Below are 57,671 nucleotides of genomic sequence, written 5' to 3'. Positions count from 1 at the left end.
TCGAACATCAGCACGGATCATATAAGCTTCTACAAAGTCAGGATTGAGATTAATTGCTTGAGTAAAAGCTTCAACTGCTTCATGGTACAGCCCTCTACGACCGAGGTCAAATCCTTTTTCATAAAATTCTTGAGATTCCATCGCATTTCTTAATTTCTGCTATTCATCTTGCTTGTATAAAGGAGCGAGTGATGGTTTGTAGTGAGGAGTTTGGTCACGAAAAGAAGGACTGAAGTCCTCACTACAAACGGTCAATTTAGGTCGATCGCAAATACCCAGTCTTTGTATTGGCTGTCGCGATTTTCGATAATCCCGGTGAGTTTGTCCAAAATCTTTTCGGTGATGGGTCGGTTTTGAGGCAATTGATAGTTTTCTATTCGGTTGATTGGGGTAATTTTGGCGGCGGTTCCGCAGAGGAAAATCTCGTCTGCAATCAACAGTTCTGATTTATCAACTGGTCTTTCTATGACTTCTATTCCTAAGTCTCTGGCGATAGTTATAACGCTGTCTCTGGTAATTCCTTCGAGAATATCTTGATCGAAACCTGGTGTCACTAATTTACCGTTTCGGGCGATAAATATGTTCATTCCTGAAGCTTCGCTGACTTTTCCTTGGGTGTTCATCATAATCGCTTCGTCGAAGCCGGATTCGACTGCTTCTGTTTTGGCTAAGGCTGAGGTGATGTAAGCGCCGCTAATTTTGCCTCTTAATGGTAAGCTGCGGTCTTCTTGGCGGTACCAAGAGCTAATTCTACAGTTAACTCCTGCTTTGGGTAAGTAGTCGGAAAGTTCTAATCCGTAGACAAAGAAGTCTGTTTCTACGTTGTGAAGTCGGGGGGCAATTCCTAAGCTGGATGTGTAGACGAAAGGGCGGATGTAAAATGATTTTGTTGGTTGATTTTTTTTGACAAAATCAATGATTATATGTTGAATTTTGTCGGCGGGTAAATCGCAGTGGAGGAAGCTGGCACTTTGGCTTAATCTTTGACAGTGGCGCTCTAATCTAAATAGAAGGATGCGATCGGGATTTTGGGGGTCGGGAATTCCTCGCAACCCGCCTAAAACTCCGGTTCCGTAGTGCAGGGCGTGGGTGGCTATGGAAATGTTGGCGTCGCTAAATGGCAGAAATTGGTTTTGAAAGTAGGCAATTGGTAGAAAACTATCCATGATTTAAGCTGGAGATGAGTTTGGCTTTCCGCGAGGAGTCGTGAATTGGGTTATACTACCATAAGTTATACCAATTTCATAAAGTAGCGCTAGATATTACCCCCCCCAACCCCCTTCGTAAGGGGGGGCTAAGACTTCATCAGCACATCTTTAGAAAAATGGTATTAGACGATTTTAGATACTTCGGCTTCGCTATACAAGTTTTAGATTCTTCGACTTCGGCTTCGCTGTACAAGTTTTAGATATTAAATTGAGAATGATTGATGACTATTGGGCTTTGATGGTTGCATACAGTTGCATTATTTGTTGAAACTGGGATGATTGTTTTGTGGTTTTATCGATCGATAAAATAATATAAATAGTGGTCAGGTTGGGAGATAATTGTATTGTTTTGAGAAAGAGTGCGATCCTCTTTGGGGGCTTCGCTAACGACTGCAAGCAAATATCAACGAAGGGGTAACTGTGGCACGTAAATGTTTCATCATTGAAATGGGGATGGGTATTGACCAGCACGGACAGGAACCGACTGTAGCGGCGGCTAGGGCTGTACGGAATGCGATCGCCAATAATGCTCTGTTAGGTGTCTGGGAAGTGGCGGGTTTGACTGACCCAAATCAGATGATTGTGGAGGTTAAGGTGGCTGTTCCTTACCCGGAACAAGTGCGACCCGATGAGGTGTTGGCGGTGCTGCCTTTTGGTAGCAAAACTCTGATTGTGGAGCAAGGAGGCATGGTGGTGGCGGGAAGGGCGATCGCCTCTCTGAATGATAAAAATGATGAAATGTTAATCGCTGTGGCGGCTGTGACTGTTTTTGTGGACACTCAGGACTAATTTTGTGTTGTTTGAATAAATCAGCCCTGAAGTACGATCGCCCTTGAGAAAATTACGATCTATTTAGGCAAAGTAGTAGGGTGCGTCAGAGATTTTGCCTCAAATAGGGGAGAAAAGGCGAAGTTCTGACGCACCCTACAAATTTAGTGTTACTCCGATCGGGTGAAAGTGCGATCGGACGCTGTACGGTCTTTCCGAAGCAAGTTGAGCAAACCGAACACGCCGAACACGCCCAGCCAACCGAAGTTATTGGGGCGATCGCGCCGAGCACTCAAAACTCCAGAATTCGCCCCAGCCGGCGTCACTGTCGTAACGTCTGTCGTAACGTCTGTGGAGCTTCCGGTAGTACCAGTTGTACCTGTCGTACCAGCCGGCATCGGTGTCGTACCTGTTGTACCTGTTGTGCCTGTCGTACCAGTTGTACCAGTTGTACCAGTTGTACCTGTTGTACCAGTTGTACCTGTTGTACCCGTGCCAGCACTTCCAGGAGTGCCTGTCGTATTGGTTGTACCAGTTGTATCGGTTGTGCCTGTCGTACCAGTTGTACCAGTTGTACCTGTCGTACCAGCACTACCAGGAGTGCCTGTCGTACCCGTGCCAGCACTACCAGGAGTGCCTGTCGTACCCGTACCAGCACTTCCAGGAGTGCCTGTCGTACCAGTCGTATCGGTAGTGCCAGCAGTACCAGTTCTGCCTGTCGTACCAGCAGTACCAGGAGTGCCTGTCGTACCTGTCGTATCCGTTGTACCAGCAGTACCAGTGGTATCGGTTGTACCTGTTGTGCCTGTCGTACCAGCATTACCAGCAGTACCAGCAGTACCAGGAGTGCCTGTCGTACCTGTCGTATCCGTTGTACCAGCAGTACCAGCAGTACCAGTGGTATCGGTTGTGCCTGTCGTACCTGTCGTACCAGCATTACCAGCAGTACCAGCAGTACCAGGAGTGCCTGTTGTGCCTGTCGTACCAGTGGTATCGGTTGTGCCTGTCGTACCTGTCGTACCAGTGGTATCGGTTGCACCTGTTGTGCCTGTCGTACCTGTCGTACCTGTCGTACCGCTTGTACCCGTACCAGCGCCTGTACCAGTTGCATCCGTACCCGTGCGAGTGCCTGTACCGTTGGTGCCAGCGCCTGTACCGCTGGTGCCAGTGCCTGCGGTACCTCCCGACTGGGCAGAGGCAGGCACTGTTAAGGAAACCGTTGCTAAACCTACACTACAAGCCCCTGCTAAAATAACTTTCAACAACAATTTAGAAGATTTCATGATTATGCTTGCTTTTGCATTATAGATTCCTGCGAGCGGGTTTTGAGGCCAAAACAGCAGGTTTAAATTGACAGCGTAACTTACAACTTTTATAAGATTCACTGCGGGACAATCAAGGTAATGAAGCCCATTGATTGCGGTTACTTTGATTGATTTTCCGTGGAAAATCACACCAACATGTCCATACTTTATAAGGTATTACCACTCTGGCAACTTCGCCATTCATCTTTAGGAATATTTCGGAAAAGGGCGTTTCTTTCAAGTGGATGATATTTGCTTTTGGGGTTTACGAGATCCATCAAAACCTAGGGATAGGGCATATAAACCCGGTTTCTCTGATTTTGTGGCTTAGTGTTGCGTTCGCTTAACTCCCTCAGATGAGTTAGTTGAATATTTTTTTAGCGCTACTGTTTCTGATGTTGCTGCTGGCATTTTTGTCACTCGCAGCCTACGGATCAAACTTTCCCAGCAAACTCAATGATCTCAAAAAGCTCTCAGGCGATCGCCCGCTGGTTGCCGAATTCGCCCGTAACCTTTCAACTGCAAGGTTTTGATGGGGCTTGGGGCGCGGCCGCAGCACAATTGCTTGCTGGTCAGTGCGATCGGGCAAAACCCTGATATAGTAAACCCAAAGGTATGCCAGAGAGCGGTTCTTCTCTCATAAATTTCCCCAGCGGATATCAACTATGCTGCATCGAATTCTTGCCAAAAGTCGCTATCTAATGATAATTGCTGTACTCGGTTCTTTTATAGCCTCTGTGACACTTTTGATCTACGGTGCCCTTGAAACGATCGCTACCATCGGCTACATTATCACTACAGGGCCGATTTCCAGCGAAAACTCTAAAACACTGATTCTGTCCTTTGTCGAAGTTGTAGACTTGTTTCTGCTAGCCACAGTATTTTACATTACGGCACTCGGACTTTACGAACTGTTTATTGACGATCGCATCAAAGTACCAGACTGGCTAGAAATTCACACCATAGACGACCTCAAAACCAAACTTGCCAGCGTGATAGTCGTCGTATTGAGCGTATTATATCTCGGCCAGGTAGTTAAGTGGAACGGCGATCCGAACATCCTTTCATTAGGAGTGAGTATCGCTTTAGTAATCGCTGCGCTGACGTATTTTCTGAGTTCACAGGTAAAAAAGCCCAAGTCAGATTAAGGCCTGTTTGAGCAGGGAAATTACCAAAATTTTGCTGATAGAGCAACGGCATCCTAATGGGACTCTAGGCTCACAATAAATTTTATATAAAACCTGTTAATCGCTCTAGCAATCCTCGCAGGATTTGTAGGACTGCTCAGTTCGAGCGAAAGCAGGGCCCAGAGGCGAGGAAGAGCCGATCTAATCGTGTGCCTAGGCTCTTCCTCGCTTACACAGTTTCCTTTCGCTCCAACGGGGAACCACTTATTTAAATTGATAAACGGATTGCTAGGGAATTGCAATCTATCAATAGGATGAATATTATTAATTTTACGTTCAATCGAAAGTAATACTTTTACAATCGCACGAAGTCAAACAGGAAGAGTTTTTCCATTTTTTGATTTGAGATTGAAGAATTGAGGGATTGAGAACTCGATCGCTCAATACCTCATCTTTAGATCGAACTGCTATAGATTTTTCATTTTTTGAGTTGAGATTTTAAATGGGGAAATCGATCCAAAGATAAGGGAGCGAGCTCTCCCTTATCTTTGGATCGAAGTGCTATAAAACTTGATTAAATAGCTCTTGGGACAGATGGCTGCACTATTACTTATTCGATATTTTAAAAAGAGTAAACTTTGTTACAGAATTTATGCTCACTTCATCCAATCCTCTGAAACAAGTATTCCACTGCCCGGAAGAATCGAATTTTTACTCGCACTGCTTGGAAAGTTTAGTGTTAAATGCCAGCGACAATTCTAGACTTATCGTAGAGTTTGGTTCAGGAGAAGGAAGTCCAGTTATTAAGTCTTTGCTGAGAACAGATTTTAGCGGGACAATACAAGGATTTGAGCTAAATAATGTAGCTTGGAAAATTGCTCAGTCTCAAATTAAGCAATATCAGATCAGCGAACAATATACGGTCAACAATTGCTCTTTTTTTGATTCGCTTTTATATCAGTCGGCGGATTGTGTCATCTCGAATCCGCCTTATTTGCCTGCGGTGGATGACAAGATTTATCAGCCGCTGTTGCACGGCGGGAATGATGGTTCGACAATTGCTAAGAAACTTTTATCTTTGGACTGCGATCGAGTTTTGCTGATGGTTTCTAGCTATTCTAATCCTGTGGGTTTGATCGATTATGCGTTGGATCGAGGGTACTCGGTGGCGAATTTTGAGATTGCACCTTTAACTTTTGGCTATTATAGTTCGGAGCCCAAGGTGAAAAGCGCGATCGCCACTCTCAGAGAACAGGGAATGGCTTTTTATTCGGAAAATATCTATCTGCTGGCTGGAGTTTTGTTTAAGAAGCACCAAAAGTCGCAAAGAGATTTGTCGATCGAGCTAATTCAGTTAATGACAGCATTTTAAGCTAATTCCTGGTAGGGTGCATCAGTCTTTGATACACCCTAGGATATAGCTGTTAATTGTGCTCTGTGGCTTGGATCGATCGCACTACAGCAGCAGCAGCCCGATCGCCGATCGACTTCTCCTGATCGTAGCCCAACACCAACTCCCACGCCTCCTGCGGGTATCTGTCAACCAGCGGAATCGCCACCTCATCAAGCATCCAGCGCCCGTGACGTTCGTCTTCGCGGATGTGCAGTTCCCAATAGCCCATCGCAGCCTGCGAGAGGCCCAGACGCTGGGCGGCGGCTAGATAATTGCGGTAAGCGACGGGCCCGGCCACTTCAAAATAGGTGAGTCCGCCGTTGTAGCGAAGAAAATGGCGCTTGCGTTCCGTCAGCAGGAAATTGTGATTGATGCTGGCGAGCACTTGCCAAGGCACCAAATCGAAATACGCCTCCGGTTCCGTGTTCATACCGAATTCTGCCAGCATTTGGGCAAAATAGGTCGAGTGTTTGCGGGCTAAGCGACCGCCGCCGTATTCTTCGATCAGCACTCGCGTAAGGGTGCACTGAATTTCGTTGCCGGCACCGCCGATGATGCGAGAAACGCGGCTGGCTTCCACTAAACCGTCGAAGGAGGCGATCGCCAGCAAGTGCTTGTATCCCTCTTCAGTCATCTGTTCTCGCAGGTAGCGATCGATCTCAGTAAGCTCTGGATCGACATCGGCAGCGGCGCGATCGCGCAGGGCTTGCTTGACATCCTCGATGTTTTGCAGCGCTGCAACGTCGATTTGGGCGATTTCCCATTGCTGCCAAGGTTCCTCAATGCGATCGCGCACAGAACGCAAATAGTGCGATCGCTCATTGTTGTAGCGGCGCAAATCGTCGTACCAAAACAAGTTGAGGCGGTTGACGCGGTAAAGTATGCGCTGCAAGAAGCGGTGAGCGGCCTCATCGCCCGGTTCCTGTTGGTAAGCTGCTTGAATTGCATAGGCGATCGCGCTTTCAAAATCGCTGACAAGTAACGGTTTTGCCGCCACCGTCTTGTCTAAATCCTCGACTTCTAGCAAATTGACAAATTGGCGATCGGCTGCTTCGTAATTTGGGGGTACGGGTTGCTTTTTGGGAAGACTCGGCGACTCAGAAGAAGAAAGTATCTCTAGGGTGTTTTGCATGGAATCAAATTATGCTAACTCAGATTATTGTGCTGCCTGCCAAAACAGCCAACCTTTGCAGATTGCCGAATATTCTGGCTGCTTATTTTCAAGATAGCTAATCATTCAGCCGGCTACACCTTTCTATTGATAGATATTTTCGACTTACCCTTGTTCTCGGCTCTTCCTTTAACTAACTAACCCATTACTCCTGACAGTCTATTTCTGCGATCGAGTAATTGGGGCTAATATTTCAGCGTCTTTTTTAGCAGGTATAGCTTGCCGCCATGCTGTGATACCGCCTGAGAGGAAAGCCAAATTCAACCCAGTTTTTTGCAATTTTTGGTATGCTTTAACTGAGCGCGCTCCCCGCGCACAATAAAGTACAACAGTTGGCTGAGGTTGATTAAATTTGACACTGGATCGAGCCATAGCTTGCACTTGCTTGACACCGAATCCAGCTTCAATGTCAGTTATCGGAACCAGCGGACTTTCACCGATGCGATCTTCTGCGTATTCTTCGGGCGATCGCACATCTATCAAAATCACTGGTTTCAACTTACCCTGCTGCAATTCGGCAACAGTTACTTGTTTCGTATTTAAACTGGCGATAAAAGTTAGGATATCCATGTGATGAAATAGGGCAACTGCACCCACAGAAGCAACACTCGTCAAACCAAAACCCATAATTGCCAGGAAAAGGCGAGAATAGCGCTTAATACCTGGTTTTGCATTTTCATCTAGCATTTTTAATCATCCTTGAAAATGGATAGAACATTTGTCCGACATATCCAGCAGGTATAGAATCAGAGATTCCATATTGATCAGGCATTTTTTGGTTGGCATATAGATAGTGCCAAATAGCAAATCTAACAATGGCAACTGAACAGCAAAGTTTTTGTTGTGGATTTGGGGAATTTTACTGTGATGCCAGTGATGAAATTGTGGGGTTGCTACGAACCATTTTAGGATGCCAAATTTTAATTTAATATTAGAATGAATCAAAAAAGCGATCGCCGCCGAATAAAGAGCATAAACCACCAAACTCTCCTTAGTAAATCCCAACCAGTAAAGAGGCATAATTTTGCAAATCTGAGTAAAGAGTTGCTCGCAGGGATGCACCCGCACTGCGGCTAACCAGTCCATGTGTTCAATGGTGTGATGGATTGCATGAAATTGCCAAAGCCAGGGTACTTCATGCAGTAGTCTGTGAGCAATATAATATGCCATATCTGAAACGATAACTGCTTCTGCCAACTGCAACCACAAAGGTTGAGAAGCTACTTTGCTTTGCAATTCCGGGTTTAGTAAATTAGTCATCAGCGACAAAATTACAGTCACAACAATAGCGCCTGATCTGCCAATAAAGTGACCTGTAAAAAAATAGGTGGCATCGGTTGCCCATCCGAGACGGAATATCTTTTGCTTGTGCAAGGATAAAATTCTTTCGAGGGGAATGAAGATGCAAGCTAAGATGATGAAGCCTTTGACAATTTCTGGCATAATTTTGGTCGCAATTTACTTATTCAATTCTACTGTCCCATCACCGCAAGCTAATTTACCGTTAATATTTATTGGCTCAGCAGGTGGAGTTGGAGTATCAGATTTGGCAATACATAATATAGTTAGCATCGTACTTGTATCGGCAGCTTTCTTAGCATTGGTAAGAGGTGTAGGCACTAAAAAAACAGCTCCGATAACGCTCTTGATATCCTTTTGTACTGTGCGGGATACGCCGTAACTAAATGCAGCTTTTTTACCAGCAATTACTGAATAATTGTAGTTGGTTGTTTGAGACTTAAGACCAAGATCGAGGGCATCAAGGGAAGTTGCAAAAACACCTTTTTCGGCAAAATAAGCTTGTTGAGCGCGGTTCATTGAGCTAACATATTGTTTAGCTTCTGACTGCTTCGCTTTATTGCCACAAGAGAGCAGATTCGGCAACGCGATCGCACCAAGTATTATGCTGCCCAGGGGAAAATAAATAAAAGTGATTTTCAGAAAAGTTCCTACCCATGATTTACGTTTTTTGTCAGGGAGAATCTTTTTTTCTGAAGATTCCACTTTTTTATCGAGTGCATCGAGTTGAGGATTTTTCTTAAGCTGCATGATTGTTCTTCAAATGTGTTAGCCGATTAGTTGTCCAGCGAGTAATTATTGGAGGAGAGGCGCGACAATATTCAGGTTTCAGGTAAATGCCTCATTGAGGTTAAACTGAATATATCACTGAGTGCGGCGGGGTATGCAAACCTCGCATATTGTGCCTTGCTTCTACTCTATCTCTATTAAATCACCAGGCTATTTGAGAACTCGACTGACTTTTCATCGACTTCTCATCGACTTTAGACATCACTGGCATTTGGCATTTAATAGGGCGTGTGACTATAATCGAAGAAATAATTAGAGGAAGGGTAAGTTATGGCAGTGCAGTTGCTCAAAAGACTTTTCACAGTAGAAGAATACCATCTGATGGGTAAAGCTGGGATTCTTTCAGAGGGCGATCGCGTAGAATTGATAGAAGGAGAACTTGTTGAAATGGCCGCTATTGGAACTCGTCATGCAGGTTGTGTTAACCGGATTACCCGACTCTTTTGCCGGCTTCCAGAAGAAAGGGCGATTGTGACGGTACAAAACCCCATTCAAGTCAGCCAGCGAACCGAACCGCAACCCGATCTAGTATTGCTGCAACCTCGCGCCGATTACTATTCAACTGCCCATCCCCTACCATCCGAAGTTTTACTGTTAATAGAAGTAGCTGACACTTCAATAGATTATGACAGAGACGTGAAACTTCCTATTTACGCTCGATCGCAAATTCAGGAAGTATGGATAGTAAATTTACAGGAAAACTGCTTGGAAGTTTACCGCCAGCCGACTGTTAACGGTTACAGTTTAATGCTCAGGTTTTGGCGGGGCGACGAAGTTGCGCCCCTGGCTTTTCCCGAATTTGTAGTTAGTGTGGATTTGGCGATCGGGTAAATAGGGATTATTTGCAGTCAAGCCGATCGCCAAAATACTCCTGATACAACCGACATCTCGGAATGCAATGATTTCCATCCAATTTCACCAACCCCATACTATTTAACTTAAACCCCAATTCTGACCTCAATCTAACTGGCTGAGAAACATTCACAACCTCTCTCATCGCCTCCATTAATTCCGAATATTTCTCTAAATTCCATAAATGTCGCCGCAAATGATCGCTGTAAATTCCCGCTTCAGTTGCAGATTCTTTCACTAACCGATCTAAAGTCACATCTTGACGCGAAATATGATACATCCCTAGCCGTACTAAATAAGGATTTCCGCCCACTAACCCCATCAATTCTGCAACTTCATTCCCACTCCAATTCAATCCGTGCCGCTTTGCCAAATCTTGCACTTGCTGGGAATTAAACTCTGGCAATTCAATCGGTAAACCCACATTAAAAGGCGATTTGTTCACATCCAGCGGGATATAGACTTCCGTCGAATGCACCACAATCAAACGAAACTTTTTCCAAATATCTCTCCGTTTTGCTTCTTCGTGCAAAGCTCGCAATAACCCAAAGAAGTCGTCGGCAATTTCCGGTGATTCAAACAGGCGATCGCTCTCATCCAAGCCTAACGTCAGGGGTTTTGAGGATTCTGACAGCAAATACTGTTCAAAATAAGCCTTGCAGCACTGATTACTGCCAATTAAATCGGCTAATTCCCAACACTTGGGTAACTGCTCCAGCATTCCTAGCTCTTGACCGATGCTAGCACAAAACCACTGCAAAAATGTATCTGAATTAGCGAATATTTTCCGATTGGCTAGCTGAAAACTCAGCGCTACCGTGCGAGAACCTTGCTGTTCTGCGTGATGCAAAATCCTCGCCATCAAGGAAGTTTTGCCCATCTGTCTGGGCGCTTTAATGCGGATCAGTGCTCCCGGTTGGGCGATCGTCTCATAACAGCGGGATTCGATCGGAGGGCGATCGATATAAAAACAAGAAGTGAGTTCAACTTGTCCTCCCGGCAATTCTGGCGGCGCTGCTGGCAGGGGTTGAATTATTGACTGTTTTGTGCTAGTAATTGCGTGCCATTCTACAGCTAATTCATGGTCGGCAGTTAACGATGTGCGACCTTCTTTGATAATGGTTAAAATTTGTGATATTAACTTAAATGAGTCGCCAACACCGCGCCACAGCCAGGGCTGAATTCCTGCTAAATAGCTCAGTAAATCAAAAGAAAGCGGTGTATTTAATTCAAATAAAATCGGTAAAATTGCAGGTTTACGAGCAGTTAGATTGTGCAATTCCTTGGCTAGCTGCACTTGTTCCAATATCATTTCGCTAGCGGCCGATTCTTCGGAAATAAGCAACAGCAAATAATCGCAACGCTTTAAATATGAGCCTGAGTCGCTGCTGTTGTTAATAAAAAAGACCTCGTGGCCTCCCGCACTCAAAGCTTGGTGTAACTGCTGAGCAAGGGTTTTGTGTGAGGTCGATCCTCTTCGAGGGCTTCGCCAACGGACGATCGCCACTTTTGCCCTCACCAGCACTACCTCCTCTGGCTCTGAATTCGCCTCAAAATCGGCTATATCGCGCCATTCCTGCCCCAATCCGCGACAAATTTCAATGAAATTGGCATAATCCACAGGTTTGCCATTCAGAAAATGGCTGACAGTAGATTGCGCCATCCCTAAATCCTCAGCCAGGATTTTTTGACTGGGAAAGCCATTTCTCAGGAGACAGGATTTAACTGCGCGAATGCACTCTTCGCGCACCTTTAGCGATCGTGGCATTGCTTATCACAATCAAAACACTGAAACCATCATAAATGCCAACCGTCCCTAAAGTCGATGAAAAGTCGATGAAAAGTCGATGAATTTTCAAATAACTCAGTCGCAAACTCAAATAGCCACCTGATTAGATTAGAAATAACAAGGTTGAATCCCATCAAAACGAGGTAAAAGCATTGTGTATTCTATCCTAATTTGGTCGCTGGCCTCAGCCACTAATCAACCAGGTTTCGCCTTCACCCCGCCCCTATTCTGGCTGCTACTGGGAGTTGTGCTTAGTGCTATGGAGCTATTAATCATCAAAACTCAGCCCCAAAAAAACAGATTTTACCTGCTAATGATGGGAGCTTCGGCTGTAATTGAATCATTTATTTTGTGGAGAGGTTCGGTAGCATTTGAATTTAGTTGGGCGAACATAATGTATGAAGATTTTGACTGGCAAATCTTCTACTGGATGGGGATAGCCCTCGCGCTGAGCATCTGGATTAGACCAATTTTTATTGTTCGCAAAAAGTTTGTGATTCCCGAAGCAACCGAAGCGACAACTATCTCCGAAATTTTCCCCGGAGAAACCGGAATGGTGATTTATGAAGGGGCTTCGTGGAAAGCTCGCAATGAAGATTTCCAAGGGGCGATCGCACCCAGACAAAAAGTTTACGTTTTGCGCCGCGAAGGAAACACGCTGATTGTTGTACCTGACAGATTAATTCACATCAACGGCTAAATCTGAGTTGGCTCTTTTATGACTCGGCGAGTTAAATCGCTTCTTGCCAAACAAAGTCCCTCTAAGAGACTAAGAAATCACTATCAACTGTCAACTGTCAACTGTCAACTATTTACCAGGAGATTCACTATGTATCAGTATTTTTTGACGGTATTGTTTGCCATCACTGGAGTATCCTTAGCCAACAGCGTAAAAATTGTCCGTCAAGGAGATGAGGCATTAGTTGAAATTTTCGGAAAGTACGATCGAAAAAAACTAGAACCGGGTATAACATTTTTGATTCCCTTTGTCGAAACAGTCGCCTATAAACAAACTCTGCGCGAGCAAATTTTAAGGCTGTCACCGCAAGAATGCACGACGCGCGATCGGGTTGCCGTCACCGTTGATTTTATTGTGTACTGGCGAATTATTGACTTAGAAAAAGCTTCCTACAAAGTGCAGAATCTCAAGGAAGCGATGTTAAATATGCTGATTCTTTCAATTCGGACTCACCTTGCTAAATTATCTGTTGAGGAACTCTACACGGCTCGACATGAGATTAATAATGCTTTAGTGGAAGAGTTGGATACAACGACAGATCCTTGGGGTGTGAAGTTTACAAGAGTGGAATTGCGCGATTTTGCGATCGGCAGTAAAGTGATTCAGCCCACATCCATTGACCGGAAAGAAGTACAAAAGCTGCGAGCTTAGAGATTAGTATTGCTTCGTTTTTGTCGTTACCAGGCTCTGCCTGGTAACGCAGATCCAGAAGCTCTGCCTCGCCGACTTTAATTCGCATTGTATATACCATTTAAGGAGACAACACCATGACTAACAATAAAGAATCAATAGTTCGCAATGCAGCTTCTCGCGGTTGTGGATGCTTATTACTTATAGCCGGTATTGGAGTAATGAATGGGATAGCTCTGCCATTTTATCTAAATAATACCAATAGAAGCAAGCAGTCAGAAGCAAAACAGTATGTTGGATCAATGAACAAAGCCCAACAAGCTCACTTTGCTGAAAAAAGTGCTTTTGCTACTTCTGTTAATGCTTTGGAAATTGGGATTAAAACCGAGACGACCAATTTCAAGTATTCAGTTCGCACCACTAAAAAAGCAGGATTTAATTATGGAGTATCCAAGGAAAAAGACTTCAAAAGTTATGTCGGCGGTGTCTTTCTAGTTCCTGCTAAAAACTTTGAGCCAAATGCTGCTAAAGAGGAAAGAATTACAACGTCCATATTGTGCCAAGCTGATTCTCCCGGTACAATTAAACCAGCGGAACCTACCTATGAAAATGGTAAAATTGCTTGTGGGAAAGGCACAAAAGAATGGCAAAACTAATCTAACTATACGCAATATAATGACCGTCGATTACAATATCAAATCGGCCTTCACTTGAGGTTTACTGGACTAAAGTTCTTACAACAAACAGAGAGGATACAAAACTATGAGTCAACAAAGTTCTAAATCAGCTAGCCTTGCATCGAATGTTGGTGGATGTTTAGTGGTGATTGGAGTATTAGCTTCGGTAGCTGTGCCATCCTTTCAGGCTAAGCTTAGGAACAACAAGCAAGGGGAACCCAGAGATTATATTAGCTTAATCAACAAACGTCAGCAAGCCTATTTTGCCGAAAAAAGTGTTTTTAGCACTTTTGTTAAGGCTTTAAAAATTCGCATTATTAAAACCGAGACAGAAAATTACAAATATTCCCACCATACAACAAAAAAAGCAACATTTAATTATGGAGTCTCAAAGCATAAAAATCTTAAAAGCTGTGTCGGTGGAGTTTTTGTAATTCCTGCTCCCAAAGGTGAGTCAAATGCTTCTAAAAATAAAAAAACGACCACATCTATATTGTGCGGAGCTGATTCTGCTGGTACAATTAAACCACCAGAACCAACTTATCAAAATGGTAAAATTGCTTGTGCTACAGGCACCAGAGAACTGAGACAAAGTTATCAATAGAGGCAATATAATGACAGTCGATTATCAATATCAAATTGGTGGCAGTCTTCCGCAAGATGCACCTACCTATGTAGTGCGACAAGCTGACTCGGAACTTTATCAAGCTCTGAAAGCTGGAGAGTTTTGTTACGTGCTCAATTCCCGGCAAATGGGCAAATCCAGTTTGCTAGTGCGAACTGTACAAAAGCTCTCGGCTGATGGCATTGCTTGTGCTACGATCGACCTTTCGGACATTGGCAACCAGCAAGTCTCTCTGGATAAGTGGTACGGCGGCGTCGCTTACAAGCTTTTGTGCAATTTCAAACTGTTTAACGCAGTCGAGTTTATGACTTGGTGGCGGGAGAGAGAGTTGATGTCGCCGGTGCAACGCTTAGGAGAATTAATCGAAGAGTTATTGCTGGTCAAAATCTCTCAAAATATTGTTATTTTTATTGATGAAATTGATAGCGTTCTCAGTTTCAAAGAATCGCTAGATGACTTTTTTGCCTTGATTAGGTCTTGCTACAATAAACGAGCGCACAAATCAGAATATCAGCGGTTAACATTTGCTTTGCTGGGAGTAGCTACGCCATCTGATTTAATTAGCGATGCAACTCGCACGCCGTTTAATATCGGTCGAGCTATTGAACTTCATGGTTTCAGCTTACAGGAATGTTTGCCTTTAATCAAGGGTTTTGAGGGGAAAGTTGACAATTATCAAGCTGTTTTGCAAGAGATTTTGGAGTGGACGGGCGGTCAACCGTTTCTGACTCAAAAGCTGTGTAAATTGATAGTTCAAGGGCAGAAATTAGGAAGAAAAACTGAAGTCTTCACTACGAACAGATTGTCGATCGCGGAGATTGTGCAAGCTCAGATTATTGATAATTGGGAAGCTGCTGATGAGCCAGTGCATTTGAAAACAATTCGCGATCGCCTTCTCAGAAATCAGCACTGCGCCAGCAGATTATTAGGACTCTATCAAAAAATATTGCCGATCTTAGAACCTTCCGATTGTGGGGGCAGTGCCCCCGTGTGGGCCCTGGCTGGGCGGATCTGCGCCGATGATACCCCCGAACAAACTGAATTGAGATTGAGTGGATTAGTGGTAAAACGAGGTGGTAAATTAATGGTAAATAACCTAATTTACGCATCTATATTCAACCATAACTGGGTAGAAAAAGCCCTTGACAATTTGCGACCTTACGCCGAAGCTCTAACAGCATGGATAATATCAAGTTGTCAAGATAAATCTCGTTTTTTGCGCGGTCAAGCACTGCAAGATGCGCGAGAATGGGCTGCCGGCAAAAGCTTGAGTGCTCACGATTATCAGTTTTTAGCTGCTAGCCAAGAAGCCGAATTTACCGAATTGCACGATCGCGAACAGCAAACTAAATTAGAAATACAATTATTGCGCCGGCAAAATCAGTTATTAGAAGAAGTAACCGCAGAGCAAAACCTGAGAAAAGCTACTCAACTTAAACTCTGGCGTGAAGAACGACTGAAAGTACAAATTTTTACTGTAAGTTCAGGATTGCTGATTTCAATCTTAATTGCTGCTTTTTGGATCAAACCTTCAATTGAGGAAAGAAACCAGAAAATTCTGACTCTCAGTTTGTTTTCCGAAACTCTATTTGCAGCGGGTAAAAAACCAGAGGCTTTAATTGAAAGCATCAAAGCTGTCCAAGAAATGAATTGCTCCCTTGGAGTCAAATCAGATATCCAAGTCCGGGTTTTAACGGCACTGGAACAAGCAGTTTACAGTTTCGATCGACGCATAACTTTCCGCGCTTCAACTGCAAAGCTAGCTTTTGTTACTTTTAGCCCAAACAGTCAACTTTTGGCGACTGCTAGCGAGGATAATACTATTAGAATTTGGCAGAAAAACGGCAGTTTGAAAGCTGTTTTAATAGGTCAGCCTCATCAAATTATCGATGTCACTTTTAGTCGAGATAATCAGAGGTTGGTGGTAGTTAGCGATGATAATACAGTTAAGGTTTGGCAAATTGACGGCAAGTTAATTCAAGTTTTTAAGGAAAAAATACGCCCGATAGCAAAAGCTAATGTAAAACAAAGAAATCAAATAACTGTCTCAGTAGCAGGTGAGAAAGATGTGAAAATATTGAAGCCAAATGGTATACTAATGAGTATGTTTAAACATCCCAGTCAAGTCACAAATGTTAGCTTTAGTCCCGATCGCCAAATACTGGTATCGGCGAGTGCAGACAACATGGTGAGACTGTGGAAAGTTGATGGTACATTGCTCAAAACTTTAAAGGGTCACAAAAGTGCGGTGCAAAGTGCGATTTTTAGTCCTGATGGTAGGGCGATCGCTAGTGCGAGTGCAGATGGTACGGTGATATTGTGGAATTTGAATGTGGAAGATTTGCTGATACACGGTTGTAATTTAACTCGCAATTCTCTTCAGGTTAAGTCTCAGCTTCAAGAAAGCGATCGCCGCTTGTGCGACGGTATTATAAATTAGGACGGGGTTTTTAACCCAATTTTCGAGATAATAGCTAATCAGCAAGCGAGATAGGTGTATTCAACTCTAGAGCAAAAGTATCAGCATCTGGAAAAAGAGTTAACGGGCGGCGCGATCGCCCTTGGTGGTGTTTTATGCACGGGTACTCTCTGGTATTGGCAGGTGGAAAAATGGTCTTTGCTGGATGCAGCTTATATGACTGTATTTACCTTAGCAACTGTCGGCTACGGCGAAATTCACCCCCTCGGTAGCCGCGGGCGAATGTTTACCATGTGCCTGATTTTGATGGGTGTCATGGTGATTGGTTTCATCGTTAACCGCTTTACAGAAGCGCTAATTCAAGGCTATTTTCAAGAAGGAGCAAGAATTAGGCAGCAGCGGCGTTTGGTAGATTCTTTGAGCGGACATTATATTCTATGCGGTTTTGGGCGCACGGGCCGGCAGATTGCCTTGGAATTTGAGGCAGAAAAAATCCCTTTTGTGGTGGTAGATTCGGCGATACAGTCGATCGAGGCTGCCTTGGCGCTGGGGTACAAGGGGGTGCAGGGAGATGCGACTCTGGACGAAATTTTGCTGAATGTGGGGATCGATCGCGCAATTTGTATTGTAGCAGCTTTGCCGTCGGATGCCGAGAATTTATACACTGTGCTGTCGGCAAAAACTCTGAATCCGAAGGTACGGGCGATCGCCCGCGCCACGACAGAAGAAGCCGTAAAGAAGTTGCAGCGGGGCGGAGCCGATGTGGTTGTATCCCCCTACATTACGGGGGGAAAACGCATGGCGGCGGCGGCTTTGCGCCCTCAAGTTCTGGATTTTTTAGACGGGGTTTTGACGGGAACCGACAATTCTTTTTACATGGAAGAATTTCTGGTGAATCCGAATAGTTGTATGTACGTCGGAGAAACTTTGAGAAATGCCAAATTGCGATCGCAATCCGGGGCTTTAGTTTTGGCAATTCGTCGCCCTGACGGCAATTTGATTGTAGGGCCAACTGGAGAAACTACGATCGAAGGAGGAGATATGCTAATTTGTTTGGGCACTGCCGAACAATTGCGCGCCCTGAATCAAATCCTCAGCCCGCTGAGTTCTCGCGTCCCTCGCCCTCCAAAATAAAATCAATTAATCACGACTAAAGTCTGGACTACAAATCTAATTAATAGTTAATATCAATTCCGGTTGTACTCCTGGTGATGTTAACAGTTAACAGTCAACAGTAAATTTACTTTTCCGATGAAGAGAGGATTTGATATAAATTTCATGGCTTCGTTTTCGCAAAAACAGCTCAAACTCAAAGCCGATGGCGGGATTTGAACCCGCGACCGACCGATTACGAATCGGTTACTCTACCACTGAGCTACATCGGCACAGACAGTTTTGAAGAATAGCACAAATTTTAAAAAAAATCAACGAGTTGTAGAATTTAATTCCAAACTCCACAACTGAGAACTTGAGGACGCTGAGCGATAAAAACCCGGTTTCTACCCCAATTTTCGACGCTGGATCGACATTAAAGCAGAAACTGGGTTTTTGACCCCGCAGGCGAACAAAACTCAGAACTTGTCAAACAACCAGTTCCCCGTCAGTTGAGCCTGCTCTTGCGCCGGAATAAACCAAACCCCGCTGCATATCCAGCGTCAGCATAGTGCCGTCCCGAATTATCCGCATCGCATTCTCAACCCCCACCATCACTGGCACGCCCAAACGCAAACCGATAATCGCAGCGTGAGAAGTCAAACTTTCCTCCTCCGTCACAACACCTGCTGCTTTGCGAATCATCTCCACAAAATCGGCGCTGGTGCGCTCCACTACCAAAATGTCTCCAGCGCGGAAATTCGACACATCCGTAGCAGTGCGAGCCACCCTGGCCATCCCGCTTACCGAGCCCAAACCGACACCGGTGCCTCTGCCTAAAACTGCTGTCACTACTTCAACTTTGATCAAATCCGTTGAGCCAGCAACCCCCTGCAGAGTACCGGCGGTCATCACCACTAAATCTCCGTCGGACAATAATTCTTTTTCTTGGGCGACAGTTATCGCAGATTGAAATGTCTGGCCTGTTGAGGGCAAATCTAGCACCAACAGGGGTTTGACTCCCCAGACTAATTGCAGTTGTCGGGCTACGTCTACGTGGGGAGTAACTGCCAAAATTGGAGTTTTCGGTCGGAATTTGGAGACATTGCGGGCTGTAGAGCCGGTTTTGGTCAGTGTCATAATCGCCGCGGCGTTTAGCTGTTCGGAGATTTGGCTGACTGCTTGGCTGATGCCGTTGGGGATCGATCGACCGACATCTTCTACATTTCTAATATTGCGCTTAATTTCTTCCCTTTCGATGCGGATGGCAATTCTCGCCATCGTCGCCACCGCTTCGACAGGAAAATTGCCGACAGCGGTTTCATTGGAGAGCATTACCGCATCAGTTCCGTCGAGAATCGCGTTAGCCACGTCGGAAATCTCGGCGCGGGTAGGACGGGGATTGTTGACCATGCTGTCGAGCATCTGGGTCGCGGTAATCACCGGAATGCCCATGCGGTTGGAAGTCGCAATCAGCCGCTTTTGCAAAATCGGCACGTCTTCGGCGGGAAGTTCTACTCCCAAATCGCCCCGGGCGACCATCACGCCGTTGCAAAGGGCGAGAATTTCTTCCATTTGTTCGATCGCCTCGTGCTTTTCGATCTTAGCAATCACCGGTACTTGCTTGCCCGCACTAGCAATCAGTTCTTTAATTTCCAGCATATCCTGGGGATTCCGCACGAAGCTCAAAGCCACCCAATCGACACCTTGGTCGAGGCCGAACATTAAATCTTTGCGGTCTTTGTCAGTCAGGGCTTTGATTGACAGGTAAACTCCCGGAAAATTTACGCCTTTGTTGTTGGAAAGGGGCCCACCAACGACGACGCGGCAGAACAGTTCTCCCCCGCCGCGGTCTACTTTTTCGACGCGCATTTCTACTTTCCCGTCGTCGAGCAGAATCGTGGCTCCCTCTGGGACTTCCGAAGCTAAGGTTTCGTAGGTGACGGAAGAAATCAGCTCTGTGCCGACAACTGGGCGGCTAGTCAAAATGAAGGAATCGCCGTTTTTGACAACTATAGAGCCTGTTTCAAAGCGCCCTAAACGAATTTTCGGGCCTTGGAGGTCTTGGAGGATTGCCACCGGCTGGTTGAGTTCAAAGGAAGTTTGCCGGATTAAGCGAATGCTGCGCTGGTGGTCTTCTTCTGTTCCGTGGGAAAAGTTGAGTCGCAAAGTTGTAGCACCAGCTTCTATGAGGTTGCGCAGCACTTGTGGGTTGGATGTGGCAGGGCCAATGGTGGCGACAATTTTAGTTCGGCGTAGGGCTTTTGGCAATTGCATCAGCGGTGTTCTGGGGAGGCGGGTGGAAAGACAGTCGGTCGATTTGAGATTCTTCGACTTGGGCCTACAAGTTTTAGATGTGAGATTTAGTCTACAACAGATGAATCTGGGAGCTGAACTCTTAGTCTAAAATTTGGGGCTGCTGGCGAGTTTTGTGGGAAACTTGTATCCGTTTTTGGGCGGGGTCAAGATGCCTATAATACAAAAACTCTACCATTGTGGCGATCGAATTTGCGATCGGGCGAAATTTTAAATATCCCGTCTCGAAAAGTTGGTCAGCTTGCGGGTAAAACAATTTTAATTTGGGATTGGATATTTGGGATTGTCCCGCGCACCTAAGAGTTTGAGTCCAGAGACATCTCTAAACTTAGTGGGCGATACATTAGATTCAGTTTTTTTACCAAACTTTACTATAGGGAGACTTGTATCTTATACTACGCAAGGGTGAAATATTAAGGAGTGTTAACAAAGATGTCGGAGGCAGGACGGCCGCTGACAGTGCCGAAAGAGTTTCTGAGTCCTCCCGGTGACTTGAATCCGACGCTGCTGTTGTTTGTGAGTGCATTAGCGACGATCGCGATTTCCTTTGTGGGTTACTGGTACGGGGAATGGCCGGATTGGTGTTGTTTTTTGCTGAACGTGCTGGCGTTACACATGGCTGGAACGGTGATTCACGATGCGTCTCACAATGCGGCGCACCGCGATCGCACAATTAACGCTATTTTGGGACACGGTAGCGCGCTGATGTTGGGCTTTGCTTTCCCGGTATTTACGCGGGTACATATGCAACATCACGCCCATGTTAATGACCCAGAAAACGATCCAGACCATTATGTTTCTACTGGCGGGCCTTTGTGGTTAATTGCTGCGAGGTTTTTTTACCACGAGATTTTCTTCTTTAAGCGCAAACTGTGGCGGAAATACGAACTTTGGGAATGGTTTTTTAGCCGTTTGTTTGTAATTGGAGTGGTTTGTATCTCCATTCAATACGACCATTTAGGTTACGTGCTGAATTTTTGGTTTTCTCCTGCTTTGGTGGTGGGCTTAGCCTTGGGGTTATTTTTTGATTATTTGCCGCACCGTCCGTTTCACGAGCGCGATCGCTGGAAAAATGCCAGAGTATATCCGAGTCCGATTCTGAATATCTTAATTTTGGGGCAGAATTATCACCTGATCCATCATTTGTGGCCTTCAATTCCTTGGTACAATTACAAGCCGGCTTACGAGGCTGTAAAGCCGCTGTTGGATGAGAAGGGTTCTCCTCAAAGTTTGGGAATATTGGAAGGGAAAAAGGACTTTTGGAGTTTTATATATGACATCTTTTTAGGGATTAGGCTGCATCACAAGAAAGCCACTGATTGATAAAAACCCGGTTTCTTCGAGAAGCCGGTTTTTTTTGCAATTTATTAGTAAATCAAACGGCTATCCCGACATTTTGGCGATCGGTTAATCTAATGTCTGGTAATGGGTAATAGGTTCCGAATCGATCGCCAATTACCAATTACCCCGCAGCCCAATATACATTTTTCCGCAAATATCCGAAAGAGCCGTCTATTTTTCCCCAGCCACCGCCACAGCCAAATTCCAATCGGGGCGCAAATTTTGAGCTCCGCGCAAATAAGGATGATAAATTTCGGTATGTGCCGGCCAATTGATGTGAATTAAAAAGCGGATGCAGCGTTCCAAAGAACCCTTAACGTGCATTTGCTGCACATCCAACAAAGGAACATTGCACCAGCGGGGACGTTCGCGGGCGATCGCGGCCGGAAAGATAGCATCTAAATCGCGGGTGACAGAAAACGTAGCACTAATCATTAATTCCGGATCTAAATTATTTCTTGTTTCTAATTCATCTAAAAGTTCTCTCACCGATTCTCGAATTGCTTCCACCGAATTCTCGCTAGCAGTTGTTGCCCCGCGAATCGCCCGCACTTGCCATTCCACGCAAATATTCTCCATTTTTTTGTCAGTTGGTAGTTGCTAGTTGTCAGTTGTCAGTTGTTAGTTGTTAGTTGTTAGTTGTTAGTTGGTAGTTGTGAGTTGGTAGTTGTTAGTTGTTAGTTGTAGTTGTTAGTTGTTAGTTGTTAGTTGTTAGTTGTTAGTTGCAATTACAAATTACCAATTGCCAACTGCCAATTACCAACTGCCAACTGCCAACTGCCAATTAGCAACTGCCAACTGCCAACTGACTATTAAATCACGGGCGATACAGCCACAGCGGTAAACCGCTAGTCGAAAGCTCGAATTCCAGCAAGTTTTTGTAAGCTGAAATCCCCGATGTATCCAGACTACTCCCCAAGACCCGATTTAGGAAAGGTTTGGCTTTTTCTAGCGTACAGCACTCGGTTTTTTCCGGGTCGAGGCCTGCGAGTTCGGCTGTCCAGCGGCGAGCGTCCTCTTCTGTTCCGAGTCGATCGACCACACCCAATTCTAAGGCTTGCTGACCGCTAAAAATGCGACCGTCGGCAAAGGTTTTGACTTTTTCAACTGGGAGTTTCCGGGCTTCTGCGACGGTTTCGACGAATTGCTGGTAGGTGGTGTCGATCAAGTCTTGCAGAATTTGCTGTTCTGGCTCGGTCAATTGTCGATCGAATGCCAAGATATCTTTATACGGCCCCGATTTAATCACCTCAAAAGAAACGCCGACTTTTTCAAGCAGCTTTTCTAGATTGTTGCCGCGGATAATCACGCCGATGCTGCCAGTAATTGTACCGGGATTGGCAACAATATGGTGAGCGCCCATGCCGATATAGACTCCGCCAGAAGCTGAAATATTGCCGAAACTAGCGACTATTTTGATTTTTTCTTGCAAACGCTTGAGCGCGCTGTAAATTTCCTGGGAATCGCCGACTGTCCCCCCAGGGCTGTCTATCCGCAGCAGCAAGGCAGGAAATTTGCGTTCTTCAACGGTTTTGAGCGCTTCTAGAACTCGTTTGCGGGTTTCTCCGGCGATGGCTCCGGTGACTTCGATACGGGCGATTTGTTTGCGGTAGCGGGGCTTGAATGGCCAAATCATGGGCAGTTTACAGGCAATGTAGGAAATTTTGTAGCTAACTTCTAGTGTGACTCATCTGAAGGCACTTGGCAGTTGGCAGTTGGCAGTTGGCTGTTGTCAGAGGGAAGAGGGAAGAAGGCTACTCGATGAGACTGAAGAAACCGGGTTTTTTGCAGAGATTCAGGGTTTGAAGCGAATATCTGGGTGAAAAAACTGGGTTTCTTGCCGATCGGTCGATCGCACTTAACCCACCTTCGATATATAATTGTAAAAATTGCTTAACAAATCTACATTATTTTTCTGAGAGCCACTCTCATCAATTATTTGGAGTCCCCGCCATGCAGCTAAAACTTACCGATTCTAAACTACCCTTTGCCCCGCTGTTGTTAATCGCGCCGTTTTTCCTGTGGGGAACCGCAATGGTAGCGATGAAAGGAGTGATGCCGCACACGACACCTCTATTTGTGGCATTTGTGCGTTTAGTACCTGCGGGCGTGTTGGTGCTGTTGGCGGCGGCGCTGATGGGAAAGGCACAGCCTGCGGGTTGGAAAGCTTGGCTGTGGATTTCGCTGTTTGCTTTAGTTGACGGTACTTTGTTTCAAGGCTTTTTAGCCGAAGGTTTGGCGAGAACCGGTGCGGGTTTGGGTTCGGTGATGATTGATTCTCAACCGCTAGCTGTGGCGATTTTGTGTTTGTGGTTGTTTCAAGAAAAAATTGGTTTTTGGGGCTGGTTGGGATTAGTAATTGGCGTTATCGGCATCAGTTTGATTGGGTTGCCCGATGGCTGGATTTTGGGGCTGTTTTCTCCCGAAGGCACGCAGGTTTCTGGGGGTATGGAACAGTTCTTTGAGGGTGGGGAATGGTTGATGCTGTTGGCGGCTTTGTCGATGGCTGTGGGTACGGTTTTGGTGCGCTGGGTTTGCCGCTATGTTGACCCGGTGGTGGCGACGGGCTGGCACATGATTTTGGGCGGTTTGCCGCTGTTGGCGATTTCGGCGACTACTGAGTCAGAGCAGTTTGTGAATATCGATTTTTCGGGCTGGATGGCGCTAGGTTATTCTACCGTGTTCGGAAGTGCGATCGCCTACGGTTTATTCTTTTATTTTGCTTCTAGCGGCAGTTTGACGAGTTTAAGTTCTCTGACGTTTCTTACCCCAATTTTTGCTTTGCTGTTCGGCAATTTGTTCTTGGGCGAGGTGTTGAATTCGCTGCAATCTATGGGGGTAGGGCTGACTTTGGTAAGTATTTATTTGATCAACCAGCGGGATACTTTGGCGGAAAAATTGGGAAAAGTGCGGAATGGTGAAGCTAATTCTGAGGAGAAAGTGCAGTTATTAGAGTCGTCTGAGTTGAAGAAAGTTGAATTTCCCGTGAAATTACGAGCTACAGAGTTGGAGTCGGAAGTTTAGATTTAGATTGCATTCTCAAGTCAATTAAATGTGTCCCGCAAAACAGCTTAATTTACATTAAAAATCGTCCTCTGGTTCTACAGCAATATTTCTGTTTTCAAGTTCTTCTATAAAGACTTTGAAACTCGGATTGTCTGGGTAACTGGCTATTAAAACCTTCTGCTTGCAGTATTTGCGGGCTATTTGTCGATAGTAGTCAGGATTTTTAGCATTGCGATCGATTGTAAAACTATCTTTTCTACTAAGCTGCTGGTTTAATGTATCCAAACAATTTATCAACTTAGATTTTCTCTTATCTGTATAGTACAGCGGCAGCAACCAGCACTCAATAGAATGTACGGATATGGCAAATACGATCCGCTGTTCGTATTTTATGTAAAAATCTTCCCCTATCAAACCTTTAAACTTATCGATGACTTTTTCAATCAACTGCTGAGGAGTTAACTCACCATTTTCATCTTGCTTGAGGATATTATAATCTTCTGAAACATCAGTATCTATTTGGATAATGATATATTCGATAAATTGAAATGCTTCCTTAAAATCTGTTGACTCGCAGTAAGCAATAACTTGACTCCAGCCTCCATAATTATGAGATTTATCATCATCATCTTTATCTCTTTCTGGTTGAAGCGGTCTAATATCTAGATCGGGGTTATTGAAATATCCTGCTAAAATACTTTCAATCACAATCTGGTCAGTCAATCCCTCAGTAATTAATCCGAAATTAGTCATATTAAAAATTCTTAGGAAGTCCTCCGATATAGCCTCTCAAAAAAGCCTCTGATAATTTTACAGGTTCCTGTCCTTCGAGAGGTTCAGGTTTGAGAATGCGTCTGGCTTTAGTATGTCCTAATTGGTTGCGGTAGATCACAAACAGCCGCTGTCGATCATCATCTAAATCTAAACCGTCCAAAACTGCCGGGTTGTGGGTTGTGAATATAACTTGTTTGTCGTGTTTTTTTGCTAATTCGACTAATTCTTGGATTAATCTGCGACACAATCTGGGGTTGAGCGAAGCATCAATGTTATCTATTGCAAAAAATTTAGGTGTGATATCGCTAATAAATAAAGCAAAGTAAAATAGCAAGAATAAAAAGCCTTCATTAGAACTTCTTTGGTCAAAATAAGCTAAATCTGGATCTAAGTATCTATCTTTAATTTGAAGTGAGTTTTGAATACTTGATAAATTTAGAGGAGATTCAACAAAATCTTGAAACCAATCTATCAGTTGCAGCTTTTTTTTAATTTCATTAAGCTTCTGTTGGTTATCTGAACTCAAAAACTTTAAAAGTTTAAACAAACCTTCTCCATTAATTCCTAATGGTTGGATCTGTCCTTCTTTTTCAAAAGTTCGTAAGGCTTGGTTTTCAGGAGAATAAATTATAAATTCTTGTATAGGTATTTTGAAATTTGTTATGGTAGATACATAATATTGATTTTGATTAGATACAAAAATATTGTAGTCTAAAAGACTGTCTTGTCGTTGTTGGCGAAAGGCTTTTTCTAAATCCACAGGGTTTTCTGAAGTCTTATAGTAATTGTTCTCACGTTTGCTCCATTTAGAATAGGGTTGGTTGTTATTTTGTAAAACAAATTTTATCTCAGCATTATTTCCACTAAGTTCAATGCCGATATCTTTAGCTAAATTTTCCTTTTCAAAAGCCGATCGCATTAATTGAGGTTCTGTAACTCTGATACCCCTAGATGCTAAAAACTCGTTATCCAGCTTATCATCAGCCGCCGCAGAAGCCAGGGCGATCGCCTCTAGGATATTACTCTTACCGCAGCCATTTTCACCAATCAATACGGTGACTCGTCCTAATTCTAGCTTCAGCTTGTGAATGGACTTATAATTTTTGATTCTGACTTCTCCAATCATAATTCAATCTCATATAATCTGAGTGTACTCATTGTATCTCCGATCGCATGAATCTCAAAGAACGCCTGCACAGCCACCTAATTCAAATTGTACGCGATCGCAACCCATACCTCGCATCCGAAGGGCATTTTTATGCTCAGCAATACATCCGCGAACAATTCGGACAGTGGGGAACTGTAGAAATCGACGATTTTGCGGTGCGCGGGCGAATTCATCACAATTTTATCTTGGATTTACCCCCCTCCGAAAAGGCTGGCAAGCAGGGGTTGCTGCCGATTATAATAGGTGCTCATTACGATACTGTGCCGGGGACGGCTGGGGCTGATGATAATGCTACTGGGGTGGCTGTTTTGCTGGAACTCGCTAGGGCGATCGCACTTCAACCGCTACAATATCCAGTACAATTAGTTGCCTTCGATATGGAAGAAGCAGGTTGTTGGGGTAGCAAGCATCATGCCGCTAAATACAAACAACAGCAACAGTCAATTCGGTTGATGATTTCTTTGGAAATGTTGGGTTATTGCAACAACAAACCCAACTCTCAAAGCTACCCGGCGGGACTGAAATATTTTTATCCGAATATTGGTAATTTTATTGCTTTAATCGGGAACTTACGGACTGTTCGCGATATGATGGCCTTGAGCGGAAATATCCGCAAATCGGGTCAAGCTTGCGAGTGGTTGCCGGTGCCGAATCGAGGTTTGATTGTGCCGGATACTCGCCGCAGCGATCATGCTCCTTTTTGGGATAATGGTTATCCGGCGATTATGGTGACGGATACGGCTAATATGCGGAATCCGCATTATCATCAAGCGAGTGATAAGATTGAGACTTTGGATTTGGATTTTCTCGCGGGTGTTTGTGGGGGGCTAATTGAGGCTATTCGATATATATAGCAGTTTTATTTTAACGAACCGCGAAGGCGCGAAGAACCTGTTTGGCGAAGCCGTTCCCGAAGGGTAGGAAGGAAAGAGAAGATGAGAAAAAAAGATATGAATTCTGTTGTTTCCGATCGCACTTCTTGGCAATTCTGGATCGATCGGGGTGGTACTTTTACCGATATAGTAGCCCAAAAGCCGGATGGTAAGCTCGTAATTCACAAGCTGCTGTCGGAAAATCCCGATCGCTACACCGACGCAGCAGTGCAAGGAATTCGCGATATTTTGGGGATTGGGGCGGGGGAATCGATCCCGGCGGGGGAGATTGCAGCGATTAAAATGGGTACGACGGTGGCGACAAATGCTTTGCTGGAACGTAAGGGCGATCGCACTATTCTACTAATTACTAAAGGTTTCGGCGATGCGCTGAGAATTGGCTATCAAAACCGCCCGAATATTTTTGCCCGCCACATTATTTTACCAGAAATGCTGTACGATCGCGCGATCGAAGTTGCCGAACGCTACAGCGCCAGAGGTGACGAGTTAATGGCTGTGAATTTGGATTTTATCCCATCTTTGCAGCAAGCCTACGATGAGGGAATTCGCAGTTGTGCGATCGTATTCATGCACGGCTACCGCTACTCGGAACACGAAAAAAAAGTTGCTAAGATAGCCAAAGAAATTGGCTTTACTCAAATTTCAGTATCTCACGAAGTCAGCCCTTTAATGAAGTTAGTTTCGCGGGGAGATACTGCGGTTGTCGATGCTTATTTATCTCCGATTTTGCGGCGTTATGTCGAACAAGTAACGAGTCAATTATCTGTAGTGGCGGTGGATGGTGCGGGCCCGCCCTCCTCCTCCTCGCCCTCCCAGCCCCCTAAATTAATGTTCATGCAATCCAACGGCGGCTTAGTAGATGCCACCAAATTCCAAGGAAAAAATAGTATTTTATCCGGGCCGGCTGGGGGAATTGTCGGCGCGGTTCAAACCAGCATAAAAGCAGGTTTCGATAAAATTATTACCTTTGATATGGGCGGAACTTCGACAGATGTCGCCCATTTTAACGGCGAATACGAACGGGAATTTGAGACGGAAATTGCTGGGGTGAGATTGCGATCGCCCGTGATGGCAATTCACACTGTAGCAGCCGGCGGCGGTTCAATTGTCTTTTTTGACGGGGCTCGCTACCGTGTCGGGCCGGAGTCTGCAGGGGCCAATCCTGGGCCTGCTTGCTATCGCAAAGGCGGCCCCTTGACGGTGACTGATTGTAATGTGATGTTGGGGAAAATTCAACCGGATTTTTTCCCGAAAGTGTTTGGATTGAATGGAGATTTGCCGATCGCCCCTGACGTAGTAAACCAAAAATTTGGGCAACTAGCGGGGGAAATTGGGGGCGAGAGGACGGCCGAAGAGGTGGCGGAGGGTTTTTTGGCGATCGCGGTGGAAAAGATGGCAAATGCTGTCAAAAAAATCTCGCTTCAGCGCGGTTACGATGTTTCGGAATATACATTGTGCTGTTTCGGCGGTGCGGGCGGCCAACACGCTTGTGCGATCGCCGATGCTTTGGGCATGAAACGGGTATTTATTCACCCTTATGCGGGTGTGTTGTCGGCTTACGGTATGGGTTTGGCTGATGTGCGGGCTATTCGGGAAAGGGCGATCGAGCAACAATTAAATGCAGAATTATTAGCTGATTTGCATTATATTTTAAGCGAATTGGAGGCTGATGGAAAGAGGGAATTGAACCGCAGAGGCGCAGAGAACACAGAGAATGAGTCAGAAGTTTTAGTTGTTAGCAAGTTGCGCTTAAAATATCAGGGAAGTGACTCGGTTTTGGCGGTCAATTTTGCTGACAATATTGAGGCGATGCAGACTGAATTTGAAGCAGCCCACCGACAGCGTTACAGTTTTATTATGCCAGAAAAACCGCTGATTGTGGAAGCGGTTTCGGTGGAAGTTGTAGAAAGAATGGATGTGCCGGAAGCCTCCACAATTTCCCCCTCTGGTGGCAGGGGCATCTTGCCTGTGCAACCAATTTCAACCGTGCAAATGTATGTTGCTGGCGGGTGGCGGGAAACGCCTGTTTATCAGAGAGACGATTTGCGATCGGGCGACTGCATAGAAGGCCCTGCTATCATTGTTGAAGCAACGGGAACTAATATCATAGAACCGGGCTGGGAAGGGGAAATCACCGAAAATAACGATCTAATTTTGAACCGCATATCCGCGCCTATCAACGCAGATAATACCAGTTATTATGGTGTTGAATTAGACCCGGTTTTGCTGGAAATTTTTAATAATTTGTTTCGGGCGATCGCCGAACAAATGGGCGTCACATTGCAAAACACAAGTTCCTCAGTCAACATCAAAGAACGTCTCGACTTTTCCTGTGCAGTTTTCGACAAAAACGGGCAATTAGTTGCCAACGCGCCGCACATTCCCGTGCATTTAGGTTCGATGAGCGAAAGTGTAGAAGCTTTAATTTTAGCACAAGGCAATGCGATTCAACCGGGCGATGTTTATGTTTCTAACAATCCCTACAACGGCGGCACACATTTACCAGATATCACCGTTATTACTCCAGTATTTGCTGATGATTCCTCCGTTCCTTTGTTTTATGTTGCCTCGCGGGGACACCACGCCGACATCGGTGGCATCACTCCCGGTTCCATGCCTCCCAACAGTACCATAGTAACTGAAGAAGGTGTATTGCTGGACAATTTCCTGTTAGTAAGCGAGGGCAATTTTCGAGAAAAAGAATTACTAGAAATTCTGACAGCGGGGAATTTTCCGGTTCGCAATTCTGCTCAAAATATAGCCGATTTGCAAGCACAAATTGCTGCTAACAAGCGTGGCGCAGAAGAACTGCTCAAGATGGTAGAGCATTATGGATTAGAGACTGTGCAAGCTTATATGGGCTTTGTGCAAGACAATGCGGAAGAGTCGGTACGCAGGGTAATTGATGTGTTGCAAGATGGCGAGTTTACTTATCCCATGGATAGCGGCGGACAAATTAAGGTAGCGATTACAATTGACAAATCTGCGCGCAGTGCAAAAATAGATTTTACTGGCACTTCCGGTCAACAAACCAACAATTTTAATGCTCCGGCTGCGGTGTGCAAAGCCGCTGTTTTGTATGTTTTCCGTACATTAGTAGATGACGATATCCCTCTAAATGCGGGCTGTTTGAAACCTCTTGAAATCATCAATCCCGAAAGCTGTATGCTGAATCCTCGCTATCCGGCGGCGGTGGTGGCGGGAAATGTGGAAACGTCGCAGAATATTACGGATGCTTTGTATTGTGCTTTGGGAGTGATGGCTGCTTCTCAGGGAACTATGAATAATTTTACCTTGGGAAATCAGCGCTATCAATATTATGAAACTATTTGCGGGGGTTCGGGTGCTGGTGCAGATTTTGATGGTACGGATGCGGTTCAAACTCACATGACTAATTCGCGTTTAACAGACCCAGAAGTATTAGAATGGCGCTTCCCGGTGTTGTTAGAAAGTTTTGCAATTCGGGCTAATAGTGGGGGGAATGGATCTCATAGTGGCGGTAATGGAGTTGTGCGGCGAGTGCGGTTTCGGGAGGCGATGACGGCGGGAATTTTATCGGGGCGGCGGGTGATTTCTCCTTGCGGTTTGAATGGGGGTGAAGCGGGGAAAGTTGGGCGGAATTATGTTGAGCGCGTTGAGGGAAAAGTTGAGGAATTGGGGAGTACGGCGAGTGTGGAAATGCAGCCGGGGGATGTGTTTGTGATTGAGACTCCGGGGGGCGGAGGATATGGTTGTTGTATAAAAAGTTAAGAGGGGTTTACGTTTTCAACTGTTGACCTCTCTCGCTTTTTCGGCTACACTGTGTTTAGAAAATAAATTCAACTACAGTCTATAATAGGGCGGGGGTGAAAATGGAAGGTGTACAATTATCATTTTCTCTGTTTCCTGAAGAACCAAATAACCCAGAAAATTACTTTACTCGAAAACGGTCATGGTCAGCAGCTAAACATCGGATTATGCTGAGGTATATTCAGTCTTATTGTTACAATCTGGGCGGTAATAAAGCTTATCAATCAGAGTCTCTAAATTATGTCGATGGGTTCGCAGGAATAGGAAAATATACAGAAGGAATAGGCATTGAAGATTTTGTAAAAAATTCAAAATTTTGGTCAAGTAAGTATGAACATGATTTTGAAAATACCGATGGTTCACCCTTAATAGCTCTTAAATGCGCTAAACTCTTCCAAGAAGAGAAGCGGGTAAATTTAAAATGTTTCTTTATAGAATCTAAGCGTGATTTCAATACAAAGCTCCGTAAAAATTGTGAACCTGTAGGTGAGGGATTGTCATATAAAATATATAAACCTCAAACATTTGAGGTTGCTTTTCGTGAGCTAATGACCGACTTAGAAAACTATCCTACCTTATTTTTTCTTGATACGTTTGCTGTTAAAGGAATGAATTTCGATAATATATGTGAGATAGGAAATTATGTAAGTCAGTATAAGGGCGAAGTATTTTTGCTTTTTCACAATATACAAGTAGCTCGTAATGCTGGGCAGTACAAAACTACCTATGCTGATTCTAAAAAACAAAAAACTGCCGAGAGTTATATGAAAAATTTGACTACGCTTCTAGGTGCTAATTCTGATATAGAGTGGAAACCAAAGTGGCTGGAACTAAAAAATGAGCCTCAAAAATTTGAAAGGTGGGCGCTGGAATACTTCAAGGAAAGAATGAGAAAAGAAGGAGGTTTTAGAGGTGTAACTAGCTTTGAAATTAAGGAAACTTATAATGATGTCAGACCTCAATACAGTATTGTAGTCGGCAGCAATCATCCAGAAAAAGCATTTGGTCATTTTCTGAATGATTTTGTTTGTGATGAAGATAAATTATTATTTTTTCAAGATAATTATCAAGGAATTGAAAAATTTCTTGATAAAGAATGGGAAGCAGAACAGAAAAGACGCATCGCTATAATTAAAACACAATCTATCCAAATTTTGCGTGAATTCAAATCAGAATGGAAATCTTTTGAAGATGTAATTACTCATATTATTTTAAAATTGAATGATTTGGGTTGTTTAAAAAGAACTCAGTATTACAACGATATTCTAGGTTCACTGTATCAAGAAGGGATGTTAGAGATACAAAAACCTGGTTCCAAAAAGCCTTACACACTAAATAGTTTGTTAAAGATAGTAGAATAATATGATTATTAAATTTTAGTTGTAATAATTGCTCCTCTGTTACTAGCATTTATTCATCTTCGATCATCTAAGCAATTTTTGTCTCTGTTTATTCTCAGCTTTTGGCATCTCATCCCAAATTTTATCATCGAGAAGTCTCCCAGCAGCTTTAGGTGTTCTACCTCCCCATTGCTTGAAGAAAAACGCGACTCCAGCCTCCTGACACTGATCCCTAATACTTTGCGCCCATTCTACCTGCATCGGACGGTGTTTTTGCCCCGACTCTCCACCAACTATTACCCAATGAATTCCGGTTAAATCAAGCTGTAACGACCCTAAAAGTGGTTCGCACGATAGGAATCTGACTTTTGCAGGTACTTGTCGCAAACAGTCAATCCTGTTAACGTAGTTTTGATTTTCAACAGACACGCCCATCCAAATATTATCAGACCATTCAAGTTGAGGCGCTAACTCTACTAAACGTTTATCTCGCTTGGTAAGGATTTGATAAATGTGATGAGGAGTTTCACGCATTACATCAAAGACTTGTTTCAAAAAATCAAGAGAAATATCTTCATGGAACAAATCGCTCATTGAATTAACAAAGATACGACTAGGCTTTCGCCAACCTCTAGGTTCGTTCAAACGCTTGGGGTGTTCTTGAAAAGTAAACCCGTTAGGAAAATTAGTATGGAAACGCTTTGTTAATGCTTCTGCATAACAATGAGTGCAGCCGGGACTGACTTTATCGCAGCCAGTTGTGGGATTCCATGTGCGATCGCACCATTCGATACCAGTATTAATGCTAGACATACAAGAATCTTACCCTTGAAACAATAAATTATCTTTTGATGTGCGCTGGATACATATAGTTTATATGTATCAATTTAGATTGATGCAGCATCGCCTACAACTCTATTATATAATTAAATTGACGTAAATATCAACAAGTTTTAAGCAGTTGCATGAACTGTAGATCCTAGTGTAGAATCATGCTGCACCAGCATTTATTCCCACAACCTTTCCAGAACAATTGTGCAAACACCTGTTTTTTCCGAACTAAACCATCCTGTGGTTAAATCCCTGTTCCACCACAGCGATCGCGAATTATTGACTTTGTTTCAAAACCATCCCGATCAAGGTCGCTTCTTCACGGCAATTTTTTGCCGCTACGCTCAAATTGTCCACTCCCTGATCCGCCATTCCGTGCGATCGCCCGTACAAGGCGATTACCTGTTCGCCCACACTTGGCTGCACATCTATCACGAGCTCCGAGGCCTCGATTTGCGCCACGAAATCCCAGAGTCTGATGGCGAAAATCTCAGCCTCCAAAACTGGCTGATTAATGTCACCGCTATCTGCATCAATCAAGCCGAATTGCCACCTGTAGAGTCGATTCACTACTCCTTGCAATCCGCTCCACCTCCCCTCTGGTGTTACGTCAAACAAGCCTTAGAATTGTTGGCTCCGCTGCCGCGTTTAGTCGTGTTGATGGCTCAGACTTTCCGCTGGAGCGAAACACGAATCGCAGCTTATTTGCAAGCAGAAGGTGAAGCAATTTCGCCCGCTCAAGTCAAGGCTTTGCTCCAAAAAGGATATCAAACTTTAGAATCAAATCTGCCGGAGGATATTCGCGCTATTTATCTAGATGAACCTCTAGAATATCAACAAGCACTTGTCTAGCAGCCGATAATTCCGCTAATATCAATTATTCTTCAGTATCGCGTTGCGCGGACTTCGTTTGACAAGAAGCGGTTTCAACCGCCTCCTTCTTAAACTCGGAAATAATATCAGAGGTGGAAATGGCAATTTATCAAGTTCGGCTGGTGAATGAAGCTCTCGCCCTCGATCGCACGATCGCCGTACCAGACGACCAGTATATCTTAGATATAGCAGAAGATGCCGGCATCCGCTTGCCCAATGGATGCAAGCAAGGAGAGTGTTCTGCTTGCGTTGCTAAACTGCTCAGTGGTGAAATCGACCAAAGCGAACAAAAGTTTTTGAAGCCGTCAGAATCGCAAGCTGGCTACGCTGTTACCTGTGTAGCTTACCCACTTTCTGATTGTACTTTGTTAACGCATCAAGAACAAGTTTTGTATCAAGCAGCTCTTTATTTTAAGTAATGCAAAGTTCTTGATTCTTGAGTCTCGCGTTGCGCGGACTTTGTTTGTATAGTCACGAATTCTATTCGCCGATAAAATCGTTATCAAAGCAGATTTAGTTAATAAAAGGTGCGCGCAGCGCGCACCTTTTATTAATACTTAAAAATCAGCTAGGACTGACGCTCGACCTGAAGCAATTGCAGAACTCGCTGGAGCGGAATTTCTGCCAAATCCAAGCGGTACTGGAGTTCATCTGACAACTCAGAAACCGCTTTTTCTAAGATGTAAGCATTCAGCAAAACTTCCAATTCCGGTACAGATTTTGGCAAGAAACTTGCATCCGCTGCTGTTGACAAATAGCTCTTGAGAAAAGTCAGGCTAACCCAGCGGTGCCAAACATTCGCCCACTGCTGCATTTCAGGTAAGTTTTCAGGGCGGATCATCCCACTTTCTACTTCGTTCTGCAGCGCCATAGTAACGGCGTAATTGAAAGATTGCAGCATTCCGGCAACATCTCGCAAAGGCGACCTCTTCATCCGCCGCTCGCTTAACGGTCGATTCCGTTCTCCTTCAAAATCAATAATTACGAAATCTTTCCCTGTATACAGAACTTGTCCGAAATGAAAGTCTCCGTGACAGCGAATTCTGTCGGCGGTGATTCTCAAGTTCAAAATAGACTTGAAACGTTCCATCAGCAAGTCTTCGCGGTTGAGAAGAGTTTGTCCCAACTTTTGCGTTTCTGGCGGCAGTTTAGACAGCCGCTTTTTCAGCAACAGCAAAGTTCTTCCTGCCAGATTTCTCATGTATTGATAGATGGAACGCTGGTAAAATGAGGTGAAATTTTCTGGAGCAAAAGCGGGATCTTCTGTGTCCGAAGCTAAAGCCAGGTGGAGTTCGGCTGTCCGCTGACCTAAAAGTTCTGCTGATGCGAAGTAAGAGCCGATTAGTTCGCGAGCTAATGCGGGTACTTCTAGGGATAAATCGGCTAGTAGCGAGCTTGACTGTCGCATTTGTGCGGTCAAAGCGCTGGGTAAATAATCTTCGGGGGAAGTAGATAAAATATCGCCTGCATACTTTGCTTCTACTGCCATTACTTGCTCGAAATAGTCGCGCAGCGAGTCTAATGTATAAGACAAAGCATCCCTGCTGTCGGGGATTAGTTTTTGCAGTATTCCGACTGTAACTGGTTTTTGACCGGCTGTGCGATATTTCAATTCTCCGGCAATGGGAGCGTAGTTTTCGAGCGACTGGCTATTGGTTAAAAAGCGTCCGATTTCTAATTCTGGGTTGATTCCTTCCTCGAATTTTCGCAAGATTTTCAGGACTAACCGATCGCCGTAACCGGCCGATGTATTGCTTTGTTCTTTTTTGAACAGGTACGGTTCTAGTTGCGATAAATCTTGTTCTGAGTTCAAGAAATTGTCGGCAATTCCTACGAGTTCGCCCGCTGTACCTTGGTAACTGGCATTGGTGGCGATCGCCCCCAGCAGCTCGCTCAGAAAACCTTTGTCCCCCGCAGCATCAAATAGCACTCCGACTTCCTTGGTTTCTGAGAATTGCAGGCGCGCGATCGTCGGTCGATCGTCCGGCTCGTTTTTGAGTTCTTCCCAACCTAAAGGCAAAACGTAAGTTTCCGCCATACCTTCGGTATAATTCAAATGCAAAAACAGAATGTAAACCGTAGATTGCTCCCCGGCACTATTTTTATATCCAACAGGTACAATTTCCTTAATTTCTAATGATTGAATTATCCTGTCTGCACCGCTAAACCAGCGATTGGATTGCAAGTAATTCGGCAAAAGAGAGATCAACATATTGTTGAGCTGACTTTTAGGAGAAAAAGCAGTTTCCCAAGTACCGACGATCGCCAAACTCGGCAAATCTGTATTCAAACCGTTCACCGAAAAATCCTCTTGCTTGACAGTAAGAGTAAACCAGTAAAACGTGTGAGGGCTCAAGCTCAAAAAATAAGGCGATTCGCCAACTGGCGGAAACTCAGTCCGGCCGAAAATCTCCACCGGAACAGCACCTTTAAACGGCGAAAGGTCTAATTCTGCCGTCTGGACGAAGCGGGATAAATTAGTCACTACGAGGATGTGTTCGTCTTGATAGGTGCGAACAAAAGCTAAAACTTTGCGGTTTTCTGGATACAGAAACTCGCAAGTTCCGCGACCGAATGCTTGGAAGCGCTGGCGCACAGCAATCAAGCGTTTCATCCACCACCACAGAGAACTCGGATTCGCCCGCTGCGCTTCCACATTAACAGATTCGTAGTGATATTCAGGGTCAACAATTGGCGGCGCGTACAGTCGCTGCGGGTTGGCGCGGCTGAAACCGGCATTGCGATCGCTACTCCACTGCATCGGAGTTCTCACCCCGTTGCGATCGCCCAAATAGATATTGTCACCCATGCCAATTTCATCGCCGTAATAAAGCACCGGCGTACCAGGAAGAGACAGCAGCAAAGCATTCATCAACTCAATCTGGCGGCGGTTGTTTCCCATCAGCGGAGCCAAGCGGCGGCGGATACCCAAATTAATTCTCGCCTGAGTGTCTTGAGCGTAAACCCGATACATATAATCTCGGTCTTCATCGCTCACCATTTCCAGCGTCAATTCATCGTGATTCCGCAAAAACAATGCCCACTGACAGTTATTAGGAATCTGCGGAGTTTGCTGGAGAATGTCGCTAATTGGAAAGCTATCTTCCATGTGCAAAGCCATAAATAGACGCGGCATCAACGGAAAATGAAAGTTCATGTGACATTCATCCCCAGCCGAATAATATTCAACCGCATCTTCCGGCCACTGATTCGCCTCCGCTAGCAGCATCCGGTTCGGGAATTTTTCATCTACGTGCTGGCGCAACTGTTTGAGGAAAGCGTGAGTTTCTGGCAAGTTTTCGCAGTTAGTACCCTCGCGCTCGTACAGGTAAGGTACAGCATCCATTCGCAATCCGTCTACGCCCAATGCCAACCAGAAATCTACCACATCTAAGATGGCTTGGCGAACTGCCGGATTGTCGTAATTCAAATCGGGTTGGTGGGAATAAAAACGGTGCCAGTAATAAGCTTTTGCTACCGCATCCCAAGCCCAATTAGATGTTTCAAAATCTTGAAAAATAATCCGAGCATCTTGATATTTTTCCAGCGTGTCGCTCCACACATAAAAATCTCTTTCGTTACTGCCTTTCGGAGCGCGCCTCGCTCGCTGAAACCACTCGTGCTGGTCGGAAGTGTGGTTAACAATCAACTCAATAATGACTCGAATTCCCCGCTGGTGCGCTGCTTCTAAAAGGTTTTTAAAGTCATCTAAGGTGCCGTAAATCGGGTTGACGGTGGTATAGTGAGATGTATCGTAGCCGTCGTCTCGGAGCGGTGAGGGAAAAAATGGCAGTACCCAAATGGCGGTTACTCCCAAGTTTTGCAGGTAATCTAGTTTTTTTGTCAGTCCTTGAAAGTCGCCGATGCCGTCTGCATTGCTGTCGGCAAAAGCGCGAATTGGTACTTCGTAAATGATAGCATCTTTGAACCACAAGGGATCGTCATTTAACATTGAGATTGCCATAATTTGTTTGGGTAATTGGTAATGGTTATTTGGTAAGTGAGATTTAGTAATTAAGATTTGTTGTTTCAAATCCAAACCGATAGATTATAACTCATATCTTTGCCCAGTTCCTCATGCTAGTGGCATAGTTTTAATCGTAAATTTTAAACGCAAAAATTATAAATTCTTAACTAAAATTTCATCATAAGATGCCATGAATTCTGCGATCGCGGATACAGCATAAAATTCGAGTCTGGTGGCGCATGCTGCATCGGTGCGCGCTAGCAGACGCTACATACTGGTGGCGCGGCAGGCACTACACGCGCAAATTTCCGGTCAAGTCCTGTCACCTTCTCTCAGTTTCCTCAAAGGTGTGGTATTTACTACCTCCCGGACGGTTGCCACGCAAATACACTACCTTGACATTCTCATTCACAGTTTGTTAGATTTCTTTACATAACGCAACAAAAGTTAAGGAAAAACAGCCATGACTATCGTAGTCGCCCTTTTAATCGTCGGTTGGGTAGCAGCCTCAGTGATTGGCACTCAAGCATACTTCCTCGGCGAACAGTCAAAGCCCATCCACGATCGCAACTGGAACGACGAATCTTTTGAACAACTAGCAAAAGCTGTGACTGGAACAGATATTGATTACAGCGTTCGCGTTCCGGCTTACAGCATGGATGCTTACACCAGCCGCACGATGGGCAATTAGTAATATTAAGTAGCAGGCTTGACTATTTTGAATAACAGGCTTTTTGGCCTGTTCCACAAGCAGATTAATTTTTGTGGAACAGGTAATAAATAATTATCGAAGTGTAATCGGCAAAATTCTCACCCTAGAGCGCGTTTCATCCACAGAAATGAATGCCCCCGACTCAATTTGTGCCTCAAATTGATGGAACACTTCCACAATCAAACTCTCTATATTAGCAGGCAGCACGTCTTGAATACGTACTTGAATGACACGCTAGAGCATCAGCTTGGGTTGCGGCCAGCAGTGCGCCAAAATCTAAATCATGAGTGAATACGACATAGTCATTTACTCGCGCCCATTCCATAATAACACGATCTGTGGCACGAGGATCGCCGACTGTAGACCAATGAAGAGACTCTATTCCGTATTTAGTTACGATAGTCCATTCAGGTGACAGATTCATATCAATCAAAATTTTCACGCTATTTTGAGAGGAATTTCTACTTCTTCAACTCGCCAGGCTGCATAAGCAAGCGCTTCATATATATCTGCTTCTTCCAGGTAGGGATAGGCCTGCAAAATGCTTGACGGTGAGTGTCCCGATGCCATCAGTCCGACTATCGTGCCAACAGTGACTCGCAAGCCGCGAATGCAGGGTTTTCCACCCATTACTTCGGGATTCAGAGTGATTCTAGTTAGTTGTTTCATGATTTTAAACTACCAGGCTTTCTGGGCTGTGCTACTAGAAAATTGATTGTTTGTGGAACCGGCCATAAAGCCATTGGTGTCAACTTAAGCCAGAAAAATTTTGTATCTTTCGTTTATAGCCTAGGCCAGATCCCCCTAAATCCCCCTTAAGAAGGGGGACTTTGAGAAGACTTTTGTCCTTCTTCGCAAAGAGAGTTGCTAGTTGGAAAGATCCCTCAAAAAGGGAAGTAGGGGTTGACTTTGAGAAGACTCTTGTCCCCCCCTTCTTAAGGGGGGTTAGGGGGGATCTAGCCTTAAATCACCCAACAGAAGTCTCTGAGTACGTTTGATGTTAAGTTGACACCAATGGCCAGAAAGCCTGTTCCTAATCCAGCTACAAACTTTTACCTACTAGCGCGGGGAGAGAGTCTTTTTTGCGAAACTGCAAACTGTTATTTTTGCAGTCGATCGCAATTGTATCGCCCTCGACAAACGCATTTTCCAGAATCTTGTTAGCTAGCGGGTTTTCCAACTCCCGCTGGATGGCGCGTTTCAAGGGACGAGCGCCGTAAACTGGATCGTAACCGACATCTGTGATGTGGTTTTTCGCCGCATCTGAGAGTTCCAAAGTAATTTTTTGCTCCGCCAACAAACGCTCGATCCGCTTCACTTGGATGGTGACGATTTGCCGCAGTTCGATCTTGCTCAAAGTGTGGAACAAAATGATCTCGTCTACCCGATTGAGAAATTCGGGTCGGAAGTGCGATCGCAAAGCAGTCATCACCCGTTTTAACATTTGTTCGTACTCTTCGTCTGTCTCCCGTTCTTGAGTCAAGGATTTTTCATTGTCAGACTTGTTTTCAGACTTACTTTCAGACTTACTTCCCGTCTTAACTTCACTATCAATATCAACTCGCTGAGCTGACACCTCGACAGTACCATCATCATCAACTTTATAATCTGTCTTGGGAATTGATACCTCCTTCGTTTCCTGCTTGCGACTAGCAGGTTTTTTGGGAGTTTTTTCCTTCTTCGCAAACACCTCTAAAATGTGATCGCTACCGATATTGCTAGTCATCACAATTACGGTATTTCTAAAGTCAACCACTCGACCTTGAGAATCGGTAATTCTGCCATCATCCAACACTTGCAGCAAAATGTTAAATACATCCGGGTGCGCTTTTTCCACTTCGTCAAACAGCACTACCGAATAAGGATGTCTCCGCACAGCTTCGGAAAGTTGTCCGCCTTCGTCGTAACCGACATATCCGGGGGGTGCTCCTACTAATCGAGAAACGCTGTGCTTCTCCATGTATTCCGACATATCGATGCGGACGATCGCATCATCGCTGTCAAACAAAAACTCAGCCAACGCCCGCGCCAACTCAGTTTTTCCCACGCCTGTGGGGCCCATAAACAAGAAAGAGCCGATCGGTCTACCGGGATCTTTCATACCAGCCCGCGCCCGCCGGATCGCCGCAGCAACCGCCGTTACAGCCTCCTCTTGACCGATGACTTTTTTGTGTAAATGGCTTTCCAATTGCAGCAATTTTTGGCGTTCCGACTCTAACAATCGGTTGACCGGAATTCCCGTCCATTTCGCCACAATTTCGGCAATGTCACCCTCAGTAACTTTTTCCCGCAGCAGGGAAGAACCTTGAGCTTGCTGTTTCAAAAGTTCGGCTTCCTTGGCTTCGCGATCGCGCACCGCCGTCTCAAGTTTACCGTATTTCAACTGCGCGGCTTTATTCAAATCGTAAGCTCTTTCTGCTTGCTCAATTTGCACTCGCAATTGGTCTTCTTCTGCTTTCAATTTATTGATGCCATCCAATAACTGCTTTTCGCCCAGCCACTGAGAGGACAATTTTTCCTGCTTGACTTTTAAGATGTCAATCTCTGTTTTGATGCGTTCGATCCGGGGGCTGATGGTGGGGCTGGGAGAACCTTTTCCCTCGCCTTCAATCGACAATTTTTCCATTTCCAACTGCATCACCCGGCGGTCGATCCCTTCCAGTTCCACGGGTTTGGAGGTAATTTCCATTTTCAAATGGGCGGCCGCTTCGTCTACGAGGTCGATCGCCTTATCCGGCAAAAAGCGATCGGAAATATACCGAAAAGACAGAGTTGCAGCAGCAACCAGGGCCGAATCGGTAATTTTTACCCCGTGGTGGCGTTCGTAGCGGTCTTTCAATCCGCGCAAAATTGAAACAGTATCTTCCACAGTCGGTTCGCCGACAAATACTTGTTGAAAGCGGCGTTCCAGTGCCGGATCTTTTTCAATATTCTTGCGGAATTCATCGAGAGTTGTAGCGCCGATGCAGCGCAATTCGCCTCTGGCTAACATCGGTTTCAACAAATTTCCGGCATCCATTCCCGAACCGGAACTGCCGCCGCCGCCAGTCCCAACTACGGTGTGCAATTCGTCAATAAATAGGACAATTTGCCCGTCGGAATCGATAACTTCTCGCAGGACAGATCGCAATCGTTCTTCAAATTCACCTCGGAATTTTGCCCCAGCAATTAAACTGCCCATGTCGAGGCTAAATAGCTGGCGGTTTTTCAAAGATTCGGGCACGTCGCCGTTAACAATTCTCTGCGCTAAACCTTCGGCGATCGCAGTTTTTCCGACTCCGGGATCGCCAATTAATACTGGGTTGTTTTTTTGACGGCGCGAAAGAACTTGGACGACGCGGCGAATTTCTTCGTCGCGGCCGATTACTGGATCGAGTTTGCCTGCTTTGGCGGCTTCGGTCAAATCTCGGCCGTATTTGCTGAGGGCGTCGGAATTGGCTTCGCTATCTCCTTGGGGTTTAGGGTTGCGGAGGCCGGCTTTCGCGGTTTCGGAACTTTTTTCTGAGACTTTAGCGGTGGCGCGGACTGATTTGATTGCTTCTTCGAGTTTTGGTCGATCGATCGTCCCTGGGGCCGGTTTGCGATCGTAACCGGGGCGACCGGGGGGCCCATCGCCCCTAGTCAGCAATCGCCTACCAACTCGTTCATCTTCTACTAAGCCAATTAATAAATGTTCAATGGCGATAAAATTATCTTGCCCAGTCTGTCTGGCAGACTCAGCAGCATCTAACATCACGTCTAAGCCGCGACCGAGGTATAGTTGGTCAGCGTTGGTAACTTTGGGCTGTCGTTTGGCAAAAGCTTCTAACTGTTGCGCTAAGCGGGTTACATCTACTCCAGCCAAGCTGAGAATCGTGTTTGCTGTCGCGAGCTGTTCGAGAATGGCGATCGCTAAATGTTCAACCTCTAGCTGCTGATTGGCAAAGCGGCGGGCTACATCCTGGGATTTGACAATCGCTTCCCAGGCTTCATCGGTAAATTTGCTAGGGTCTGTTGGCTGCACGTTGCTTCCTCGCAATCAAGGGGATTCCTGTGGTTATCCGTTAATATATCGTCTCACAACTATCATAATCTTTAAACACGATTGTGAATCTATGAGTGCGGTTAATTCTGCTGAAGTTGCAACATAATTGAGCTTTTGCAAAAGCTTGCAGCCCGCAATCTAGGGAAATTTTTTGGACTCTGCGACCTCCGCGCGCGATCGAACTTATCAAAATACAGTAGTTCCCCATTCTCTCAACTACTCCAGAGAATCGCCATTCCCCTAAGTTCGTAGTGAGGACTTTAGTCCGCATTCATGAAGGACTAAAGTCCTCACTGCGAACCTTTTCATTGGTGTATTTAACATTTATAGATTGCCCTAACCTTGTTTGACATTCTAAAATTTATGCTATTTCCAACTTACCAATTTCTAGTATTTTTTCTAATTATTTTTAGCATAATTATATCCTTGAAGTCCCAAGTCGGTTTATATAAAATCGTCTTGCTAATTTCCAGTTTATTATTTTATTCATTTTGGAGTTTAGACTTTCTATTACTCCTAGTTTTAGGTACTGCCTACAATTATATCATTCTCCGAGCCACCTGCCACGGCAGATATAAAAAACTTGCCTTAATTTCTGGCATAATTTTCAACATTGCCAACCTCGGCATCTTTAAATATTGCAACTTCTTTGTAACATCCTTGTTTGAGGTACTCAACCAACTACAAATTCCCGCCAGCATTCAAATGTTGCAAATAATCGCCCCAGTCGGCGTATCCTTCTACACATTTAGAATGATTTCCCATTTAATCGACTGCTACCAAAAGAAAATCCCCTGTCCGAAATTTGTAGACTACGCCACATACATTACCTACTTTCCCCAAATTGCCTCTGGGCCCATATCGCGGCCTCGCGAATTTTACAGCCAGCTAAATTCATCCAAAAAATACGACTATCAAATCGAAGAAGTCATAGTTTTAATTTTGTCTGGACTCTTCAAAAAATATACTTTATCGAGCTTTTTGTTTAACTTCACCAAACTCCCATTCACAGTTCCCCAGCAATACAGCAGCATCGATTTAATCCTCGCGGCAATTTCCTATTCATGTTTAATTTACGTAGATTTTAGCGGCTACTCGGATTTAGCTAACGGCATCTCTTGTTTGCTGGGTTTCAAACCCATTGCCAACTTTAATATGCCATATCGATCGCTCAGCTTGCAAGAATTTTGGAAAAGATGGCACATCAGTCTTTCCGAATGGCTGAGAGATTACGTTTACTTCCCCTTGGGCGGCAATAAATACGGTAAATTAAGGAAGTACGTAAATTTACTGATGACAATGGCGATCGGCGGATTTTGGCACGGCGCAGGTTTAAACTTTATTGTCTGGGGAACAATTCACGGTTTAGGATTGATTGTCAACCATTTATGCAAAGATATTCCCCAAGCTATCCACCTAAAATTAAACTATTCCTTTCCCCGACTTGCTAAATTTTGCAGTTGGCTGCTAACATTTAGCTTTGTGACTTGTAGCTGGGTATTTTTCGGCACGCCCAACTGGGAAACTGCAATGAATTTTTTTCAGGGAATTCTGAATTTTTCCGCTGCAACTTTTCAATTTAACTTTTGGCAATTGTATTTAGTAATTGCCATCATTGGCGCGATCAACATTTGGGGCGAGAGAATTTCCCAACTCTTGCAAAGAGTATTTTCCTTAAAAAATATTTTCTTGAGAGTTGTCTTAGTTTCGCTGTTCGTGTATGCTATTTTGATGTTGGGGCCGAGCACCGTCCCACCTTTTATTTACTTTAATTTCTAAAAAAGCAAATAAATCCACCTAATTAAACGTAAAATAGGGATAGCTAAAAAGATTCCTGTATATGTCTTCTTCCCTTCTTCCTTCTTCCTGATGACGTTGGAGGGAAAGCTCGGCGGGGACAGCACTAATGACTAATGACTAATAACTAACAACTAACAACTAAGAGGGCGGGCCCGCACCATCCACCGCCCCTAACAACCAATAACCAATAACCAATGACTAATGACTAATGACTTCTTCCCTCTTCCCTCTTCCTTCCTATGAAAGATCGAGAAATTTTACTGATAGTTATTTCTGTAATTCTCACCTTAATATTTTCCAACTTATCCTTATTTCTCAAAAACTTTGCTTCAACTCCTTTCGCAACTCCCGGAATTAAACAAGCCGCGCGGCAGATAGAAATAGACAGTTTCAGGAAATCAGAACAAGATTTTTGGAGCAAAATCAAAGATATCAATTTCGATAGCATCCCCAAAAAAGCCGAAACTTCTCCAGTCCAAACCGCCACAAAATCCGCACCTCCTCCCCCAAAACCTGCAAAAAAATCAACTCCAGCCAAACCCAAACTAACCGTACCTTATCGCAAATTTTTATTTATTGGAGATTCCGTAATGTTCGATTTAGGAATTCAACTCCAGAACACTCTTAAGAACAAATACAACATCGCTGATACAAAACTTGACTACAAAGTATCCAGCGGATTAAATCGGATAGATTATTATGACTGGTATGCCAGAACCAGCAAAATCATCCAGGATTACCGCCCAGATGTAGTGATCATTTTGTTTGGAGGAAACGACCCTCAAGATATCATTGATTCTCAAGGAAAATATCGGGCAATTCTGACCCCAGAATGGCAAAAAGCTTATCAAGAAAGAGTAGACAAATATGCCAAGTTACTTGGCTCGTCCTCCGTGAGAAAAGTGTATTGGATCGGTCAATCTAACTCTAATAAATCGCCGTATATCAAAGCTTTTCCTGTCATGAACAATATTTATAAAAATGCTAAAAAAGCTTCTCCCAAAATTGAATTTATTTCTACTTGGGAAACCTTTGCAGAATCGGGAAAATTTGTGCCGGTAGTTGCTGACAAATCGGGGAAGCGAGGCTATGTAAAAATTAGTGACGGCGTGCATTTTACCTCCCACGGATCTAAGATTATCAGCGACGTAATCGTTGACAAAATGGTCGCCGACACAATATTAAAATCTCCCCAACCTCCCAAATCTCCCAAAAAGAAACCCTAAACTTCAGTTTGCTAACAGTGCAGGATTGTCGCATTGTTAATACCAAATCCGGGTTTTGGATACCCTCGATCAACCAGTCGGCGCAGGCCGACTTTGTTTGTGTAGACGCGGTTTCAACCGCCGAGCGAGTAAAGGAGGTATATTACCCGGATTTGCTATCACTAGGGTGCGCCAGAAGTAGAGTTAGAAACTAACTCCAAAAGTTGGTTTCCGGGCACCCTAAAAAGAGACTTTCTAGGATGCGTTTGTTGCAGCTATTTTATGACTGCTGCTGCTTTGATTTTTTAGTTGAATTAATTCAACTTTATATCCATCTGGATCTTCTACAAAAGCAATAACAGTTGAGCCGTGTTTCATCGGCCCGGGTTCGCGGCTGACTTTACCGCCGCGGGCTTTAATTTCTTCGCAAGTACCGTAAATGTCGTCAACGCCGATCGCAATATGACCGTAAGCATCTCCTAAATTGTACTCTGTTACGCCCCAATTGTAGGTTAATTCCAAAACCGTAGTGTCTGATTCGTCGCCGTAGCCCACAAAAGCCAGGGTAAATTTCCCATCTGGATAATCTTTTTGCCGCAGCAGTTTCATTCCCAACACTTCCGTGTAGAATTTGAGAGATTCTTCCAGGTTGCAGACTCGGAGCATCGTGTGTAGTAATTGCATTTAGCTCACTCCAAATTTTTTAAGCTTTCATCTATTTTAGCGATTTCTTGCCGAAAAAACTCGCGCCTCAACCGTCGCAGTTGCAGCAGGTTGACAACTGTCTATTTGATTTACTTTTGTACTTCCACCACACCCCGAAACATATTCATGCCGCAAGTAAATAGGTATCGTCCGGGTTTTTCAGGAGTGAATTCAATAGCTGTCACCTGATTTAAAGGTAATTCTCGCACAATGTGAAAATCTGGTAACAACACTTTTTCAAGACAACTATTCGGGTCACGCCTCAAGAAATTTAGCCGGACTAATTGACCGGATTTCACAACTACACTAGCAGGCTCGTAACCCCCGTCTACAGTAATCGTCAACTCTTGTATTCCCTGAATAGATTCAGCTTGCTGACCTTTTGCTTTACTGAACAAAAACCACCACAACTCCAAACCAATTAATGTCAAACCACCGAGGGTGACACCAACTTTTAAACCTAGCGGCTGTTCGATGCTGCGAAATGGAGTGGTTGAATTAGAAGCAGCGACGGGTTCGGCAGCTTGAACTCCCGATGCTATTCCGATCGCAATTCCTAAACTCGCGAGAGTTCCCCACATTTGACGATGGTGCAACATTTGTCTAATTACTCCTAATTTAGGCCAGAGACTTTGGTTTAAAATTACGCAAGCGCAAAGCATTAGTAAGTACGGAAACTGAACTAAAAGCCATTGCTGCACCGGCGAGAATTGGACTTAGCAGCCAGCCAAAAATTGGGTACAAAACGCCAGCGGCGATCGGGATTCCAGCGATGTTGTAAATAAAGGCAAAAAACAGATTTTCGCGGATGTTCCGCATGGTGGCGCGCGAAAGTTGAATTGCTGTAATTATGCCTTGTAAGTCTCCAGAAATTAGGGTAATATCGCTAGCTGCGATCGCAATATCTGTGCCGGTGCCGATCGCAATTCCCACATCTGAAGCGGCCAAAGCCGGTGCATCGTTGATCCCGTCTCCCACCATCGCGACAATTTTTCCTTCCCCTTGCAGGGCTTGGATTTTAGCTGCTTTTTGGTCTGGTCTAACTTCCGCAAAAACGCGAGTAATACCAACGGATCGGGCGATCGACTCCGCAGTCGCGCGGTTGTCCCCAGTCAGCATCGCCACCTCCAAACCGAGTTTTTGCAGTGCTTTCACCGCCTGCGCTGACGACGGTTTGAGAGCATCAGCAATGCCCAGAATTGCCTCTATTTTGCCCTCAGATGCCATCCAAACCACCGTTTTGCTATCACCTTCCAAAGCTTTCGCGCGCAGTTCCAGATATTCAGTATCGCAACCTAGTTCCTGCATCCACCTCAGCGTTCCCAGGGCGATCGGCTTTCCGCCGACAACCCCTCGCACACCACTCCCGGCGATCGCCTCAAAATCCTTAACATCCGTCAAATCAACCTCTTGAGATTGAGCGTATCTAACAACAGCTTCCCCCACAGGATGCTCGGAATTTCGCTCGACAGATGCCGCCAATTGCAGCAATTTTAACTCATTGCTATTTTCCGTTCCTTTAATTGTGACAAAATCAGTAACAGTCGGCTTACCCTCAGTAAGAGTTCCAGTTTTATCTAACACAATGACTTGAATTTTATGAGCCAACTCTAAACTTTCGGCTCCTTTAATTAAGATCCCATTTTTTGCACCTTTTCCAGTGCCGACCATCACAGCAGTCGGAGTCGCCAAACCCAAAGCACAAGGACAAGCAATAATCAGCACCTCCACCATTGTAATTGTTGCTAAAGTAAAGTTTCCCGTCGCATTAAACCAGACTACAAAAGTAGCTAAAGCGACGGCAATTACTGCCGGAACAAACCAACCAGTCACCTCGTCTGCCAACTTTTGAATTGGTGCTTTTGACCCTTGGGCATCCTGCACCATCTTGACAATTTGAGCTAAAAAGGTATCCTTGCCAATCTTAGTAGTGCGAAACTTAAAGCTGCCCGTTTTGTTAATTGTCGAGCCGATAACTTCGTCACCAACCTGCTTTTTGACAGCCAAACTTTCTCCCGTAACCATTGCTTCGTCTACGGTTGAAGCACCTTCAATCACCTCTCCATCTACGGGAATTTGTTCGCCGGGCCGCACCTGCACGATGTCGCCAATTTCCACTTGGGCGATCGACACTTCCAACTCTTCCCCGTTGCGAACAATCCGAGCCGTTTTCGCTTGCAAACCCATAAGTTTCCGAATAGCCTCAGAAGTCTCCCCCTTCGCCCGATTTTCTAGAGTTTTACCCAACAAAATTAGAGCAACAACACTCGATGACACTTCATAATAAACGCTCGGTATCAAACCCTTAGCTATGAAAAAACCCGGAAAAAATGTTACAAATACAGAATAAAAGTAAGCCGAGCTTGTACCTAAAGCAATCAAAGTATCCATAGTCGCAAGTCGGCGTTTTAAGGCTTTCCAAGCTCCCGTATAAAATGAGTTAGCGCACCAAAATTGTACTGGTGCTGTCAGCACTAATTGCAGCCAAAAATTGTGCAGCCAGCTAGGAATAAATGGCAAATGCAAGCCAGTCATAGCGGGAATCGAACCCACAAATAATATGAGGCTAATAGTTCCTGCTACGTAGAGTTTGCGCTGCAACAATTGAGATTCAGCTTGACGATCTTTTCGCTGGCTGTCATCCTCTTCCGCCGCTATTTCTGGAAGTGGCAAAGCTTCATATCCCGCTGCATCAACAGCTTCTTGAATTGTGGCTACACTGGTTTTTTGAGAGTCGTATTGAATGCTTGCTTGTTCCATGCCAAAATTGACATGACACTCAATTACGCCGGGAACAGACTGAATTGCTTGTTCGATAGAAGAAGCACAAGAAGCACAACTCATGCCCCGCAATTTAAGTGTGAGATTGTCCATAGGGGTTACTCCTAAACTGAATAAGAGCGCAGGTTGTCAAGGTATTTAGTAATTAGCCTAACCGAATTGACCAATTACATAGGAGAATTGCGATCAAAATGAGTGGTGCGGTGGCTGGACGCTACATTTGTAATATTCAGCATTTCACCCTAATATGAAATTACAATGAAATTGCTGTATTCCTAAAGTTAGAACTCGCTGGCGTTAGCCTTAATATTAATCCACAGGATAGCCAGCAGATGCGATCGCTTTTCTAACCTCACTTTCCGATTTAGCGGTTTGAACCGTGACAGCTTTTGTCTTGAGATCCACCTCAACAGTGGCATCTGAATCCACTGTTTGGACTGCTTTTGTGATTGTAGTCGCACAAGCAGAACAAGCCATCTTGGGAACTTTTAATTGTAGAGTCATAATTTGAACCTCAGCAGAAACTACTCTGCTCAATAAATGAATTAACTTCATTGTAAACTCTCCTGTAAGGAGGAGAGTCAAGTCAATTTGAGATTTAAGATTTGAGATTTATACCGATTCTACTTGTAGGGTAATCATTGCACGCCTTACATATTTATTTAAATGATGGCAACATAATAATTATTTACCAATCTGAATCAAAATTTCATCCTAATTTCATTTATCTGTGAAAACATCAATATAAATGGCATTTTTAAGGATTTAACTAAAGTCTATGAAATCAATCTCATTAAAAACAGGCTTTGCAGCGCTGACATTAACCGCCCTCACCAGCGGCGTGCTAGTAGCTTGTTCAAAAGCTCCTTCCAGCGAAACCCAAGCCCCAAATATTACGGCAGCAACCCCTGCTAGCAGCCAGCAAAACGTGGCACAAAACCACAACATGAGTGGCATGAATCACAATATGTCAATGGATTTAGGCCCGGCTGATGCCGACTATGATTTGCGATTTATTGATGGCATGACAGTACACCATCAAGGTGCTGTAAACATGGCTAAAGAGGTGCTTAACAAATCCAAACGCCCTGAAATGAAAAAACTAGCAAATAACATTATTGCTGCTCAGAACCGCGAAATCAATCAAATGAAAGAGTGGCGAACAAATTGGTATCCCAAAGCCAGCAGTACGCCAATGGCTTATCAAGCTCAAATGGGTAACATGATGGCAATGACTCCCGAACAGATGCAAAGTATGATGATGAGCATGGATTTAGGTGCTGCTGACGACCAATTTTATTTGCGGTTTCTGAATGCTATGATTCCCCACCACGAAAGAGCTTTGGTGATGGCTGAAGATGCCTTGAAGAAGTCAAAACGCCCGGAAATTAAAAAATTATCTCAAGAGATTGTGACTTCGCAAAAGCAAGAAATTCAGCAAATGAAAGAGTGGCGTCTAGCTTGGTACAAACAGTAATTTAGCTGGCTCAACCAAATGTGACACAAAGCCAGAAAATGAGTGAAACGAATCACATTCTGTTAATTGTTCAGGAAACACTTGCATCACAACAGCCAGAAATTAAGCTAAGGAAATAGTAGCCAAAGCGTTAGGGATCAACCATAATATCGCTTCTTTAAGACTATCAGCAGTTTTACTACTTCCTTTTATTACATTTTTTACGTAAAATTACTGTAGACAATTTAACAGGAGTTGTTATAAAGTATAACAGTCACTCAAAAAAATAAAGCGGTATTCCATGATATTGCAGAGCTTGGAACTAAACACAACATCTGAATCAAATGCAGCAGTACAGGAGCTAGTGAACGGATGGACAAAAGAAATTAAATCGCAAGAATATCTCGCAACAGTGAAAGAAACTAAAAAGCACAATCCCTTGGCATTAGGCAAAATTTATATTCGTATTTTAGAATCTGGAGGGCATCTGGGCTGCTGAGGCTAAATTTCATCCTAATTTCATTTGGCAGTGAAAGACTAGGTTGAGGAGAGAAAATTTAGCTCTTAGTCATTGCTTAGCCGTCGTTTATTGAAAAAGGCTGATAAGTAGCTCCCGTTAATTCGGTTAACTTACTTTGGCAAAATACCAACCGCTAAGCCTTGGGTACTCAACCTGATTTCTAGGAAAATGCCAACAATGATATTGCACAAATATTCTGAGTCCCAGGCAATTATTAGTACCTTTTCGGGAACTTTTTTCAGCCTAATGGTGCTAACTTCTCCCGCGGCTGTTTTCGCCCACGCGGGACACGGAAATGAATTTAACCAAAGCGGCGAAACCTCTCAAGCTCCTGCTGCTATTTCTGTCGATGCCGTCACCGCAAAACGGTTAGGAATTAAAGTCTCCCCAGCGGTTCGCCAGCGACTAGATATAAGCATCAAAACCACGGGACAAATTGAAACTTTGCCCAACCAAAAGGTAGAAGTGACGGCTTCGGTTGCTGGCAAAGTGGTAGAGTTGCTAGTTAAGCCTGGGGACAAAGTATCAAAAGATCAATCGGTTGCTGTTTTGTCGAGTTCAGAATTAGGACAGTTGCGGGTTGAATCTCTCTCAAAACGTGCCGAAGCTGAGGCGGATTTGCAGCAAGCGCAAGGCGATTTGAAACTAACTACAGAAAATTACGATCGCCAAATTCAAATATCTGCAGCGGAAATCGCCCAAGCCAAAACTCAACTAACAGCAGCAACTCAGCAGTACCAGCGAGAGCAAGAATTAGTAAACAATCGTTCGGTTGTGAAAGTTGCTCAAGAAAACTATCAGCGTCAAGTTGAAATAGCGCAAGCTGAAATAGCGCAAGCTGAAATAGAATTAACTGTGGCTAAAGAACAGTTCGATCGCGATAAAGAATTAGTAGCCGCAGGGGCGATCGCGCGGCGGACAATGCTGGAATCGCAAGCCCACTTCGCCCAAGCCAAAGCGGCTGTTGCTAAGGCAAAAAGCCGTCCCGAAGTTATCAAAGCGGAAACCGAAATTAAACAAGCGGAAGTAGACCTGCCAATGCGGGAATTGCGCGATTCTCAAGGCAGAGTAGCAGAAGCAAAAGCTCAACTCACCAAGGCTCTGAGCCGCCGGGAAGTGTTGGAAGCCGAGAACCAAGTCAAACGCGCCAAAACTGCGGTCGAAGTCGCTCAGTCGCGGATTCGCTTGGCCGATGCAGCCTATCAAGCGCGGCTCCAACAATTAGGAACTATTGCCAATGACAAAGGATTTGTTACTATTATCGCTCCGATTTCTGGCACGGTAGCCGATCGCGAAATCACCCCAGGAGAGTCCGTAAGCGCTGAAAAACCGTTGATGACTCTCTTAAATGACAGCCGCGTTTTTGCCACAGCCAATATTTACGAAAAAGACCTGAATCAGGTAAAACAGGGCCAGGAAGTCAGCGTGAAAGTTGCTAATTTGGGCGATCGCACTTTCAAGGGAAAAATCACCTTAATTGGCTCATCCGTGCAAGGAGAAACGCGGGTAGTGCCCGTGAAAGCAGAACTAGATAATAGTCAGGGCGAATTAAAGCCGGGACAGTTTGCAGAATTGGAGATTTTAACCGACAAAACCGCCACAAATATTTTAGCAATTCCGATCGCAGCGGTAGTAGATGTTAACGGTAAAACAACAGTTTACGTTAAAAATGGCGATGCTTATCAAGCGGTTGACATTGAACTCGGTCAAACAGCCGGAGATTTAGTTGAAATTAAGAGTGGTTTATTCGAGGGAGATTTGATAGTAACGCAGCGCGCGCCTCAACTTTACGCACAATCTTTGCGGGGCGGCAGCCAACCCTCAAAAACCGGGGAAAAGCAAGAGGCAACTCCGAAAGTAACAGCAGCTAATTTGAATAATTTACCCGTGCCGTTGTGGGCGGGAGTTGGGGGAGGAATTGCGATCGCATCCCTAACTTTTGCCGCCGGAGTATTTTGGGAAAATCGGCGCAAATTCCCAGTAATAGCAGATGCTGCAAATAATAGTTTTTCCATCTCTCAACCAGCCATTGACGATGAATTGCTACACAATCACAACCATCACGTTAAAACTGAAGAGTCAGAAATTAAGATTTTGAAATAAATAATTGCTTCTTTATTTAACTGAGGCAAAATTTTAAGAATTATAAATGAATTGTCTAAAAAATGCTTAATTCAATCCTCAGATGGTCGATCGCTCAACGTTGGCTAGTTGTAATCGGTGCAATTCTAGTCACTTTTTTGGGTAGTTATAATTTAACTAAAATGCCCCTTGATGTTTTTCCTAATTTTGCCCCGCCTCAAGTAGAAATTCAAACCGAAGCCCCTGGATTAGCCCCTGAAGAGGTAGAGTCTTTAATTACTTTACCAATTGAGAGCGCAGTCAATGGAACTCCGGGGGTAGAAACTGTGCGCTCCTCTTCGGCGGTAGGTATTTCAGTTGTCAAAGTAATTTTCAAAGCCAATACAAATATTTATCAAGCGAGACAATTCGTTGCTGAACGTTTACAGCAAACGCGATCGAAGTTGCCTCAAGGTATTGAAGAACCACAAATATCTCCTATTTCTTCTCCGATAGGCACAATTTTAATGTATGCCTTTACCATAAAAGCCGAAGAAAATCAGCCAAAAACTGATTTAATGGAAGTGCGAAGATTAGTCGATCGAAATGTTACCAACCGATTACTAGCTGTACAGGGAATATCACAGGTGATTGCCTATGGAGGCGATGTCAGAGAGTATCAAGTTTTAGTAGATCCAGTCAAATTAACTGCATTGAATATCTCTTTAGAAGAGGTGACAAAAGCAGCAGAACAATCAAATACCAATGCCTCTGGGGGATTTTTGATTACACCCGATCGCGAAGAAATAATTCGGGGCGTAGGTCGGATTGAAACCATTCAAGAATTGGCCGAATCAGTAGTAATATCTAGAAATGGAAAACCCATCAAACTGCGCGATGTGGCAGAGGTAAAATTAGGAGCAGCACTAGCTAGAGGAGATGGTAGTATCAACGGTCAAAGGGGAGTTATTTTACTGGTAAACAAGCAGCCTCAAATCGATACTCCAACTGTAACCAGAGCCGTTGAAAAAGCAATGGAGGAAGTGCAGGCAGGATTACCGAAGGATGTGAAAGTAGAAGTGACTTTTCGCCAAGAAAGTTTTATTGATTCTGCTATTGAAAATGTGCTAAATTCCCTGCGAGATGGCATCATAATTGTTTCAATAATCATGCTGATGTTTTTGATGAATTGGCGCACAACTGTCATCACTCTCAGCGCAATCCCCTTGTCCGTTTTGATCGGAATGTTAATTTTATCATGGTTTGGAGAAGGCATAAATACTATGACTTTGGGCGGATTGGCAGTAGCAATTGGTTCAGTTGTGGATGACTCCATTGTGGATATGGAAAACTGCTATCGGGGATTGCGAAAAAATCAAATAGATGGTAAGCCTAAAGAAGATTTTGAAATAGTTTACAGCACTTCGGTAGAGGTTCGCATCAGTGTAATTTTCTCTACAGTAATTATTGTGATTGTATTTGCTCCAATTTTCTCTTTGACCGGAGTAGAAGGGCGAATCTTTACCCCAATGGGAGTAGCTTACTTAGTTTCTATTGTGGCCTCTACTTTTGTCGCCATGACTCTTTCCCCTGCTCTTTGCGCTATCTTATTAGCAAATCGTCAATTGCCATCGGATGATACTTGGGTGTCAGCATTTAGCCAACGGCTTTATCGTCCTGCTTTGAATATGGCAATTAATCGTCCGAAATTCATCTTATTGCCAGCCATCGCTGCTTTTATTGCTTCCTTAATTGTGCTTCCCTCACTAGGAAGAGTATTTTTACCCGAATTTCAAGAGCGATCTTTAGTTAATACAATGTTACTTTATCCTGGGAGTTCCCTGTCTGCTACTAATGATATGGGACTTTCAATGCAGAATGCTCTCAAAGATGACCCTCGATTTACTGCTGTACAATTGCGATCGGGACGTGCGCCCGGTGATGCTGATGCCGCTGGGGTAAATCTAGGACATTTGGATGTAGAACTAAGCGATATTGGTATTAATAATCGAGAAGAAAGTATTGCTAAAATTAGAGAGGAATTTAATAAATTACCCGGTGTGGCTACTAGCGTGGGAGGCTTTATTTCCCATCGCATGGATGAAGTGCTTTCAGGAGTCAGAAGTGCGATCGCGGTGAAAGTTTTTGGTCCTGATTTGACAGAATTAAGAGCGATTGGGAAGGAAGTAGAAACAGCTATGAGTCAGGTGAAAGGTATTGTTGATTTGCAGTTAGAACAACAAATTCCTATTCGTCAGTTACAGATTAAATTCGATCGCGCTTTGGCTGCACGTTACGGACTTACCATTGGGAGTCTTACAGAAACTATAGAAACTGCCTTGAATGGAAAAGTTGTATCTCAAGTCCTTAAAGAACAGCAGTTATTCGATTTGTTGGTGTGGTTGAAACCGGAAAATCGCAGTAATATTGATACTATCCGCAACTTATTAGTTGATACTCCTTCGGGACAGAAGATCCCACTAGCACAAGTCGCAAAAATTGAATACAGCACTGGCCCTAATACCATCAACCGCGAAAATGTTTCTCGTTTCTTGGTTGTGGCTGCGAATGTGTCAGGACGAGATTTACGCTCAGTTGTTAATGAAATTAAGACGAAAGTACAACAGCAGGCCATCTTGCCTTCAGGTTATTTTATTCAATATGGCGGACAATTTGAATCGGAAGAACGGGCGACTCAAAACCTACTAATATTTGGTAGTTTAGGAATAGTAATTATTGCGGTGCTGATGTATTTTGCCGTTAAATCTTTTGCGAGTGCGATTATGATTATGATTAACTTACCCCTGGCATTAGTAGGAGGAATTTTCTCGATTGCGATCGGTGGTGGCATCATTTCTGTAGCTTCACTTGTGGGTTTTATCACTTTATTTGGAGTCGCGGTTCGTAACGGTTTGCTTTTGGTGGATAATTTCAATCAAAAACTAAGCAAGGGAATGCCTTTCAAGGAAGTAATTAAGGAAGGTGCGATGGAAAGATTGGTGGCGATTTTGATGACAGCTTTTACCTCTGCTTTAGGCATGGTTCCCCTGGTAGTTGGTACAGGCGCAGGCAAAGAAATTTTGCAACCTCTGGCGGTTGTGGTGTTGGGTGGATTGTTTACTTCTACTGCCTTAACTCTGTTAGTTTTGCCAGCTTTGTACGCTCAATTTAGAAAATTTTTAGCACCTAAAACAACTCATCTCATGTCCGATAAATAGACAATCATCAAAAACATTTAGTAGTGCCACCTTGCATCCACAGCAGCATCGGACTTAAGTCCTATGCTGCGAAATAATCTTATTGCGATCGATCGACCGGGCACGATATCATACTGTTGAGAAAGATATCTCGATATAAAAAAATGAGAATTTTGTTAGTTGAAGACGATCTTCGCATTGTCAAACCCCTTGCAGAAGACTTAAGGCATCAAAACCACGTTGTAGATATAGCGACTGACGGGCTAGAGGGTTGGGAATATGCGCGATCGGTCAATTACGACCTAATTTTGTTAGATTTAATGCTGCCCAAATTAGATGGTATATCACTGTGCAAGCGTCTGCGTGCCGATCGCTCTCACGTTCTCATCTTGATGCTGACAGCACGCGATACCACCTTAGATAGAGTCATTGGACTCGATGCAGGAGCTGACGATTACTTAGTTAAGCCCTTTGAATTAGAAGAATTAGCCGCCAGAATTAGAGCTTTATCTCGGAGAATTCCAGAAACCAAACCCCTCATTCTAACCCACGGTAATTTACAACTCAATCCCACTAGCTGCACCGTTACTTATGCAGGAAACGCCTTATCTTTAACTCCCAAAGAGTATATGATATTAGAATGTTTCTTAAAAAGTCCCACTCAAGTTTTAACACGCTCTGCAATTTTAGATAAACTGTGGAATTTTGATAAAGCTTCAGGAGAAGGAACAGTCAAAACTCACATCACAAATTTGCGTAGCAAGCTCAAAGCAGCCGGAAGTTCCGAAAATTTTATCGAAACAGTTTACGGCATTGGTTATCGACTCAGCAGCCATCACTAATAACTCAATACGGTTCATATAAAGCCGATACCTCTCTAGCTTGCCCCTACTCCCCCTTAAAAAAAGGGAGGGACAAAAAGTTACTCAAAGTCCCCCTTATTAAGGGGGAGTCAGGGTGGATTAATTGTCGAGAGGCCTTCATCAAGGCTATGAAGGCTATTGACCAACTTTATGCGAGGCATTTAACA

49 protein-coding genes and 1 tRNA gene (1 of these 50 running past the window's edge) are annotated in these 57,671 nt (G+C 44.3%); 26 read left to right on the top strand and 24 right to left on the bottom strand.

Translation table 11 applies throughout. The annotated features are described in order from the left end of the window. A protein-coding gene (locus tag QUA01_RS15720) for a tetratricopeptide repeat protein (RefSeq protein ID WP_333090601.1) crosses the window boundary here: on the bottom strand, window positions 1-141 show its 5' portion. Its footprint begins 144 nt before the window's first position; only the first 141 of its 285 coding nucleotides appear in the window; its start codon is at window positions 139-141; its stop codon lies off the left edge, out of view. 110 nt (window positions 142-251) lie between these two features. Next, complete coding sequence (locus QUA01_RS15715) at window positions 252-1,166, bottom strand: branched-chain amino acid transaminase (RefSeq protein WP_333090599.1); 915 nt, start codon at window positions 1,164-1,166, stop codon at window positions 252-254. Between the two features lie 462 nt (window positions 1,167-1,628). Between QUA01_RS15715 and QUA01_RS15710 the strand changes: the two genes are divergently transcribed. Beyond that, a complete protein-coding gene (locus tag QUA01_RS15710; protein WP_194010532.1) occupies window positions 1,629-1,997 on the top strand; it encodes a Lin0512 family protein in 369 nt (122 codons plus the stop codon). A gap of 149 nt (window positions 1,998-2,146) precedes the next feature. Here the strand turns inward: QUA01_RS15710 and QUA01_RS15705 are convergent, their stop codons facing one another. Next, window positions 2,147-3,259 (bottom strand): hypothetical protein, encoded by a 1,113-nt coding sequence (locus QUA01_RS15705; RefSeq protein WP_333090598.1) that lies wholly within the window; start codon window positions 3,257-3,259, stop codon window positions 2,147-2,149. Window positions 3,260-3,736: 477 nt separating this feature from the next. On the opposite strand from QUA01_RS15705, the gene QUA01_RS15700 reads away from it, so the two are divergent. The 3 genes from QUA01_RS15700 (at window position 3,737) to QUA01_RS15690 (ending at window position 5,779) form a co-directional block, all read left to right on the top strand. After that, on the top strand, window positions 3,737-3,877 hold the full coding sequence (locus QUA01_RS15700) for a hypothetical protein (protein WP_333090595.1): 141 nt from the start codon (window positions 3,737-3,739) through the stop codon (window positions 3,875-3,877). A 68-nt stretch (window positions 3,878-3,945) separates the two neighbouring features. Next, window positions 3,946-4,428: a YqhA family protein gene (locus tag QUA01_RS15695; RefSeq protein WP_333090593.1), complete on the top strand. Its 483-nt coding sequence runs from the start codon at window positions 3,946-3,948 to the stop codon at window positions 4,426-4,428. Between the two features lie 631 nt (window positions 4,429-5,059). Then, on the top strand, window positions 5,060-5,779 hold the full coding sequence (locus QUA01_RS15690) for an SAM-dependent methyltransferase (protein WP_333090590.1): 720 nt from the start codon (window positions 5,060-5,062) through the stop codon (window positions 5,777-5,779). A 52-nt stretch (window positions 5,780-5,831) separates the two neighbouring features. On the opposite strand, the gene QUA01_RS15685 is transcribed toward QUA01_RS15690, so the two are convergent. The 4 genes from QUA01_RS15685 to QUA01_RS15670 form a co-directional block, all read right to left on the bottom strand. After that, window positions 5,832-6,932, bottom strand: coding sequence for an iron-containing redox enzyme family protein (locus tag QUA01_RS15685; protein WP_333090589.1), 1,101 nt, complete (start codon window positions 6,930-6,932; stop codon window positions 5,832-5,834). 198 nt (window positions 6,933-7,130) lie between these two features. Beyond that, window positions 7,131-7,658, bottom strand: coding sequence for a rhodanese-like domain-containing protein (locus QUA01_RS15680; RefSeq protein ID WP_333090588.1), 528 nt, complete (start codon window positions 7,656-7,658; stop codon window positions 7,131-7,133). Window positions 7,659-7,664: 6 nt separating this feature from the next. Then, on the bottom strand, window positions 7,665-8,414 hold the full coding sequence (locus QUA01_RS15675; RefSeq protein ID WP_333090587.1) for a sterol desaturase family protein: 750 nt from the start codon (window positions 8,412-8,414) through the stop codon (window positions 7,665-7,667). A 15-nt stretch (window positions 8,415-8,429) separates the two neighbouring features. Beyond that, on the bottom strand, window positions 8,430-9,020 hold the full coding sequence (locus tag QUA01_RS15670) for a type IV pilin-like G/H family protein (protein WP_333090586.1): 591 nt from the start codon (window positions 9,018-9,020) through the stop codon (window positions 8,430-8,432). Between the two features lie 309 nt (window positions 9,021-9,329). Between QUA01_RS15670 and QUA01_RS15665 the strand changes: the two genes are divergently transcribed. Then, window positions 9,330-9,890 (top strand): Uma2 family endonuclease, encoded by a 561-nt coding sequence (locus QUA01_RS15665; protein WP_333090584.1) that lies wholly within the window; start codon window positions 9,330-9,332, stop codon window positions 9,888-9,890. 7 nt (window positions 9,891-9,897) lie between these two features. Here the strand turns inward: QUA01_RS15665 and QUA01_RS15660 are convergent, their stop codons facing one another. Then, window positions 9,898-11,679, bottom strand: coding sequence for an AAA-like domain-containing protein (locus QUA01_RS15660; RefSeq protein WP_333090582.1), 1,782 nt, complete (start codon window positions 11,677-11,679; stop codon window positions 9,898-9,900). A 175-nt stretch (window positions 11,680-11,854) separates the two neighbouring features. On the opposite strand from QUA01_RS15660, the gene QUA01_RS15655 reads away from it, so the two are divergent. The 6 genes from QUA01_RS15655 to QUA01_RS15630 all read left to right on the top strand — a co-directional run bounded on the left by QUA01_RS15655 (window position 11,855) and on the right by QUA01_RS15630 (window position 17,924). Beyond that, entirely contained in the window at window positions 11,855-12,400 is a 546-nt protein-coding gene (locus tag QUA01_RS15655) for an NfeD family protein (RefSeq protein ID WP_333090581.1), read from the top strand. 129 nt (window positions 12,401-12,529) lie between these two features. Beyond that, window positions 12,530-13,090, top strand: coding sequence for a paraslipin (locus QUA01_RS15650; RefSeq protein ID WP_333090579.1), 561 nt, complete (start codon window positions 12,530-12,532; stop codon window positions 13,088-13,090). Between the two features lie 116 nt (window positions 13,091-13,206). After that, the gene (locus QUA01_RS15645; RefSeq protein ID WP_333090577.1) at window positions 13,207-13,725 is read left to right on the top strand and encodes a type IV pilin-like G/H family protein; all 519 of its coding nucleotides are present in this window, start codon (window positions 13,207-13,209) and stop codon (window positions 13,723-13,725) included. A 106-nt stretch (window positions 13,726-13,831) separates the two neighbouring features. Further along, a complete protein-coding gene (locus QUA01_RS15640) occupies window positions 13,832-14,350 on the top strand; it encodes a type IV pilin-like G/H family protein (RefSeq protein ID WP_333090575.1) in 519 nt (172 codons plus the stop codon). A gap of 10 nt (window positions 14,351-14,360) precedes the next feature. Next, window positions 14,361-16,811 carry an AAA-like domain-containing protein gene (locus QUA01_RS15635; protein ID WP_333090574.1) on the top strand — a complete coding sequence of 817 codons (2,451 nt, stop codon included), beginning with the start codon at window positions 14,361-14,363 and terminating at the stop codon, window positions 16,809-16,811. Between the two features lie 54 nt (window positions 16,812-16,865). Beyond that, window positions 16,866-17,924, top strand: a complete 1,059-nt coding sequence (locus QUA01_RS15630) for a potassium channel family protein (RefSeq protein WP_333090573.1) — start codon at window positions 16,866-16,868, stop codon at window positions 17,922-17,924. Window positions 17,925-18,103: 179 nt separating this feature from the next. Here QUA01_RS15630 and QUA01_RS15625 read toward each other — a convergent pair. From QUA01_RS15625 to QUA01_RS15615, 3 genes are all read right to left on the bottom strand, one after another. Beyond that, window positions 18,104-18,175, bottom strand: a tRNA-Thr gene (locus QUA01_RS15625). A gap of 196 nt (window positions 18,176-18,371) precedes the next feature. Continuing rightward, the gene (pyk, locus tag QUA01_RS15620; RefSeq protein WP_333090572.1) at window positions 18,372-20,159 is read right to left on the bottom strand and encodes a pyruvate kinase; all 1,788 of its coding nucleotides are present in this window, start codon (window positions 20,157-20,159) and stop codon (window positions 18,372-18,374) included. 121 nt (window positions 20,160-20,280) lie between these two features. Then, the gene (locus QUA01_RS15615; RefSeq protein WP_194010543.1) at window positions 20,281-20,454 is read right to left on the bottom strand and encodes a hypothetical protein; all 174 of its coding nucleotides are present in this window, start codon (window positions 20,452-20,454) and stop codon (window positions 20,281-20,283) included. Between the two features lie 176 nt (window positions 20,455-20,630). Between QUA01_RS15615 and crtR the strand changes: the two genes are divergently transcribed. Continuing rightward, a complete protein-coding gene (crtR, locus tag QUA01_RS15610) occupies window positions 20,631-21,521 on the top strand; it encodes a beta-carotene hydroxylase (RefSeq protein ID WP_194010554.1) in 891 nt (296 codons plus the stop codon). Window positions 21,522-21,710: 189 nt separating this feature from the next. Here the strand turns inward: crtR and aroH are convergent, their stop codons facing one another. Together aroH and sppA are read right to left on the bottom strand one after the other, a co-directional pair. Continuing rightward, window positions 21,711-22,118 (bottom strand): chorismate mutase, encoded by a 408-nt coding sequence (gene aroH, locus QUA01_RS15605; protein ID WP_333090570.1) that lies wholly within the window; start codon window positions 22,116-22,118, stop codon window positions 21,711-21,713. A gap of 238 nt (window positions 22,119-22,356) precedes the next feature. Further along, window positions 22,357-23,175 carry a signal peptide peptidase SppA gene (gene sppA, locus QUA01_RS15600; RefSeq protein WP_333090569.1) on the bottom strand — a complete coding sequence of 273 codons (819 nt, stop codon included), beginning with the start codon at window positions 23,173-23,175 and terminating at the stop codon, window positions 22,357-22,359. A gap of 317 nt (window positions 23,176-23,492) precedes the next feature. On the opposite strand from sppA, the gene QUA01_RS15595 reads away from it, so the two are divergent. Continuing rightward, a complete protein-coding gene (locus QUA01_RS15595; protein ID WP_333090568.1) occupies window positions 23,493-24,563 on the top strand; it encodes a DMT family transporter in 1,071 nt (356 codons plus the stop codon). A 57-nt stretch (window positions 24,564-24,620) separates the two neighbouring features. On the opposite strand, the gene QUA01_RS15590 is transcribed toward QUA01_RS15595, so the two are convergent. Beyond that, window positions 24,621-25,298: a phage tail protein gene (locus tag QUA01_RS15590; RefSeq protein WP_333090567.1), complete on the bottom strand. Its 678-nt coding sequence runs from the start codon at window positions 25,296-25,298 to the stop codon at window positions 24,621-24,623. Between the two features lies 1 nt (window position 25,299). Next, window positions 25,300-26,445 (bottom strand): AAA family ATPase, encoded by a 1,146-nt coding sequence (locus QUA01_RS15585; RefSeq protein WP_333090565.1) that lies wholly within the window; start codon window positions 26,443-26,445, stop codon window positions 25,300-25,302. Window positions 26,446-26,492: 47 nt separating this feature from the next. Here QUA01_RS15585 and QUA01_RS15580 point away from each other — a divergent pair, with 47 nt between their 5' ends. From QUA01_RS15580 to tcmP, 3 genes are all read left to right on the top strand, one after another. After that, on the top strand, window positions 26,493-27,341 hold the full coding sequence (locus tag QUA01_RS15580) for a M20/M25/M40 family metallo-hydrolase (protein WP_333090564.1): 849 nt from the start codon (window positions 26,493-26,495) through the stop codon (window positions 27,339-27,341). 96 nt (window positions 27,342-27,437) lie between these two features. Continuing rightward, window positions 27,438-31,130 carry a hydantoinase B/oxoprolinase family protein gene (locus QUA01_RS15575; protein ID WP_333090562.1) on the top strand — a complete coding sequence of 1,231 codons (3,693 nt, stop codon included), beginning with the start codon at window positions 27,438-27,440 and terminating at the stop codon, window positions 31,128-31,130. A 101-nt stretch (window positions 31,131-31,231) separates the two neighbouring features. Next, window positions 31,232-32,530 (top strand): three-Cys-motif partner protein TcmP, encoded by a 1,299-nt coding sequence (gene tcmP, locus QUA01_RS15570; RefSeq protein ID WP_333090561.1) that lies wholly within the window; start codon window positions 31,232-31,234, stop codon window positions 32,528-32,530. 63 nt (window positions 32,531-32,593) lie between these two features. Here the strand turns inward: tcmP and QUA01_RS15565 are convergent, their stop codons facing one another. Beyond that, the gene (locus QUA01_RS15565; protein ID WP_333090559.1) at window positions 32,594-33,322 is read right to left on the bottom strand and encodes a DUF5131 family protein; all 729 of its coding nucleotides are present in this window, start codon (window positions 33,320-33,322) and stop codon (window positions 32,594-32,596) included. A 222-nt stretch (window positions 33,323-33,544) separates the two neighbouring features. Here QUA01_RS15565 and QUA01_RS15560 point away from each other — a divergent pair, with 222 nt between their 5' ends. Next, window positions 33,545-34,192, top strand: coding sequence for an RNA polymerase sigma factor (locus tag QUA01_RS15560; RefSeq protein WP_333090558.1), 648 nt, complete (start codon window positions 33,545-33,547; stop codon window positions 34,190-34,192). 119 nt (window positions 34,193-34,311) lie between these two features. Then, window positions 34,312-34,632, top strand: a complete 321-nt coding sequence (locus QUA01_RS15555; RefSeq protein ID WP_333090556.1) for a 2Fe-2S iron-sulfur cluster-binding protein — start codon at window positions 34,312-34,314, stop codon at window positions 34,630-34,632. 149 nt (window positions 34,633-34,781) lie between these two features. Here the strand turns inward: QUA01_RS15555 and treS are convergent, their stop codons facing one another. Continuing rightward, window positions 34,782-38,165, bottom strand: coding sequence for a maltose alpha-D-glucosyltransferase (gene treS, locus QUA01_RS15550; RefSeq protein WP_333090554.1), 3,384 nt, complete (start codon window positions 38,163-38,165; stop codon window positions 34,782-34,784). Between the two features lie 247 nt (window positions 38,166-38,412). Between treS and QUA01_RS15545 the strand changes: the two genes are divergently transcribed. After that, window positions 38,413-38,616, top strand: a complete 204-nt coding sequence (locus QUA01_RS15545; protein ID WP_333090552.1) for a hypothetical protein — start codon at window positions 38,413-38,415, stop codon at window positions 38,614-38,616. 27 nt (window positions 38,617-38,643) lie between these two features. Continuing rightward, complete coding sequence (locus QUA01_RS15540) at window positions 38,644-38,871, top strand: photosystem II protein, Psb35-related (protein WP_333090550.1); 228 nt, start codon at window positions 38,644-38,646, stop codon at window positions 38,869-38,871. A gap of 214 nt (window positions 38,872-39,085) precedes the next feature. Here the strand turns inward: QUA01_RS15540 and QUA01_RS27445 are convergent, their stop codons facing one another. The 3 genes from QUA01_RS27445 to QUA01_RS15530 all read right to left on the bottom strand — a co-directional run bounded on the left by QUA01_RS27445 (window position 39,086) and on the right by QUA01_RS15530 (window position 42,895). Then, on the bottom strand, window positions 39,086-39,334 hold the full coding sequence (locus tag QUA01_RS27445; protein ID WP_442921554.1) for a DUF5615 family PIN-like protein: 249 nt from the start codon (window positions 39,332-39,334) through the stop codon (window positions 39,086-39,088). Beyond that, entirely contained in the window at window positions 39,331-39,561 is a 231-nt protein-coding gene (locus QUA01_RS15535) for a DUF433 domain-containing protein (RefSeq protein WP_193972510.1), read from the bottom strand. Before QUA01_RS15535 ends, QUA01_RS27445 begins: the two co-directional genes overlap by 4 nt. Window positions 39,562-39,934: 373 nt before the next feature. Continuing rightward, a complete protein-coding gene (locus tag QUA01_RS15530; protein WP_333090548.1) occupies window positions 39,935-42,895 on the bottom strand; it encodes an ATP-dependent Clp protease ATP-binding subunit in 2,961 nt (986 codons plus the stop codon). Window positions 42,896-43,279: 384 nt separating this feature from the next. Here QUA01_RS15530 and QUA01_RS15525 point away from each other — a divergent pair, with 384 nt between their 5' ends. Then, window positions 43,280-44,695 (top strand): MBOAT family O-acyltransferase, encoded by a 1,416-nt coding sequence (locus tag QUA01_RS15525; protein ID WP_333090546.1) that lies wholly within the window; start codon window positions 43,280-43,282, stop codon window positions 44,693-44,695. Window positions 44,696-44,955: 260 nt separating this feature from the next. Then, window positions 44,956-45,942 (top strand): SGNH/GDSL hydrolase family protein, encoded by a 987-nt coding sequence (locus QUA01_RS15520; protein ID WP_333090544.1) that lies wholly within the window; start codon window positions 44,956-44,958, stop codon window positions 45,940-45,942. Between the two features lie 234 nt (window positions 45,943-46,176). Here QUA01_RS15520 and gloA read toward each other — a convergent pair whose 3' ends face one another. The 4 genes from gloA to QUA01_RS15500 form a co-directional block, all read right to left on the bottom strand. After that, window positions 46,177-46,605, bottom strand: a complete 429-nt coding sequence (gene gloA, locus QUA01_RS15515) for a lactoylglutathione lyase (RefSeq protein ID WP_333090542.1) — start codon at window positions 46,603-46,605, stop codon at window positions 46,177-46,179. 110 nt (window positions 46,606-46,715) lie between these two features. Beyond that, window positions 46,716-47,225 carry a cupredoxin domain-containing protein gene (locus tag QUA01_RS15510; RefSeq protein ID WP_333090541.1) on the bottom strand — a complete coding sequence of 170 codons (510 nt, stop codon included), beginning with the start codon at window positions 47,223-47,225 and terminating at the stop codon, window positions 46,716-46,718. 19 nt (window positions 47,226-47,244) lie between these two features. After that, window positions 47,245-49,500: a heavy metal translocating P-type ATPase gene (locus QUA01_RS15505; protein WP_333090540.1), complete on the bottom strand. Its 2,256-nt coding sequence runs from the start codon at window positions 49,498-49,500 to the stop codon at window positions 47,245-47,247. A 216-nt stretch (window positions 49,501-49,716) separates the two neighbouring features. Then, window positions 49,717-49,911 carry a heavy-metal-associated domain-containing protein gene (locus QUA01_RS15500; protein WP_193972516.1) on the bottom strand — a complete coding sequence of 65 codons (195 nt, stop codon included), beginning with the start codon at window positions 49,909-49,911 and terminating at the stop codon, window positions 49,717-49,719. Window positions 49,912-50,185: 274 nt separating this feature from the next. Between QUA01_RS15500 and QUA01_RS15495 the strand changes: the two genes are divergently transcribed. The 4 genes from QUA01_RS15495 to QUA01_RS15480 all read left to right on the top strand — a co-directional run bounded on the left by QUA01_RS15495 (window position 50,186) and on the right by QUA01_RS15480 (window position 57,483). Continuing rightward, window positions 50,186-50,884, top strand: coding sequence for a DUF305 domain-containing protein (locus QUA01_RS15495; protein WP_333090539.1), 699 nt, complete (start codon window positions 50,186-50,188; stop codon window positions 50,882-50,884). A gap of 676 nt (window positions 50,885-51,560) precedes the next feature. Next, window positions 51,561-53,486: an efflux RND transporter periplasmic adaptor subunit gene (locus QUA01_RS15490; RefSeq protein WP_333090538.1), complete on the top strand. Its 1,926-nt coding sequence runs from the start codon at window positions 51,561-51,563 to the stop codon at window positions 53,484-53,486. 62 nt (window positions 53,487-53,548) lie between these two features. Then, a complete protein-coding gene (locus tag QUA01_RS15485; RefSeq protein ID WP_333090537.1) occupies window positions 53,549-56,662 on the top strand; it encodes an efflux RND transporter permease subunit in 3,114 nt (1,037 codons plus the stop codon). Between the two features lie 143 nt (window positions 56,663-56,805). Continuing rightward, on the top strand, window positions 56,806-57,483 hold the full coding sequence (locus QUA01_RS15480; RefSeq protein ID WP_333090536.1) for a response regulator transcription factor: 678 nt from the start codon (window positions 56,806-56,808) through the stop codon (window positions 57,481-57,483). Window positions 57,484-57,671: the final 188 nt, after the last annotated feature.

The organism is Microcoleus sp. S36a_B3 (assembly GCF_036700745.1).
Classification (GTDB): Bacteria; Cyanobacteriota; Cyanobacteriia; order Cyanobacteriales; family Microcoleaceae; genus Microcoleus.
The sequence above is the reverse complement of the archived record's forward strand: the minus strand, read 5'-3'. Positions and strand labels throughout refer to the sequence as shown.

Excerpts from the sequence above, each read along its gene's own strand:
- QUA01_RS15590 (WP_333090567.1), bottom strand. The coding sequence starts at position 25,298 with ATGACTAATTTCGGATTAATTACTGAGGGATTGACTGACCAGATTGTG.
- QUA01_RS15485 (WP_333090537.1), top strand. The coding sequence starts at position 53,549 with ATGCTTAATTCAATCCTCAGATGGTCGATCGCTCAACGTTGGCTAGTT.
- QUA01_RS15510 (WP_333090541.1), bottom strand. The coding sequence starts at position 47,225 with ATGTTGCACCATCGTCAAATGTGGGGAACTCTCGCGAGTTTAGGAATT.
- QUA01_RS15520 (WP_333090544.1), top strand. The coding sequence starts at position 44,956 with ATGAAAGATCGAGAAATTTTACTGATAGTTATTTCTGTAATTCTCACC.
- QUA01_RS15555 (WP_333090556.1), top strand. The coding sequence starts at position 34,312 with ATGGCAATTTATCAAGTTCGGCTGGTGAATGAAGCTCTCGCCCTCGAT.
- QUA01_RS15670 (WP_333090586.1), bottom strand. The coding sequence starts at position 9,020 with ATGCAGCTTAAGAAAAATCCTCAACTCGATGCACTCGATAAAAAAGTG.
- QUA01_RS15680 (WP_333090588.1), bottom strand. The coding sequence starts at position 7,658 with ATGCTAGATGAAAATGCAAAACCAGGTATTAAGCGCTATTCTCGCCTT.
- QUA01_RS15540 (WP_333090550.1), top strand. The coding sequence starts at position 38,644 with ATGACTATCGTAGTCGCCCTTTTAATCGTCGGTTGGGTAGCAGCCTCA.
- QUA01_RS15685 (WP_333090589.1), bottom strand. The coding sequence starts at position 6,932 with ATGCAAAACACCCTAGAGATACTTTCTTCTTCTGAGTCGCCGAGTCTT.
- treS (WP_333090554.1), bottom strand. The coding sequence starts at position 38,165 with ATGTTAAATGACGATCCCTTGTGGTTCAAAGATGCTATCATTTACGAA.
- QUA01_RS15665 (WP_333090584.1), top strand. The coding sequence starts at position 9,330 with ATGGCAGTGCAGTTGCTCAAAAGACTTTTCACAGTAGAAGAATACCAT.
- QUA01_RS15645 (WP_333090577.1), top strand. The coding sequence starts at position 13,207 with ATGACTAACAATAAAGAATCAATAGTTCGCAATGCAGCTTCTCGCGGT.
- QUA01_RS15690 (WP_333090590.1), top strand. The coding sequence starts at position 5,060 with ATGCTCACTTCATCCAATCCTCTGAAACAAGTATTCCACTGCCCGGAA.
- QUA01_RS15635 (WP_333090574.1), top strand. The coding sequence starts at position 14,361 with ATGACAGTCGATTATCAATATCAAATTGGTGGCAGTCTTCCGCAAGAT.
- pyk (WP_333090572.1), bottom strand. The coding sequence starts at position 20,159 with ATGCAATTGCCAAAAGCCCTACGCCGAACTAAAATTGTCGCCACCATT.
- QUA01_RS15525 (WP_333090546.1), top strand. The coding sequence starts at position 43,280 with ATGCTATTTCCAACTTACCAATTTCTAGTATTTTTTCTAATTATTTTT.
- QUA01_RS15585 (WP_333090565.1), bottom strand. The coding sequence starts at position 26,445 with ATGATTGGAGAAGTCAGAATCAAAAATTATAAGTCCATTCACAAGCTG.
- QUA01_RS15575 (WP_333090562.1), top strand. The coding sequence starts at position 27,438 with ATGAATTCTGTTGTTTCCGATCGCACTTCTTGGCAATTCTGGATCGAT.
- QUA01_RS15700 (WP_333090595.1), top strand. The coding sequence starts at position 3,737 with ATGATCTCAAAAAGCTCTCAGGCGATCGCCCGCTGGTTGCCGAATTCG.
- QUA01_RS15650 (WP_333090579.1), top strand. The coding sequence starts at position 12,530 with ATGTATCAGTATTTTTTGACGGTATTGTTTGCCATCACTGGAGTATCC.
- QUA01_RS15675 (WP_333090587.1), bottom strand. The coding sequence starts at position 8,414 with ATGCCAGAAATTGTCAAAGGCTTCATCATCTTAGCTTGCATCTTCATT.
- tcmP (WP_333090561.1), top strand. The coding sequence starts at position 31,232 with ATGGAAGGTGTACAATTATCATTTTCTCTGTTTCCTGAAGAACCAAAT.
- gloA (WP_333090542.1), bottom strand. The coding sequence starts at position 46,605 with ATGCAATTACTACACACGATGCTCCGAGTCTGCAACCTGGAAGAATCT.
- QUA01_RS15565 (WP_333090559.1), bottom strand. The coding sequence starts at position 33,322 with ATGTCTAGCATTAATACTGGTATCGAATGGTGCGATCGCACATGGAAT.
- QUA01_RS15500 (WP_193972516.1), bottom strand. The coding sequence starts at position 49,911 with ATGACTCTACAATTAAAAGTTCCCAAGATGGCTTGTTCTGCTTGTGCG.
- QUA01_RS15660 (WP_333090582.1), bottom strand. The coding sequence starts at position 11,679 with ATGCCACGATCGCTAAAGGTGCGCGAAGAGTGCATTCGCGCAGTTAAA.
- sppA (WP_333090569.1), bottom strand. The coding sequence starts at position 23,175 with ATGATTTGGCCATTCAAGCCCCGCTACCGCAAACAAATCGCCCGTATC.
- QUA01_RS15705 (WP_333090598.1), bottom strand. The coding sequence starts at position 3,259 with ATGAAATCTTCTAAATTGTTGTTGAAAGTTATTTTAGCAGGGGCTTGT.
- QUA01_RS15490 (WP_333090538.1), top strand. The coding sequence starts at position 51,561 with ATGATATTGCACAAATATTCTGAGTCCCAGGCAATTATTAGTACCTTT.
- QUA01_RS15695 (WP_333090593.1), top strand. The coding sequence starts at position 3,946 with ATGCTGCATCGAATTCTTGCCAAAAGTCGCTATCTAATGATAATTGCT.
- QUA01_RS15580 (WP_333090564.1), top strand. The coding sequence starts at position 26,493 with ATGAATCTCAAAGAACGCCTGCACAGCCACCTAATTCAAATTGTACGC.
- QUA01_RS15495 (WP_333090539.1), top strand. The coding sequence starts at position 50,186 with ATGAAATCAATCTCATTAAAAACAGGCTTTGCAGCGCTGACATTAACC.
- aroH (WP_333090570.1), bottom strand. The coding sequence starts at position 22,118 with ATGGAGAATATTTGCGTGGAATGGCAAGTGCGGGCGATTCGCGGGGCA.
- QUA01_RS15505 (WP_333090540.1), bottom strand. The coding sequence starts at position 49,500 with ATGGACAATCTCACACTTAAATTGCGGGGCATGAGTTGTGCTTCTTGT.
- QUA01_RS15535 (WP_193972510.1), bottom strand. The coding sequence starts at position 39,561 with ATGAAACAACTAACTAGAATCACTCTGAATCCCGAAGTAATGGGTGGA.
- QUA01_RS15640 (WP_333090575.1), top strand. The coding sequence starts at position 13,832 with ATGAGTCAACAAAGTTCTAAATCAGCTAGCCTTGCATCGAATGTTGGT.
- crtR (WP_194010554.1), top strand. The coding sequence starts at position 20,631 with ATGTCGGAGGCAGGACGGCCGCTGACAGTGCCGAAAGAGTTTCTGAGT.
- QUA01_RS15480 (WP_333090536.1), top strand. The coding sequence starts at position 56,806 with ATGAGAATTTTGTTAGTTGAAGACGATCTTCGCATTGTCAAACCCCTT.
- QUA01_RS15595 (WP_333090568.1), top strand. The coding sequence starts at position 23,493 with ATGCAGCTAAAACTTACCGATTCTAAACTACCCTTTGCCCCGCTGTTG.
- QUA01_RS15715 (WP_333090599.1), bottom strand. The coding sequence starts at position 1,166 with ATGGATAGTTTTCTACCAATTGCCTACTTTCAAAACCAATTTCTGCCA.